Here is a 57,671-nt window from a genome sequence, read left to right on the forward strand (position 1 = left end):
GAAGATCTGGCCGGGTTCGGCGCGGAGTACGCGGGCGAGGTGGGCGGCCTGATCTCCACTGAGCGAGGCTGTAGTGGCGGTCCAGTTATCGGCGATCCAGCGGCGGCGGGTCATTCCTGATTATTACTGATCGAAGTTGGTAGAGGTTTTCTTGCTATTCAGCGGGATGGTGATGGGGAAGGTCCCGATGTGATAAAGATCCACATTGAGGACGGCGGATTTGCGGTGGTTCCACGTATCCAGTGTGATGGGGAACTGGAGAAGAACCATGCCTTCTGCGGAGCCGCCGGGAGCGATGAGGATTTCGCGGCGGAGCGGAGCCGAGGACAGTGGCTTGAGCGCGGGGAAGGAGGTGTAGATGTTGGGAAGGTCCTTCGCTTCGGCAGCGGTGGTCGTGATCTCCTGATCGTCGGCGGTGAGAAGTGTAGCGGTGAAGTCTTTGAGAAAGAGAGGAAGGCGCAGAGGGTCGTCGACGCGCAGGTTTGCCAGGACGTAGAGGTTATCCTCGGCTTTGTCGCTGCCTACGACGAGAGAATCGGACTTGAAGACAGTATGAGTGGGATATACGGCTGTGTGGGTGATGGTAAGGTCTACCGTTTGGGCCGGCGTGTGGCGGATCACCAGGGCGAGGACAAACCCAAGCAGGAGAAACGCAATAAGGACCGGGGCGATCAGGTTGCGCTGCGTTTGTTGTTCAAATCGTAAGTCGGTCACTGGATTGAGAATAGCAAGAGAGGATGGCTTATCAAGATTTTTTCTCACGGTGACACTACACTAAAGTATGCATACCTCGCTAGAGGCTGGCGTGGTGTTATTGGACGGCATATTCATCGAGCAGGACGCTGACCAAGGCCGCCGTGGGAACGGCAACGAGGGCTCCTACGACGCCAGCCAGAGCGGTTCCGCAGAGCAGGGCGATAAGCACGGTCAGTCCCATGAGGTTGACGCTGGATCGCATGATGCGCGGTGTGAGGTAGGCGTTCTCGATGTTGACATAGATGAGATAGAAGATGAGGACGCCGGCGACCTTGCTCCAGGAATCGAGTGCCGCTACGCCGGTTACGAGCACCATCGTGACGATGCCTCCGGCGATGGGAATGATGTTGAACAGGCCCATCAAGACTCCGAGGAGGAGGAAGTAACGGACGTGGAGCAGGCCAAAAACGATGGTGCTGCAGACACCAAGAATCAGCATGAGCAGACCTTGCCCTAAGAGCCATTTGCTGACCTTCAACTCTGCCTTGTGGAGGGTTTGGTCTAGACGAGCACGCTGCGGATAGGGAAACAGGGAGAGAAAGAAGCGGTAGGCGTATTCGCCTTCGAGCATGAAATAGATGCAGAGGAAGGCAGCAGTGAGGATGTCGAAGAGGTGCGAAAGCCAGGCGGGCAGAGAGGTAAAGAGGTAGCTGGCAGTTTCGGTAAGCGCTCCCTCAGCACGCTGGATCACGGAATCGAGATTGAATTTGGCGGCGAAGGGAAGTTTGTTGATGCGTGCAACGGCTTCGGGTATGCGCTGGGGAAGCTCGGTCGAGAACTCGCGGAGGTCTCTTACGACAGGCGGCAGACCAAAGGTGAAGAAGATAGTGAGGGCGACAAGGACACCGGCGATGAGAATGACGATGGCGATGCCGCGGGAGGGGCGATAGCTGCGAAATTCGAGCTTGGTAATGCGAACGACGAGGGGCGTAAAAACGACCGCGAAGAGGGCGCTGACGTAGATAATCTCCAGCTCTTTAAGCAGGTGCCAGGCCAGGTAGAGCGCGAGCAGGACGGCAATGCTGAAGAGAATGTGGCCGCGTACTGCTTTCCGGGATTCTTTTTCGCCGGGGGTAAGGTTGGGCGTTGAGGTGGCCAGCTTCATTCTCCTGTGGGGCTTGTGACAGGTTGGATGCAGATAATGTGCGCGCGGCGGTTCAGAGACGATCGTGCGGAGTTTGAGTAAGCGCGGCGATCAAGGCATCGACGGTCTCCTCCGAGGTGAGGACGGTGGTGTCGATGGTGAGATGGGCTAGGCGACGATAGAGCGGGTGACGGGCACTGAAGCGGAGTTGGGCTGCATCCGGATCTTCGAGCACAGGCCGAGCGATGCCCTGCATCATGCAGCGATCGAAGAGGACGGGGAAGGGCGCGTCGAGGAAGATGGTGAAGGTCGCGGGGGTCTGCTCCAACAGCAGACGATTGGTCAGGCCCTCGGGAGTTCCTCCGCCCAGGGCGAGAACTGTATTGGACTGGCCGAGCGCGGAGGCCAGTGCGGTGGATTCGAGGAGGCGGAAGCGGGCTTCGCCGTGGCGATCGAAGAGCTGGGGAATGGTGGCTCCTGTGCGCTGCTCAAGATGGGCGTCAAGGTCGAGGAAGGTCCAGCCGAGGCGCGAGGCGAGGACGCGGCCGATGGTTGACTTGCCCGCGCCCATGAATCCGGTGAGGACGAGACGTCGAAGGTGCGGCGGGCTGGCCAGTTCGATCACGGGTTTCATTTCGGATTCAGTGTCGGTTTGATTGCTCATGGATATCATGGCCTTCTTTAGTTTAGTTTGGCTTGGATTTTTGGTGGCGAACATACAAAAGCCACGATCTTTAGGATCGCGGCTCGGGAAGTTCGAAGACTCTGAAAGTTGGCGCTGGTATCAGAGAGTCATGCGAGGGTTCCGCCGGGCCGCAGCAATGGGCCAGTAGCGGAAGCTAAAGAAAGCGGGCTGGAAGCGGCTCGACATGACAAGTTCACAATACACGGGCAAGGTTGCGGTTGCAAGGATTAACTATTGCCATTTGCTCCCGCGAGGTACCCCCTACCCCATACTTTACCTGCAAAGTCTTCCATCTAAAAGAGATATTTCTAAAGTCTTGTATCCATTGAGGTTGCGGGTAAAGTACCTGTTTTAAACAGGTTAGGGGCGAGTAGTAGAGACGAGTTCCAGGGATTATTCTTCCCCGTTTTCTATTTTAGTAAATTGAATGAAACTGATATGCAGTTTTTGGATGTTTATTTTCGTTGCTGCAAGCTATTCAATTGTATGGAGTTATTTGAATAGGTGGTGTTTCAAAGGATGCTCGCGGGACTTGACAAGAATATTGCTTTGCCTGGGTGCAAGCCAAAAATACACCGGTCTCTCCGCTCCGGTGTCAAAAGCGTGGCCTCTGGTAAAAGATGGCTTGAGCTTTGTGAGTGGAGTGGAGAGAGCGGTGTGGTTTTTCAGCATCCGTTAGCAAACCATCTATGAGGATATGGCAGATGGGCCGATTATTCAGAAGTATGAGGCGCTGCGGCTATGCGATCTGAATCCATACCTTCCTGGATCTTTTTCCATACATTGTCGCTGGGTTCGAGTGTGGGTTGCAGAAGAAGGCTGGCCTGATCGGCGATGTACTGCAGATCGCGTACGAGAGCCGAACAGTTGTCGCAGACCTTCAGGTGCTCGACCAGAGCTGGATCTTCGGGAATACCGTTACCGCCGGAGGCGAAGAGATCAGGGAGCTGCTCCTGAAACTCGGCGCAGGAGATGGTGGCAGGAAATTTCGAATTGGAATTGTTCGAAGTCATTGAGCGGCCTCCTTGAGGCCGGCTTGCTGGATAGACTGCTCGGGTTGACGAAGCAGTTCGCGTAGCTTGAGTCGTGCCTTGTGTAGCTGGGATTTGCTGTTTCCGGTGGAGCATTCGAGCATGGTGGCAATTTCATTATGCTCGAAGCCTTCGACGTCGTGGAGAATGAATACCATGCGGTAGCCAGGGGGTAACGAGGTCACGGCGCGCTCCAAGGCCACTCGGTCGACCGAACCAGCGAGTTGCGGGTCACGGCTGCCGAAATCGCGCTTTGGTGCGTCGTCTTCCGATGGGTTGATCGTCTCTTCGAGAGAGACCAGATTCAAGCCCTTTTTGCGGAGATGCATCAGGACCAGGTTGACGGTAAGGCGATGCAGCCAGGTCGAGAAGGCCGATTCCCCGCGGAAGCTGCCGATCTTGCGAAAGAGGTGGAGAAAGGCCTCCTGGGTCATGTCTTCGGCTTCGGAGACGTTGCCGAGCATGCGGAGGCAAAGGGTGTAGACGCGGCGCTTATGGAGCGCATAGAGCTTGGAGAATGCTTCGGCATCTCCGTTTTTTGCGGCCTCGATGGCTTCGGCTTCACCGGCGATCGGCGGATTTCGTTTGAACAGGCTGGGCCCGGGCTTCGTTTCAATCATACGTAGGCCTTGTTGCTCCATGATGGTTTGAACTCCATGCTTGTGCGTTGCTTCGTTGTCGCCTGCTTGAAGCTTATCGCAAACGGAGGAATTGGATGGTTCTGAGGTTGGAGGGGAGATGCAGTCAAAAGGTTGTTTATCCCTCTGTATAAGACGGATTTCAAAGGGTTTGGTTAGGTAGCTGGCTTAGGGTGATTCGATTGCGAATATTCGCTCATAGACGCTAATTCAGGACAGGGAAGAGCAAAAGGCAAAATACTGGGGGTCTTTCCACTGCGCTTCGCTCCGGTCGAGATAACTTTGCTTTGGTCATAAATGATGTGCGTCTGCCGCTTCATGAAGTTTTACGATCCGATGAAGCGGGCGTAGAGGGAGCGGGCGAGGGTTACGTCGGTGGTGCCCTGGATGATGGCGCGGCCATCTGCGAAGAGGGTGAGGGTGTGGGGCGGGCGCTCGAAACGCAGGAGGAGATCGTTGAAACGGACGGTGCCGTGCGGGCTGAGGCGGTCGCGCATGGCGCTGAAGTCGACGGGGCGGTGGTGCTCGTGGATCTGGACGGAGTTTCGTCCGCAGAGTGTGATGTGGGGGCGGCCTTCGCCGGCGAGATGAGTGAACTGCCGCTGGCCACAGACGGTGCAGCCGGGGCGGGGCTGGCTGGTCGAGATCTCGGAGCGCTCGCTCGTCCAGAGGTCGAAGGAGAGTAACGATCGGCGCATGAGGTTCGATTGGCCGGTGAGAAATTTGAGGGCTTCGGTGACCTGGATGGACGCCGCCAGATTGACGGCGGTGCTGAGGATGCCAGAGGTATCGCAGGTTTCGACCGGTCCCGTGGGGGGCTTGGGGAAGATGCAGGCGAGGCAGGCGGTGGGGGAGTAAGGAACAGGGATCGGGGAAAGAGGGTCAGGGGTGCAGCCCGGAGGGAGGATGTTCATGGTTGCAGCGTAGGCGCCGATGGCGGCGGCGTAGATCCAGGGCTTCGCTTGCTGGACGGCGAAGTCGTTGATCAGGTAGCGGGTTTCGAAGTTGTCGGTGGCGTCGAGGATGAGGTCGGCGGAGCTGAGGAGTTCAGCAATGTTGGCTGGAACGAGGTCTGCGATGTGAGCGTGGACGACGACGCCGGAGTTGAAGAGCGCGATCTTGCGGCGGGCGGCTTCGGCCTTGGGCAGAGATTCCAGGGCGTCGGCTTCGTCGAAGAGGACCTGGCGCTGGAGATTGGATGGCTCGACAAAGTCGCGGTCGATGAGGGTAAGCGTGCCGACGCCGGCGCGGGCAAGGAGCGATGCGGAGGCCGCCCCGGTAGCCCCAACTCCTATGATGGCAACGTGGGCGGAGGCGAGCTTCTGCTGACCTGCTTTACCGATGCCGGGAAAGAGCATCTGACGCGAATAGCGGTCTTCATTCGAGATCGTGGTGGAACTCAAAATGGCTGCGGGGATGGAGGCGTCCTGGGGCATAGTAAAAGCGGCTGCGTGCGCTCAAAGAGCGCTGCTCTTTCGTAGTATAGGGAATGCGTGGATGGTTGATGGGAGTTGGCCGACATCGCAGGAGTTTTTGGCATCCAATCCTGCTCAGGGCAAGTCTTATCCTGCTCCGACTAAGTGTTCAGTATTGACTGGTGAGAGAAACAGAGAAATGGCGGGTGTGCTTGTCGGGTTGGCTTAGGAGAGGATGTGCGGGTTTGAGGCTTAGGAGAGGAGGTACTGGGCTCGCGGCGGCGACTCGATTGATTGCCGCGCTTGTGCTGCTGGGCGGTTTTGCGACTGCGCAGAATATTCCTTCGCCTGTTCCCTCTCCGGTTCCGTCGACCACAGATGGAGAGCAGGCTCCTGCCGTGGTGCCGAACCCCAGGATTGTGCCGCAAGCGCCGACTGCGGAGACGCCGGAGGAGGCGCAGCAGCGGATCAACGCATCTCTGGCTGACTTTGGTCCGGCACTTTCGACGACAGTGTGGCAATGGAAGGGGTTGCACGTCAGCAAGATTGAATTTGAAGGGGTGACCTTCGATGCGACGGACAAGTTGCCGAGCCAGCTTGCGCAGAAGGCGGGCGCGCCCTTCGATCCGGAGAAGGTTCGCCAGAGCACGCGACGGTTATTTGCCAGCGGGCGTTATCGCGATGTCGAGGTGAGGGGCGTTCGGCAGGGCGACAGCGTAACGCTGATCTTTGCCGGATCGCCGCGGTATTACGTTGGCCGGGTGACAATTGCGAACGTCAAGAGCGAGCGACTGACTTCGTTGCTTGAGTATGCGACCAAACTGAGTCCGGGGACAGGGCTGACTCGAACGGCAGTGTCGGATGGAGTGGAGGGGATTAGACAGACGCTGGAGCAGCAGGGCTATTACCAGCCGAAGGTCTCTGCGAAGACGGTGACCGATGAAGCTGGAGACCAGGTCAATGTGACGTATACGGTCGATGTTGGGCCGCAGGCGCGCATCGGGCAGGTGCAGTTGGAGGGTACCGACCCTGGACTGACGCTGGAGCAGTTCAAGAAAAAGGGAAAGTTGAAGACCGGGAAAAAAGTGACCCGGGACACGACCAGCAATGCGCTGACGCGACTGCGCGCTCAATATCAGAAGAAGGACCATCTGGAAGCGGTGGTGACGCTGCAGAAGCAGACGTATGTCCCGGTGCGGAAACAACTGGACTACGACTTCCACGCTGACCAGGGACCGGTGGTAAAGGTACTGGTGGAGGGGGTGAAGCTCTCGAAGAGCCGCCTCCATCTACTGGTGCCGATCTTTGAAGAGGGGACCATCGACAACGACCTGCTGAACGAGGGCGTCTACAACATTCGCGACTACGTGCAGCAGCAGGGATACTTCGACGCGACGGTTCAGGTCCGCGTGATCGGAGAAGATACGCCGTCGGAGCGAGTGGTATTCACGGTCGATCGGGGCGCGAAGCACAAGGTGCTCGCTGTGAATATCAAGGGAAATAAGTACTTCACTGCGGACCTTCTCAAAGAGAGGATGCAGGTGCAGAAGGCCAATCTGTACCTGCGCAGTGGACGGTATAGCCCTTCGCTGGTGACGGCGGATGTCAATTCGATTGAGGCGCTGTATCGAGCAAACGGCTTCGATCAGGCCAAGGTGACTACCGATGTTAAGGACGTTGATGATGCACCGGATGGCAAGCCTCTGAAATTCGCGCAGATTCGTGTGACCTATGTGGTGAATGAAGGGAAGCAACAGAAGTTTGGCACCGTCAACCTGGCTGGCGTCGATCCGAGCCGTATGACCGAGATCAAGGGCCTGATGAACTCGCAGCAGGGCCAGCCGTTTTCGCTGGTGACGCTTTCGGGCGACCGTGACGCGGTGCTGGGATACTACCTGAGTCACGGATTTGATCAGGTGAGGGTTGAGGTTAAACAGGAGAACAAGGCTGATGCCACCAAGGTCAATGTCGTGCTGAATGTGACCGAAGGGCCGCAGGTTTTTATCAATCATGTGTTGCTCTCGGGGATCGATCGCACCAAGCCGGCGGTGGTGGAAAAGCGCATCCTGGTGCACCCGGGCGACCCGCTCGACCAGAGCGCGCTGCTGGAGACGCAGAGAAATCTTTACAACATGGCACTCTTCAATGAGGTTGTGGCGGCAGTGCAGAATCCAGCGGGAGATGCGCCCACAAAGAATGTACTGGTGCAGGTGACTGAGGCGAAGCGGTGGAATATTACATACGGAGTTGGACTCGAAGCGCAGACGGGCACCCCGAGCCGGGGCACGATCTCGGAGGCTTCGTGTATACAACTCGGCAATCCCAGTTGCAACAAAGATATAACCCAGAACGGTAAAGCGGGAGTCAGCCCGCGAGTATCGATCGACGTATCGAGAATTAATCTACGCGGTACGGAAGACTCGCTGACGTTGCACGGGTCGTATGGGCTGTTGGAGGAGATTGGAACGCTGACCTTTCAGAATCCGCATTTGTTTGGGAGAAAGGATCTTTCGGCGAGCCTCTCTGGCGGTTACTCGAATGTGCAGGACATCACGACGTTTGCCTCTTCCACGCTGCAGGGTGATTTTCGGGTGACGGAGAAGGTGAAGCGCGCAGATACGTTTATGTACGACTTTCAGTACCGCAGGGTTAAGGTCGATCCCAACAGCCTACAGGTTTCGGCGGACTTGATCCCATTACTCTCGCAGCCTGTCCGGGTAGGCGGGCCCGGGATTACGTGGTTCCACGACACGAGGTCGCCGAGTCCGCTGGATGCGGTGAAGGGCTCGTACACGACCATCCAAGGTTTCCTGGCATCGTCGAAGTTCGGATCGCAGACCGACTTCTACAAGCTCGATGGAACCAACTCGACCTACTATGAGTTCGGCAAACAGAAATATGTGCTGGCGCGAAGCACGCGTATTGGATATGAGCGGGCTTCGGGCGTGAATCCCAACGCAACAACGGACGTCTGTCAGGGAGTCCTGCTGACTACTAACCCCAGTTGCGACGCTGTGCCGCTGCCGGAGCGGCTATATGCCGGCGGTGCGAGTTCGCATCGAGGTTTTGGAATCAATGCTGCGGGGCCGCGTGATCTACAGACGGGTTTCCCGGTAGGCGGCAAGGCCGCGCTGGTCAATTCGCTCGAACTGCGTCTGCCGCCCCCGACGCTGCCCTATGTGGGGAGCAGCGTTAGCTTTGTGGTCTTTCACGATATGGGGAATGTGTTTCAGAATGCGGGCGATATGTTTCCCAGCTTTCTACGGTTTCATCAGCCGAACAAGCAGACGTGCTCGGATGTATCGGGTAAGGTCGGCACGTGCAACTTCAACTATTTCTCTCATGCCGTTGGTTTGGGAGCGCGCTATAAGACTCCCGTTGGGCCGATCCGCGTGGACTTCAGCTATAACCTGAATCCACCGATGTATCCGGTGATCTATGACTTCAATAATCATCCTCCACACGTAGGTCAGGCTGGTCACTTCAATTTTTTCTTCAGCATTGGACAGAGCTTCTAAATGCAATGGATGAGACACAATGCGGGATTTGGGTTGGTTGGCGGACTGATGTTGGCGACTGCGTTGATGCAGCCTGGGACGGGCTGGGCACAGGCTGCTGCCGTGCAGACGCCCACCGCACCGACGTCGGAAACACAGATGCCGACAGCGGAGCCCCCTGCGGCACAGAAGCCTGCCGCACCACTTGGACCTGATTCGTCTCTGCCCGGGGCGGGACAGGGAGCCGTGCTCGACCGGGTCGTTGCAGTGGTGAACGGCGATTTGATTCTTGAGAGCGATATTGATGAGGAGCAGCGATTCGAGGAGATACAGCCTTACCGCGCTGTCGATTCGAACCACTCGCGCGAATTGACCGTGAGACGGCTCATCGATCGAACACTGATCCTTCAGCAGGCAGAGGTTGAGCCCGAGACTGCGGTTTCAGACGGTGAACTCGACGCTCAGCTGGCAACGCTGCGCAAGGACATTCCGGCTTGCAAACAGTATCACTGCGAGACTGAGGCGGGCTGGGCAAAGTATGTGAATGACCACGGTTTCACTGTGGAAGAGTTCCGCGCGCGATGGCGGCAGCGGATGGAGTTGCTGAAGTTCATCGAGGTGCGCTTTCGCAACGGCATTCGGATTTCGGACGACGATATCAAGGCATATTACGAAAAGACGATGCTGCCAGAGTATGCAAAGCGGCATGTGACGCCGCCGAAACTTGAGACGATTTCGCCGCGCATCGAAGAGGTGTTGCTGCAACAGCAGGTCGGCAACCTTCTACGGGACTGGCTGACATCGTTGCGTGCGCAGGGACGCGTACGAATTATGCGACCGGGTGAGGTGGCGCCGTGAGCGATCGAGAGAAGATGCCGCTGCCCGAAAGACTGGAAGAGAAGCTCAATGAGGAGCTCGTCAAGATGAAGCGCTCCCTTGGCGGAAGAGCTGCGCACGTCATTGCGTGGATCTTTGGCGGCTTCAGCATTCTTCTGCTTGTTCTGGTGGCGGCGTTCTCCTGGTACTCGACGACGAATGATTTCAATCAGCGGGTAAGCAAAGCGGTTGTGAACGTGCTGGAGAATGCGACCGGCGGTCGCGTTGAACTTCAGAAGATCAGCTTCAAACTTTGGCACCTTGCCATCGAGGCCGATGGCCTTGTGATTCACGGGCTCGAAGGCCCGGGAGAAGCGCCGTATCTGTCGGCGGACAAGATACAGGTAAGCGTCAGGATCTTCAGCTTCTTTTCTCATGTAGCAGGCACCGGCATCGCATCGCACGTCAGCCTGAGCTTTCTGCGTGTGGACAATCCGCAGGTGCATCTGATAATCGACAAGAACGGGAAGACAAACCAGCCTGTGCCCAAGCATCCGAGTACGAGCAAGGAGCCGGTACTCGATACGCTGCTGGACCTGAAGGCGAAGCAGGTCGAACTGGCGAACGGCGTGCTCCTGCTGAACGATCGGGCGATTCCGTTTGATCTGGCAGCGCGCGATCTCGATGCCGAGGTCCACTACATTGCATCGAGCGATCACTACGGTGCCACGGTCGATCTGAAAGACCTGCGGACGAAGCTTGACAAGGAGCCAGAGGCGAACTCCACGCTGCATGTCGAGGCCGAGGTAGGCCGGAACATGGCTGAGGTAAAAAACCTCGTGCTGCATACGGGCGAGGCATCGGAAGTGAAGGCGAGCGCGAGCATCAAGAACTTCGCCCATCCTGAGTGGCAGGCAAGCGTAGACGGCACTCTGGAACTAAAGCAGATTGCCGTGTTGAGCGGCGTGGACGGATTGAAGGCTGGCACCGTGGACCTCGTCCTGAAAGGCCACAGTTGCTATACGACACCGGCTGCCGCGCAGAAGCATCCCAGATTCTGGCAGCGGCTTCATCCGAAATCGAATGGGAAGCCGAGTACGAAGGTTCTGCCGCCCGACCCGGATTGCGTTGCTGGATATCTGCTGGTGGGCAACGCGAAGATACACAAGGCGGCCTATCGCGATGAGTACGTCAGACTGAGCGATATAGACGGCAGCTCCGATTTACATATCACGCCGACGGAACTGCTGCTGACTGCGTTGACTGGGTACCTTCCCGGCGGGGGAAGCGCGGCGGGCGAGCTGCGCATATCCAACTGGCTGGGCGAGGTCCCGGCGAATGCTCCTGCTTCGCCCACGACGAAGGCCGCGGTGACCACTACCAATGCAACGGCGAATGCGATGGGCGCAAAGGCTCCCATTACAGGAAAGATCGCGTTGCCGCCTGTCGAGCGGGCGCACGCCTATCTGTCGGCCACGATCAACAAAATTCCGCTGCGCACCATCATGGATGTTACGGCGCCGGAGAACTATGGCGATCTGGGTTTTGATACCGCCGTGAGTGGCCCGGTCAAGATGGAATGGGGCGGCCCGGCGAAGGACATCGCCGACACGGTGGTCGCCGATGGCACACTGAAATTTGCGCCGACCGGAGTTCATCGCAAAGGTGCGCTCTCGGATATTCCGGTGACCGGCGAGGCGCGAGCGCATTACTCGGGAACTAACGAGACAGTCCAGATTGAGAATATAACGCTGCAGACGCCGCAATCGAACATCGACGCAAGTGGCATCCTGGGGGTAAATGAAGGCGATCCGCTGACGGCATTGCGCGTCGACTTGACGGTGCGCGACCTTGGCGAATACAACCAGTTGCTGTTGACGCTGGGACTCGAAGGGAATGGCAAGAAGGGCGCAGCGGCAATTCCTGTCGTGCTTCATGGAGCGCTCCAGTTCAACGGAACGGCGCGTGGAGCGATCCGCGATCTCGATGTGAAAGGCCACCTCGACGCGTCAAATGTAGAGGCGAAGATCGGCACGACGGATGCTCTGATCGATTCGCTTGTTGCGAACGCAGAGTACTCGCCCAACTCGGGACTGCTGGTGGCGACTTCGACGGTTAAGCGCGGAACCGCCGTACTGAAGGTGATTGGCGATTTGAAGCCGCGGAAGGTGGTATCGCATCGCGGCGTCACGACCTATGTGTGGGACGAAGGCATGGCTCTCGACGCGCAGGTGCAACTGGCCGATGCGCAGATGGCTGATTTGCTTGAGATAACCGGCCAACAGCAGAAGGTTCCGGTGACGGGAACGGTCGCTGCGAATGGGCATCTGTCGGGAACATTGAAGCAGTTAAACGGCAGTGGGCACCTCTCGCTGCTGAAGGGCATTGCCTATGGAGAGCCGTATGACTCCGCTGCGGCTGACCTGACCGCGCACGGCCAGGATATTGAAGTGAGTAATGTTCTGTTGAAGCTTCATGGAATGGAGATTGCCGGCAATGGCGGCTACGACATGGGCAGTGAACATCTTCACGGCCACATCGAAGGGCAGAATCTTTTGCTGTCAAAGTTCGACACAGTGCAGAAGGCGAATTCCAGCGTAGACGCGACGCTGAGCGTGGTCGCCGATGCGAATGGCACCTTGAAAGAGCCGGGACTGAAGGCCAACGTGAAGCTGTCTGGCATCACCGTCAAAGGGCAGCCTGTGGGCGATGCCGTCGCCGAGGCACACACGCAGGGCGAGACGATGTATGTCACGGCCAACTCAACAGCCGTCGGAGCGAAGCTCGTGGCGACGGGGCAGGTGCAGTTAAGTGGCAACTACGAAACTCAGGCGAAGGTGACGCTGACCGGCCTCGACATTGGCAAGCCATTGGCTATGTTTGGCACCGGCACCCTGAAGGCGCAGTCAGCGATCAATGGTACGGTCACGGTGAGCGGGCCGCTCAAGACACCGAAGGCGCTGAGTGGAACCGCGGAGTTCAACCCGGTCGACGTGACGTTGCAGGGCGTGGAACTGAAGGCCGCCGAACCCTTGCGAGCGAGTCTGAAAGATGGAATGGCGACGGTGGAGCAGCTTCACATCACCGGCCAGGACACGGACCTCAAGTTCAGCGGGACGGCGCAGATATTCGGCGTGACAGATCCGAAGGGTGGCAAGCTGAACGTGAAGGGAAGCGGAAGCGTCAGCATGGCGCTGCTGCATACATTCCGCTCCGACCTGATCACGAGTGGAAAGATCGAGTTTACGGTTGCCGCGGGCGGGCAGGTGAAGAACCCCGCGCTCACTGGCAAGGTGCAGTTCGACAACGTGAACCTGGCTATGGACGGGATTCCGAACGGTCTCAACAAGATGAATGGCACGCTCGTCTTCAATGAAGACCGGCTGCAGGTCGAGAACCTGACGGCAACTACCGGAGGCGGTCAGTTGAAGATTGGCGGCTATATCCGCTATCGCAATGGCCTGTTTGCCGACCTGAACGCGACTGGCGATGTCGTGAGGGTGCGGTTGTATGGCCTGAGTGCTACGGCAACCACAAAGCTGAGGTTGCAGGGTTCTTCGGACAGTGCGCTATTGAGCGGAACGGTGTTGCTGACAAGGTTCGGCGTCGGGCCGGATGTCGACCTTGCGGCATTTGCAGCGACTGGCGGCGTGAGTGCGCCGCCTGACCCGAATGCTCTCTCCAACAAAATTCGCCTCAGTGTACGGATCACGAGTTCGCCGCAGCTGGACTTTCAAAACTCGTACGCCAAACTTGCGGGAACGGTGGACCTGACCGTACGCGGAACGGTTGCGACACCTTCCGTGCTGGGCCGCATCCAGATCACCGATGGCAGTGCGACTTTTGCGGGTACGAAGTACCAGTTGCAGCGCGGCGATGTCTACTTTACCAACCCCGTGCGCATCGACCCGATCATTGATCTCGACGCCACCGCACAGGTCGAGAACTACGACATCACGGTCGGCCTGCATGGAACCATGACGAACCTCAAGCCGACGTACAGATCGGAGCCTCCGTTGAGCGAAGCCGACGTTTTCGCTCTGCTGGCGCTCGGCCGCACCCAGGAAGAGGCGCAGATTTATTCGGAGAAGCAGGCGCAGGCGGGCACAGATCCGACGACCAGCGCGCTGCTTGGCGGAGCACTGAATGCGACCGTGAGCAATCGCGTGGAGAAGCTGTTCGGTGTGGGAAGTGTGAAGATCGATCCCGCATTCGTGGGAACGCTGGGAAACTCGGCGGCAAGAATTACGGTGCAGCAGCAGCTATCGAAGCAGATCACGGCGACCTTTGCCACCAACGTTAACAGTTCGGCGCAGCAGTTGATCCAGGTGCAATATGACCTGAATCACAATATGTCCATCGTGGTGACGCGCGACGAGTCCAACGTCTTCAGTATTGTTTATAAGCTGCGGCAAAGGTATCGTTAGAGCCGATGGAGGGCATTTTTTGCATCTTATCTGTGTGATTTGCCGCGGACCGGCCCGGATACGCTGAGGCTGGTCTGCCGGAAGGAAAGATCGATGCCAGTGAAGAAGAACGTGAAGATTGCAGCACTCCTCGGGTTGTCGTGTGCGCTTATGTTTGGTCCCGTTACTAAAGGCGTAGCACAGGCCCCTGCGGCAACTGCGGCCAGCAGTTCGTCCGACGCGCAGATTCAGGCGGACGTTATGAAGGCGCTGAGCAACAGGAGATTCAAAGGGGTCACTGCTACCGTTCAGGACGGCATCGTCACGCTGAACGGTACGGTTGATGTCTATAGCGACAAGGAAGACGCGGACAAGCGGGCGCATCGCCGCAAGAATGTGAAGGGCGTTCAGAACCTGATTGAAATTGGCGGCCCGGTAGTCGACGATGCGACGCTACGCAATAAGCTGGCGGAAAAGCTTGCTTACGACCGCGTCGGTTATGGAACGACCGCCTTCAACGCCTTGACCATCGGCGTCAAGAATGGTGTGGTCAGCCTGGGAGGCACAGCCTATGGCCCGGTCGATCGGGACTCGGCGGTCAGCCTGGTTTCGAACTATCCCGGAGTAAAGGACGTGATCGACAACATCAACGTCGCGCCCGTATCGCCAATGGATGACCGCATTCGGTTGGCAGAGGCACGGGCCATTTACGGCGCGCCGCAGTTGAATAAGTATGCGCTCGATCCGGCCAAGCCTATTCGGATCACGGTCATCAATGGCAACGTCACCTTGTCGGGTGTGGTGGATAGCCAGTCGGACAAAGACATTGCCAACATCCGCGCGAACGGCGTTCCGGGAGTCTTCAAGGTGATCAACGACCTGCAAGTCGCTGGCGCGCCACCTGAAGCCGAGAAATAGATTTAGAAATAGTTCAGATTGATAAAGCATTGGGGCTACCTCGACAAACGGCGGGGTTGCCCCAATTCTTTTACGATAGAGCAATGAGCTCATTGTGGAAGAGTACGGTTGTAACGCTTGAGATGATCAAGTGGGAGCACTCGATCTTTGCGCTGCCGTTCGCGCTTACCGGAGCGGTGCTGGCCGCCGATGGCTGGCCTCCGCTGCGGGTGCTGGGCTGGATCGTGGTTTGCATGGTGGCAGCGCGGTCGGCGGCGATGGCCTTCAACCGCCTTGTCGATGCTCGTCTTGATGCGGCCAATCCAAGGACGGCGATGCGGGCAATTCCTGCAGGTGCCTTGAGCGGGAGATTCGTCGGCGGCTTTGTTGTGGTATCGGTGGTTGTCTTCGCGCTCGGTGCGGCGATGCTGAACAAACTTACCCTCGAACTCGCTCCAGTAGCGCTGGCCGTGGTGCTGGCATACAGCTACATGAAGCGCATTACGCGATGGTCGCACTTAGTTCTGGGACTGGCGCTGGGGATTGCTCCATCGGCAGCATGGATCGCAGTGCGTGGACACTTCGATATGCGCATCGCGGTGCTGACGGTCGCTGTGCTGCTGTGGGTCGGCGGCTTTGACGTGCTTTATGCCTGCCAGGATTTTGAGCATGATCGCAAGGTCGGGCTGAATAGCGTGCCGCAGGCTTTTGGCATCGCCCCCGCATTCTGGATCGCTCGCGCCATGCATGCCGGTATGCTGCTAATGCTCTGCTGGCTGATCGTGCTCTTCGGGCTTGGGAAGGTCGCTGTGTTTGGCGTGGTGCTGGTGGCATTGTTGCTGCTCTACGAGCATCTGATCATTTCGCCGAAAGACATGCGGCGGATGAATGCAGCCTTCTTTACCCTGAACGGTGTTATCTCGGTGGTGTTTTTTGGCTTCGTCGCGGCGGACGTCTTACTCCGGCGATAACAAAAGGCCCACCGCGAAGGGTGGGCCTTTGCCTGCTGTTTGCTGCGGTTTAGTGGACTTGCCGGATATCGTCGTCGTGATGCAGGTGATGCTTCACCTCATCCAGCTTAGTGTTGATCTTGTCTTTAACGTTCTGCGCGGTGGATGTGACCTTCTCGCGAACATCGTGAGCCTTTTCGTCACTGCGTGCTTTCAGATCCGCGCCTTCTGCGGTGCTACGGGCGCGTGCTTTGTCGCTCACGTCCGCTGCCGTGTCCTTTGCGTTGCCCCAGGCTTCCTTCACGTTGCCTTTTACCTGCTGGGCTGCACCAGAGTTGGCAAGTTTCTGATTGCCAACTGCTTCGCCGACTTTCTCTTTGACTTTGCCGGCAACCTGGTCGAGTTTACCCGTTACTTTGTCCTTGTTCATTGAGTGGCTCCGTTTTTCCGTACGTTTGCGTATGTTTGTTGAGGACCGTATTTTTTCGTCGGCCCTAAACTGCTCGTCTACCTGACATGAGGTTGAAGATAAGAACGATGATGGCAAGGACCAAAAGAATATGGATCCAGCCGCCGAGGGTGTAGCTGCTGACCAACCCTACAATCCAGAGGATGAAGAGGATAATCGTGATAGTCCAAAGCATGGGTCGTTCTCCTGAAGTTAATGTCTGGCGCGGTTGATGCCGTTCGCTATAAATGACCGCTTATGGCACGTGGCCTTCCTGTTGTAAGTTGCCGGGGAGAAGAACGAGGTTGCCAGTGAGCATAAAATATGAGTTTTTGAGAGGTCAGATTGAAGATCGCAATTCAGGGAGAGATGGGGTCGAATAGTCACATGGCGACTCTGGAGATGCTGGGGAGCGCTGATATTCTGGCGTGCAGCGTATCTGCCGAAGTCATGGCAAAGCTGGTAGCGGGCGAGGTCGATGGCGCTGTGCTGCCCATCGAAAACAGTCTCCATGGGTCGGTGGCCGAGCACTATGACCTTTTGCTTGAGCTTCCTGTGCGCATCGAGCGCGAGAGCCAGATGCATATCCGCCACAATCTAATCGCCATGCCCGGGGTCAAACTGCGAGATATTCGCCGGGTGATGTCTCATCCGGTTGCCTTGTCGCAGTGCCGCCACTTTTTTGCCGCTCATCCCGAGTTCGAGGCCGTGCCATTCTATGACACGGCAGGGAGTGTGAAACATCTGATGGAGGCAGGTTTACGGGATACTGCCGGTATGGCCCCGGAGCTGGCCGCCACTGAATATGGCGCCGAAGTTTTGATGGCCGGGGTGGAAGATCACGCTGAAAACTACACCCGCTTTCACCTGATCCGACGTGCAGAAGCTGCCGTTGAAGACGTGGAAGTAGAAGAGGCAAACAAGGTAAGCGTGGCCTTTGCCGTCGAACACCGGCCGGGTACCCTTGTGGATGCCTTGAAGCTGCTGGCTGCGGCAGATGTCGACCTGACCAAGATCGAGTCACGCCCCGTCCCGGGCAGCCCCTGGGAGTACGTGTTTTACGTCGATATCCGGTTTGCGGACGCGGCCAGAGCCGATGCCGCGGTCGCTGCGCTGCGGGACCATTGCCGCATGGTTAAGGTGCTGGGACGCTACCGGGCAGCCGAAACGAACCTTCAGGAGATCAACAAATGAGTTGCCGGGAGTGCCTTTGATGAATAAGCTCACTTCTGCCGATGACGGAGGGAGGGCAGGCGGCGTCTTAGAGACAGGCACGGGTTGCGACCAGATTAAGACTTGCTGCATCCAATAGCTAGTAATTTGATAGAGGAACACTCAATGCCAAACGATTTTGTAAGTGTGATTCAACCAAAGGCTCCAAAAAACGGAGAAACGGCTGGAGATCAGTCAGTTGCCAAAAGCCCTATCCCGGTACTTCCAGTGCGGGACACGGTGCTTTTCCCTCATGCCGTCCTGCCGTTGACGGTCGGGCGTGAGAGCTCGATCCAGCTCATCCAGTCGCTTGGCGAGGAAAAGACCATTCTTGTGGTGGCACAACGGGATGCCCGCCAGGACACGCCACTGGGAGCAGATTTATACGCTATTGGCACCCTCGCGACCGTTCATAAAGTAGTGAAAATGCCTAACCAGAGCCTGTTCGTCTTCACAGAAGGCAACGAGCGCGTCCATGTGGGAGAGTTTTCGCAGTTGACGCCATTCATGACGGCTGAGTATGCGCCAATCGAGGAGATCCCCCCGACCGGCTCCCCCGAAGCCGAGGCCCTTCAGCGCAACGTGGTCAGCCAGTTTCAGGCGATCGTGACATCGTCGCCGACCCTGTCAGACGATCTTCAGACGATTGCGATCAATATCGATGAGCCGGGGCGGCTGGCCGACTTTATCGCTTCGTCGCTGCCGTTTTTGACGACGACCGACAAGCAGGAGCTACTCGAAACGCCGGATGTCTCGGCACGTCTTGAGCGCATTAACAAGCACCTTGCCAAGGAGATTGAGGTTCAGCAGCTTCGCAACAAGATTCAGAGCGAGGTGCAGGACTCGGTGCAGCAGTCGCAGCGCGACTACTACCTGCGCGAGCAGATGAAGGCCATCCAGAAGGAACTGGGTGATCTTGACGACTCGCAGAAGGATATCGCCGAGCTGAGGGAGAAGATCGAAAATGCCGGAATGCCGGAGGAGGTCAAGAAAGACGCCCTCAAGGAACTCGGCCGTCTGAGCCGGATGAACGCGATGGCCGCCGACTACAGCCTGACGCGCAACTACGTCGAGTGGCTGGCCGTGTTGCCGTGGTCGAAGAGCTCCGCCAGCGAGATCGACATCGTTAAAGCGAAGGAGATCCTTGATACGGACCACTACGGCTTGCAGAAGGTCAAAGACCGCATTCTGGACTATCTCTCCGTCCGCCGTCTGAAGCCGGACATGAAGGGGCCTATCCTCTGCTTCGTGGGACCTCCGGGCGTTGGCAAAACATCGCTTGGACGCAGCATCGCGCGTTCGCTGGGGCGCAAATTCTCCCGCATTTCGCTCGGCGGCATGCACGACGAGGCTGAGATTCGTGGCCATCGCCGCACCTACATCGGTGCGCTTCCGGGCCAGATTATCCAGAACCTGAAGCGCGTCGAGACCAACGATCCCGTCTTCATGCTTGACGAGATCGACAAGCTGGGCCGCGATTTCCGTGGCGACCCTGCAAGCGCGCTGCTTGAGACGTTGGACCCGGAACAGAACAACACGTTCCGCGACAACTATCTCGACCAGCCGTTCGACCTGTCGAAGGTGCTCTTCATCTGCACGGCGAATCAGCTCGATACGGTTCCTGCGCCGCTGCTCGACCGGATGGAGATCATTGAGCTCACCGGGTATACCGAAGAGGAAAAGGTCAACATCGCTGAACGCTACCTTATTCCGCGCCAGATCAAGGAGAACGGCATCAATTCGGAGATGGTCGAGTTCCCGACGGCAAGCGTCCACCTGATCTCACGGCATTACACCCGCGAAGCAGGCGTCCGCAAGCTCGAACAGCTCATCGGAACGGTCTGCCGCAAGGTAGCCCGCCGTGTGGCCGAAGGCAAGACGGAGAAGGTCGTCATCACTCCGGAGATCGTTCACGAGTTCCTTGGCGGTGTTAAGGTCCGTGTCGATACCGAGATTGCCGAGCGCACCAAGCGTGCAGGCGTCGCGGTCGGCCTGGCCTGGACACCGGCAGGCGGTGACGTGCTATTCATCGAAGCCAACCGTATGAAGGGCAAGGGCGGCTTCACCATTACCGGACAGATCGGCGATGTGATGAAGGAGAGTATGCAGGCTGCGCTTACCTGGGTCCGGTCCAACGCCGCTTCGCTGGGGCTCGATGAGGACTTCACCAAGGACTCTGATCTGCACATTCACGTGCCGGCGGGAGCTATCCCGAAGGACGGCCCATCGGCTGGCGTGACCATGGCCACGGCGTTGGTGAGCCTCTTGACGGATACCCCGGTGCATCCATTGACCGCGATGACCGGCGAGATAACGCTTAGCGGCAATGTGTTGCCGGTGGGCGGAATCAAGGAGAAGTTCCTTGCCGCCAAGCGGGCGGGCGTTCGCGACGTCATCATGCCGACCGAGTGCAAGCAGCAGGTGGACGAAGACCTCACTCCCGACCAGATCGAGGGTGTCAAGATCCACTATGCCTCGCGCATCGAAGAGGTGCTCGCCGTAGCGTTGCCGCACACCAAGCGGGAAGCAGTTGAGGACGAGCAAGTCCGCGAAGAAGTATTACAAGCAGTGGTATAACAATCTCGCATCCAATCAAGGGCGGCTCCCGCAGTGGGGTCGCCCTTTTCTTTGGCCAGGAGGGAGCCTTCAGCATGATGACCATCGGCCACTCGACATTGCCGCTGGAAGTTTTTATCCAGGCTCTCAAAGACAACTCCTGCAATCTTCTGGTGGACGTAAGAAGCATCCCACGTTCCCGCCACAACCCTCAGTTTGAGCAGCCAACGCTCTTCGCGGCGCTCGAAGCTGAAGAGATTGCCGCCGTGTGGAATCAAGCTCTCGGTGGCCGTCGCCGCACCCACAAGGACAGCTTCAATCGGGGCTGGCGAAACACCAGCTTTCGCGGCTATGCGGACTACATGCAGACGCCGGAGTTTTCTGCGCAGATCGACTGGCTGATGGCGCTGCCCAACCTCGATGCCACCGTGGTGATGTGCGCCGAGGCAGTTCCGTGGCGCTGCCACCGCTCACTGATCAGCGATGCGGTACTCGCCCGTGGCGGTATCGCCGAAGACATCTTCGTTCCGGCAAAGGGCAGCAGCTTCCGCAAGCCGCATGAGCTTACGAAGTTTGCGCGGGTTGAGGGTTCGCGGGTCTGGTATCCCTCGCTGGAAGAGGAAGCGAACCCAACGCTGTTCGACTAAAGTCCCCAGCGCGGTATGCTACGGATATGCGCGTCAACGTGCTTTATTTTGGAACATTGAAGGATTTATTTGCCCTCCAGCAGGAGCCGCTGAACCTGCCTGAGGGCGCGACCGTCGAAGCTCTTCTCAGCCTTTTACGCGCTCAAACGTCTAAGCAGAGCGACATTTGGAGGACACTCGCGGTGGCGGTCAATCGAGATTATGCCGGTTTGGCGACGGTGCTTCGCGAAGGCGATGAAGTTGCTCTTCTGCCACCGGTAAGCGGCGGCTCGCAAAGCAGGTGCGAGGCATGAGAGTTGAGCTAGGCACCGCAGTCATTCCCTCGGCGCAAGTGTTGGATGAGATGAAGGCCGCCACCGACGGCGCGGTCTGCGTCTTCGACGGCATCGTGCGCGACAATACGCGTGGACGCAGGACGCTGTTTCTTGATTACGAAGCTTATGAAGAGATGGCGCTCGACCAGATGCGCGGTCTTGCCGCTGAAGCCATAACAAAATTTCCCATCCGCGACGTGGCCCTGCTGCATCGCCTGGGACGGCTTGAAGTCGGCGAGACCAGCGTGCTGATCGTCGTCGTCTCCGCGCATCGCGGAGCGGCCTTCGACGCCTGCCGCTGGCTAATCGATACGCTTAAAAAGACTGTCCCCATCTGGAAGAAGGAGCACTTCGTCGATGGTGCGGTATGGGCGGCGGGCGAGCCGTTCCCGGATGAGATCGTGGCCGCTATCGACCAGGAGACGAAGTGATGAAGCTGGCTGCCGTCATGCTTGCCGCAGCGCTGATGCCGCAGGCCCCGATTGAGCGCCGGCCGCCGCCGCAGGTGCCGACGATCAAGGTCGAAACTCGGCTGGTGAACGTCGCCGTTAACGTATTGGATGAGCATGGTGCGCCCGTCTCAGGACTTACGCAGAATGACTTTCAGATTGCTGAGGACGGTCGCCCGCAGAAGATTGCCTTCTTTGAGAAAGAGTCGTCGACGCCGCTCTCCATCGTCCTCGCAATTGACGCCAGTGCAAGCGTGATGGCGGATGCGCGGCTGGAAAAGGAGGCAGCCAAACACTTCGTCAATGCGCTGCTCCGCGACCAGGACGAGCTCGACCTGATGGATTTTTCCGACACGGTTCGCGAGATTGTGCCGTTCACCAATCAAAAAAAGGAGATCGAGCGTGGTCTGAACGATTTGAAGCCGGGAGATGAAACGGTTCTGTACGACGCCATTTACCTGGGCTCGCAGCGTCTGGCCGGCACTCCTCAGGCCGCGGGGCGACGGCGCGTTCTGGTGCTGATTACCGACGGCGTCGATACCAACGGAACGCGCTATGAACAGGCGTTAGAGGAGGCGCAGCGTGCCGGGGCCATGGTCTACTCGCTCATCATTGTCCCTGTCGAGGCGGACGCGGGGCGCAACACCGGAGGCGAACACGCCCTTATCCAGATGGCGCAGGACACGGGAGGAAAGTATTACTACGTGGGAGACCCGAAGGATCTGGAACCAGCCTTCGCGCACCTGTCGGATGATCTGCGCACACAGTACGTGCTTGGCTACTATGCTCCGCAAGGGGTACGACACGAGCAATCATTACGCGCAATTAACGTTCAGATGAAAGATCCATCCTTACGCGGGAACTATATTCTGCGCTACCGCACCGGATACTATTCGGATGCGCGTTAGTCTTATGACTGGAAGACTGGGAGGTCGTTTGTGAATAAATTCGAGTTTGCACATGTGGCAGATGGAATTGCGCGACAGGCCGGAGCGCTGCTTCGGAAGTTCTATGAAAAAGGCGTGTCCACCGAGTACAAGGGCGACGTCGATATAGTCACCGAGGCCGACCGGGCCAGCGAGCAGCTCATCCGCGAGAAGTTGAAGATGGCATTTCCGACCCATGGGGTCTATGGCGAAGAGGGAACTCGGGACCAGATGGAGAGCGAGTACCGTTGGTACGTCGATCCGCTCGACGGTACTACCAACTTCGCCCACGGCTTTCCGGCTTTCTGCGTCGTGCTTGGGCTGGAGCATCGTCCCGCGGGACTGGCCGCTGATGCGGACGGCGAGATCATCGCTGGAGTCGTCTACGATCCACTGCGCAACGAGATGTTCTCGGCAGAGCGAGGCAAGGGTGCCTTCCTTAATGGGCGCGCTATCCATGTCTCAAAGACCAAGACGTTGCAGGAGTCGCTGACCGCAACCGGCTTCCCCAGTCATAAACGGCATGCCAGCCCGAATATTCACTTCTATCATCAGATCACGTTGCGTTCTCACGGAGTTCGCCGCGCTGGTTCGGCCGCGCTGGATCTGGCTTACGTGGCATGCGGTCGTCTTGATGGCTTCTGGGAGTTCAACCTGAATCCCTGGGATACATCGGCCGGAGTGCTGCTGGTGACCGAGGCAGGAGGAACGGTGACTCGCTTCGATGGCAGCAAGTTCACGTTGGACAGCAGTGAGGTGCTGGCGACAAATGGGCTGATTTTGCCGGAGATAAAGAACGTCTTCACCGAGCTGTTCGCGGGCAGAGGATTGGAGCCTATTCCTACACCGGCAGAGTTCGCCGCGAGGCGGGCTGAGGCTGCCAAGTAAATGCGAGGGGGAGGCGGATAGAGTTCCGTAGCGAAACCCCACGAACCAGGTTCAGAAAAGTCGTACTTCCTGAGAGCAATCCATTTGCAGAGCAAGTAGGAAGTGCTGCTAAAATCGAGACACAAGCTCAGACACAACCAGTGATTTTCAAGTTGTAAAAAGGGAGATTTAACGAGATGGCTTATGTGATTGCGGAACCTTGTATCGGGACGAAGGACTCGGCTTGCGTAGACGCCTGCCCGGTGGACTGCATCCACCCGAAGAAGGATGAGGACGGCCACGCCGACTCCGAACAACTGTTTATTGATCCGGTCGAGTGCATCGACTGCGGCGCATGTGTTCCCGTCTGCCCGGTATCGGCGATCTATGCAGCCGACGACCTGCCGGAAAAGTGGGCCGACTACCAGACCAAGAACGCAGCTCACTTCGGACGGTAGTTCCATAGCGATACGAACATCGAAAGCGCGCGGCCAAGGGGCTGCGCGCTTTGTTTTGTGTTGAAGTAACAAGCGGGCGCGGATGATTCAGCGGCAGAGCGAGGCGATCGTATTGCGAGCATGGCCCTTTCAGGAGGCGGACCTTCTGGTTAGCCTGTTCACGCGCGAACAGGGACGCATCAAGGGAGTGGCCCGCCATGCCATGCGTTCCCGCCGCCGCTTTGGTGGAGCGCTGGAGCCGATGACCCACGTTCGCGCCAGCTATGCGGAGAGGCCGCGACAGGAACTCGTACGCCTCGACGCATTCGAGATCCTCTTCTCCCCACTGAGCCAGCCCATCGACTATGCTCGGACCGCGGCACTGCAACTGGTAGCCGAGGTTCTGGAAGAAGCGCTGCCGGAGCAGGCTCCCGAAGATGCGGTGTTTCGTCTGGCGCTGGCGGTTTTACAAGAGATTCAGGTGGGCCAGGTGTCGGTTCCGGTGACTTATTTCGCCCTCTGGATGAACCGCCTGATGGGATGGATGCCGGAGCTTGGCCACTGCGTCGTCTGCGGTCTCGACCTGCGCGGCGGCACCGTTTGGTACTCACCAACCAGTGACGGAGTTACCTGCGCCGACGACCGCCGCAACGGCAGCCTGGCCCTCTCTGCCGAGTCGGTTTCCATCGCCGTCCGCGTCTTTCGCGGAACGGTGCGCGAGCTGGCAAAGGAGCCATGGCCTGCAACTCAACTCGAGAGCCTTCAGCGATTCGCAGTAGATACATTGGAGCGGCACCTCGAACGAAAGCTGACCAGCGCCCGGGCATTGTCACGGATCGGGAGAAATTCAGCTTGAAATATCGGGAGAGGGAAATGACCATCGTTGTGTGACCATAGCCGCTCAATGGTTGAACGGGCCGGAAAAATTTGCTCCAGAAAAAACAACATTTAGAATCGGATGACTACACAAACAGAAAAGAGACCCATGCAGGCGACAGGTGAGAAGAAGGCAGCGCGTACATTTCCCGCCCTAACATTTCAGGAGCTTTTGTTTACCCTGCAGCGATTCTGGGCCGATCAGGGTTGCGTGTTGCAACAGCCTTATGACGTTGAAGTTGGCGCAGGTACCATGTCGCCCGACACTTTCCTCCGAGTCCTCGGGCCCAAGCCGGTGCGGATTGCGTACGCGCAGCCTTCGCGTCGCCCGGCGGATGGCCGCTATGGTGAAAACCCTAACCGCCTCTTTCGTCACACTCAGCTTCAGGTAATTCTGAAACCGCCACCGGTTCGTATTCAAGAGCTTTATCTTGAGTCACTTACCGCCATCGGGATTGATCTGCGCGAGCACGATATCAAGTTCGAAGAGGATAACTGGGAGTGGCCCGTGGGAGGCGCGTGGGGTGTGGGCTGGCAGGTGATGCTGGACGGTCTTGAAATTACCCAATTCACCTATTTTCAGCAGTGCGGAGGCATGGACCTTGACCCGATCTGCGGCGAAATCACTTATGGACTGGAACGAATCGCAGGGTTCTTGCAGGATGTTGACTCTATCTACGACATCGTCTGGGCGGTCGAACCGGATACGGGCCGCAAGGTAACGTACGGCGAAATGCGGCTGGCGGAAGAAGAGCAATTTTCCGCATACAGCTTTGATTACGCTGATGTTGCGAAGCTGTGGGAGCATTTGAATCTCTACGAATCAGAGTGCCTAAGTCTATTGGATCAAGCCAAAGGCTTCGAAAAAATGGACCAGCTCGAATTGAAGCGATTTCCGGTGCTGGGTGCGTATGAGCTGGCGTTGAAGTGTTCTCATGTCTTCAACTTGCTGGATGCGCGGGGAGCCATCTCGGTCACCGAACGAGTGGGCGTGATGGCGCGGATTCGAACGCTGGTTGTGGGTGTAGCCAGGATTTATGCGGCGCAGGGACAGCAACTTAGCGGCACAGTGAAAGAGTAAGGACGGTTATGGCAGAGTTTCTGTTCGAGATTGGGTTGGAGGAGATTCCGGCGCGCATGATCGCCGGGGCGCAGGCGGAGTTGCAGCGCCGCGTGGTGACGTTGCTGGAGCGGGAAAGGCTGGTATCGGCTGGGGTTGCGAGCAAAAGCTTCGCAACGCCGAGGCGGCTGGCAGTCTGGGTGGCCGACGTGGCGGAGCGTCAGGAAGACGTGGCTGAGGAGCTGGTGGGGCCATCCATAAAAGTGGCTTATAAGGACGGAGTGCCGACGGCTGCGGCTCAGGCGTTTGCGCAGAAGGCAGGCGTTGCGGTGGGGGCATTGAAGACTGTGACGACCTCCAAAGGAGAGTACCTGGCTGCGGCCACAACGAAGCAGGGCCGGGAAACTGCTGAGGTAATTGTGGCGGAGCTTCCGAAAGAACTGGCGGGGATCTACTGGGCAAAGAACATGTACTGGCGTGCGGGACGTCCCGAACGGTTTGTACGGCCTGTGCGGTGGATGGTGGCGCTGCTGGGGGCGAAGACCGTGCCGGTGAACTTCGGTGGGTATGAGGCTGGCGCCGTGACCTATGGGCATCGGGTCCTGTTTGGTGATGAGGCAATTGTGCTGAAGTCGCCGGGGGAGTATGAGCAGGCGCTTGAGCAGGGTTTTGTCGTCGCTGATGTTGAGGTGCGGCGGCAGAGGATTCGCAAGGCTATGGATGCTGTGACTCGTACCGTCGCTGAAGTGCGGTGGCGCGAGGATGAGGAACTGGTGGAGACGGTGACTCAGCTTACGGAGTGGCCTTCGGTGGTTATGGGCGGATTCGAAGCAGAGTATCTGACGTTGCCGGAGGAAGTTCTGGTGACGGTGATGCGGGACCACCAGAAATACTTCGCCGTAGAGGACAAAGCGGGCAAGCTCGCGCCTCATTTCCTGGCGGTGTTGAATACAGCGGCGGATGAGGCCGGGCTGGCGGTGATTCGTCATGGGAACGAACGAGTGCTGCGTGCGCGGTTCAACGATGCGCGGTTCTTCTGGGAGTTCGATCAGCGAGTTCCGTTGGTGGACCGTGTGGAGTTGCTGAAGAACGTCACGTTTCAGAAAGAGCTGGGCAGCTATGCGGCGAAGACCTCGCGGGTGCGCAAGCTCGCCTCAGGCCTGGCCGGGCTGGTGCTGGAGCGCAAGTGCGAGTTGAATCCTGTGGCGCTGGATGAGGCTGCATCGTTGGCTAAGACGGATCTGACCAGTGAACTGGTAAAGGAATTTACCGAGTTGCAGGGAATCGTGGGCGGCCTGTACGCGCGGGCGCAAGGTTACGGCGTGGCGACTGCCGAGGCGATTTATGACCAGTACAAGCCGGTGTCGATGGAGGATTCAGTTCCGCGCACGGTGGAGGGTGCGGTGCTCGCGATTGCCGACAAGGCCGATACGATTGCCGGAATGTTCGGGTTGGGGAAGGAACCTACGGGCTCCAAAGATCCGTTTGCGTTGCGGCGGGCGGCGAACGGAATTGTAAAGATTCTTGCGGAGACGGCGGTGGCTTTGCCGCTGACATTGGCTGAGATTGCGGCGGCGGCCTGTGGGCAAAATGAGACATTGGCGGGGAAGGTTCGTGGGTTTCTCGCGGAGCGGCTGGAGTTCTATCTGCGCGAAGCTCGTGGTCATGCCTATGACGTAGTGAAAGCGGTGCTGGCAGTTGGAGCGGAGGATGTCCGGGATGCGGTGGCGCGGGCGGAGGCAGTGACGGCTGTGCGAGGTTCGGATGACTTTGCCGCTGTTTCGGCTGCTTTCAAGCGTATGAGGAACATTCTCGCGCAAGCGGCTGAGAAGGGGATTGCCCCGGCAGCGCGTGTTGAAGCGGTGCTGTTAACAGAGGCTACGGAGAAGGCTTTGGCGGAGCGGTCTTCGGAGCTGGCGGCGGATGTTCTGGCTTTGCGTGGAGAACGAAACCATAAAGCTGCACTGGAATCGATTGCCACGCTTCGACCGCAGGTAGATGCTTTCTTTGACGCTGTGATGGTGATGGCCCCGGACGTAGAGGTTCGAGCGAATCGCCTGGCGCTTCTCGGTCGAGTGCTGGGGGATTTCTCAGGGATCGCGGAGTTTTCGGAGATTGTAACGGCGGGTTGAATAGATAAAGTTCACGGTATATCGATGCGTAGAAGGATGTAACGCTTTACACAGCGAGAGATTTATCGTTTAGTGGTTGCTACTGTTTAGACGTGAATCATTCCTCCGGAAGATAGATTGGAGTATTCCTTGACTCGTCTCTCTCGCGCGGTAACCCTATTGGTCGTTTTGTGCGGCGCGTCTTTGTATTCGGTTGCCGACGATATACCTCGTCTGGAAAAAAAGGATGGGCGCTTCGCGCTTATCGTAGAGGGGAAGCCGTTTCTCATGCTCGGCGCTCAGATTAATAACTCCAGTTCGTGGGCGAGCGAACTGCCGAAGGTCTGGCCGGCTCTCGAAGATATGCACGTCAACACGGTTGAAGCGCCGGTCTATTGGGAGACGATGGAGCCGGAGCCGGGCAAGTTCGATTTTGCGAATGTCGATCTGCTGGTGAATGGGGCACGCGAACATCATCTGCGATTGGTACTTCTCTGGTTCGGCACATGGAAGAATGGCCAGGCGCATTATGTGCCGGAGTGGGTGAAGAGCAATCCCGAGAAGTATCCGCGAGAGATAAGTTCTTACGGAAAGATTCTCGACGTTTTGTCGCCGAACTCAGCCAACAATCTGGAAGCGGACAAGCATGCGTTCTCTGCGCTGATGCGCCATATCAAGGAAATAGACTCGGCCCAGCACACCGTAATCATGATCCAGGTGGAGAATGAGTCGGGATCGATCGGGTCGGTTCGCGATTTTTCCGGTGCGGGGCAAAAAGACTTTAATGCGCCGGTGCCATCGAGTCTCGTAAGTGCGCTTCATCTTTCTGCAGGGCCGTGGTCGAAGGCTTTCGGCGCGGATGCAGATGAGCGCTTCGCTGCGTACTCGACGGCGCACTACATCAATGAAGTCGCGCAGGCGGGCAAGGCGGAGTATCCGTTGCCCATGTACTGCAACGTGTGGATCACTTATCCGGTTGCGGCGCTCGAAAATCGCGATCGTCCAGTCCCGGGACAAGAGTATCCAAGCGGTGGTCCTCAACAGGGTAATATCGCGATCTGGAAGGCGGCTGCTCCGTCGATCGATATCCTCGCACCGGATTTTTATTCAGACGATGTCGATCTTTATCACAAGGTCATTGCTGCCTATCATCGCGATGACAACGCGCTGTTTATTCCGGAGACAGGGAGAACGGCGAACTTTGGCAGATATTTCTTTTATGCTCTCGGGCATGGTGCGATCGGCTTTTCTCCTTTCGGAGTGGACTATACCGGATGGTGGGGTGCCGAACAGAAGGTGCCTGAGGTGTTGTCCGAGAATTATGAGCTTGTAGGACCGATGGACCGGGAACTTGCGCAACTTAGCTTCGATGGGAAGCTGCAAACCGCCGTGGAACAAAAAGGAACGCCGCGCGAGGTGCTGCATTTTGGCAAGGTTGATGCTGTTGTTTCGTTTGGCTTTCCGCAACGCGACGGAGTGACGCCGCCGGGAACTTCCGACGAACATGGCCGGGCGATCGTAGCGCAGCTAGGGCCGCTTGAGTTTTTAGTAACGGGCTTCGATGCGAGCGTTAGCTTCAGACTCGCAGATGCAGCGGAAGCGACATCGAAGAAGGAACAAGTGGAGATTCTTCATGCCGATGAGGGACAGTATGTCGATGGAGTGTGGCAGACCTCCCGCATTTGGAATGGAGATCAGACTGATCGCGGACTGAATTTCAGAGGCGTAAACAAATCCGTCATTCGTATCCGGTTGCATACGCTTCCTCTCTATGACGAAAGCGCGCAAAGACAATAACGGCGCGGGGCCCGAGTAACGCAATCGCAAGATCTACTGGAGAAATTTTATGTTGAGACGCGACTTCATCAAAACTACGGGAACTCTTCTTGCTGCATCGACCCTCCCCAGCGCGACCGCATTGGCCTCATCGGACAGTAGAGAGGCACGCTCTGTTCTTCCGATCAATCGCAACTGGCGCTATCATCCGGCGAAGGTAGAGGGAGCGCAGGCTCCAGAGTTTGATGACTCGGCATTCGAGCGGGTTGTGGTGCCGCACACGAATGTGCATCTTCCCTGGCACAACTTCGACGATAAGGATTATGAGTTTGTCTCCACTTACCGACGTCGTTTTAAATATCCTGCGGATGCAAAAGGGAAGCGCGTATTTGTAGATTTTGAAGGCGTGATGACCGCATCCACCGTCTGGATCAATGGCGTCGCGCTCGGCGAATACAAAGGCGGCTTTACTCCATTTTCATTCGAGCTGACTCCTCATCTTCGTACCGACGCCGACAATGTGCTGGTGGTTCAGGTGGATTCGACGGAGCGCGCGGATATCCCGCCCTTCGGCTATGAGATCGACTACATGACCTTCGGTGGAATCTATCGCGAGGTCTCGCTGCGGATTGTTTCGCCCACGTACATCGACAATATTTTTGCTCATCCCAAAGACGTTCTGGGCAATTCGCCATCACTTGATGTGGATTGTTTTCTCGCTGGTTCCCAGCCGGAGGAAGGGCTTGCTCTTGAAGTTGAGTTGCGCGACGGTGATCGGGTCGTTGCCAAGGAGAGCCGACTTGTAAAGCAATATGTGCCAACCTCAGATGTCGCTTCGACGCTTGATCCTACGGCCAGTGCGCCGGCGTATGCCAGCGTGGAGACCACTTCCGATCCAGCGCTGCATACCGTTTCGTTGAGCCGTCTGGGCAAGGTGCAGTTGTGGGATCTTGATAAGCCGCATCTTTATAGCGTTCACGTGCGCCTGCTGCGGGCAGGTCAAGTGATTGACGAAGATGTTCGACGTATCGGCTTTCGCGAGGCGATGTTCACAGACGGCGGGTTCTCTCTAAACGGAAAGATCGTCAAGCTGCGCGGCCTCGACCGGCACCAGACCTTTCCGTTTGTGGGACAGGCGATGCCTGGGCGGGTTCAGCGTAAGGACGCTGAGATTCTGCGTAATGGGATGCATTGCAATATTGTCCGCACCTCACACTATCCGCAGTCGCGGCATTTTCTGGATCGTTGTGACGAGATTGGGCTGCTTGTTCTCGAAGAGATTCCGGGGTGGCAGCACATTGGGCCGGAGCCATGGAAGCTGATCTCCATCGACAATGTTGGTAGGATGATTCGCCGGGATTGGAACCATCCTTCGATCATCTTATGGGGCGTTCGTATCAACGAATCGAAAGATGACCACAGCTTTTATACGAGGACGAATGCGCTGGCTCACGCCCTCGATAAGACTCGTCAGACGGGCGGAATCCGCTACTTCCAGGAGTCGGAGTTTCTCGAAGATGTCTTCACGATGAATGATTTCGGCTTTCCGCTCAAGAAGCCGAACCATCCTAAATATCTCAACACCGAGTTTGTGGGACACACGTTTCCTACGAAGACGACCGATGACGATGAGCGGCAGCGTGAGCACACTCTGCGGCATGCGCGCATTCACAATCAGCTTGCATCGGACCCGCAATATGCTGGGGGGATTGGATGGTGCGCCTTCGACTACAACACCCACTCCAATTTTGGGGCTGGCGATCGCATCTGCTATCACGGCGTTGCGGATATGTTCCGCGAACCAAAGCCCGCGGCGGGCTTTTATAAGTCTCAGTGCGACCCAGCCGAGGAAGTGGTGCTTGAGCCTGCGTTCCATTGGGCGAAGAGCGATGAGTCGGTTGGTTTTTCGAAGGCAGTTGTCTGCTCGAACTGCGATCATCTGAAGTTTTACATTCGTGAGCGCAGCGTTGAGAGCAATCCATGGAAGCTCGCGGCGGAACTCGATCCCGACAAGGAAGAATTCGGGCACCTCACCTATGCTCCGTTTGTTCTCGAACTTTCGAAGATGGACATGAAGCAGTTCGAATTCGCCTGGGGTGATCTGCGCATCGACGGTTATTTGAAAGGCAAGAAAGTGATCTCCAAGTCGCTGTCGGGCCTCGGCGTCGATCGTGAATTTCATCTGCTTCCGGATGACAAAAGTCTTGCCGCCGATGGCGCGGACACCACTCGAGTAGTGCTTCGGGTAACGGATGAGTTCGGCGCTGTGCGCACCTATGCTGATGATCCGATTGTGTTCTCGCTGGAAGGGCCGGCAGAGCTGATCGGAGATAATCCGTTTTCACTGATTGGTGGAACCGGAGCGGTATGGGTTCGTGCCAAGGAGCAAGCTGGAACAGTGCGATTGACGGCAAAGCATCCGAGGCTTGGATCGAAGACGGTCGAGTTCAACCTGACGGCAGTTCCTTCCGAGTTGGTCTAGTCGGAAGTTCGAGGTGCGGGACCGGTCGATTGCCGCAGGATCAGTGTGGGTTGGATGTCGTAGTCCTCGCCATTCTGCGGTTTCTTCGTCTTCGATTGGAGCGAGTTGTAGAGCGCGTGAAAGGCAGCGGTCGCAATTTCGATGCGGGGCAGGCGCAGGGTGGTGAGTGATGGCTGCGTGTATGCGCTCAGTTGAATGTCGTCATAACCGACGATCGAGATGTCTTCAGGAATGCGGAGGCGGCGCTCGTGAATTGCTCCCATGGCGCCGATTGCCGTTAGATCGTTGGAGGCGACGATCGCAGTGGGCTTTGCGCCGGAATCGAGGATTCGCTGCATTGCCTTGTAACCGCCATCGGCGCGGTGGTTCGCTTCCTGGATGAGAGCAGGGTCGCGTTGAAGACCGTGCCGATCGAGGCTCTGAAGAAACGCCTGGAAGCGGGTGCGGGCGGAAAAGAGATCGAGCGGGCCGCTGATGAATGCGATCTTCCGATGGCCGAGACCGACGAGGTGGTCCATCGCCATTGCTACTCCGGCGGCATGGTCCACCCGGATTCGGCTTACGCCGGGGCCAGTTTCCCCTACGTCCATGAAGACGAGAGGAATGTTCCTGTGACTGAAGACTTTGATGAGCCGGTCTTCCATCTCTGAGGTCATGATGGCGACGCCATCCACTTTGCGCTGCATCATGCGGGTGACACAACTCTCCATGCGCGCAGGATCGTAGTTCGTATTGGCGACGAGGACTTCCTGCCCGTGCTCGACTGAGATATCCTCGAAGGACTTCACCAGCTCTGGAAAGAAGGGGTTAGTGATATCCGAGATGATCAGACCGTAAAGGCTGCTGCGTCCAGAGCCGAGCGAACGGGCGTTTGTGTCGGGATAAAATTGCAGCGCTTCCACAGCGCGACGAACTCGCTCCGCGGTCTTGGGCGTGACTTTGTCCGAGCCATTGATTGTGCGTGAAACAGTTGCGGTCGAAACTCCGGCTTTTCTGGCGACAGCTTTGATGTTCATATGTCCGTACCATCCTACGTTGCTAGTGCCGCATTTGGAGGATCCGCCGGAGCGTCACGCGATAACTCTAATCGTGTCAATACTATACTCTGGACACCCTTCCTTAGAGGCTTCCAACCTAGCCGACAGCCATAAATCGAACAGTTGAATTCAATAGGATGTCGAGCCGCCGCTTTCTACCAGCCTTCGGGATATCCGAATTCGTGTCCTATGGTGATTCACGACGGATGCTCTCCAGTGGGGGAGTTCGAGACTTTTGGGCCGGGGATGTTGGCAAACAAAGGTCGATTTGCGGTTGGGAATAAAAAGCTTGACTAGAGTGTTTCTGTTCAGGCCTAATTGCTATCGCATACAAAGACTCGTCAAAGACAAACGTTTGTCTTTGATCTCGAGGATAATATCCACGAGTCGACGAGCGTATCGAGCAACACTGCGGCAACATTTTTTGGAGGCAATTAGATGAAATTGAGATGGCCAGCTCTACTGCTTACCGTCGCCATGCTGGGCGCGGGGTATATCGGAATCGGGTTTGCACAGAGCACCAATTCGGGTGATATCCGCGGTACGGTAACCGATACCACAGGGGCGTCGCTGCCTGATGTAACCGTCAATATCGTCAACAACAACACCGGGGTAAGCAAAACTCTTACGACGAACAACGATGGTATCTACGATTCGTCGTCGATTGTCGTGGGCAACTACAAGCTCACCTTTATGAAAGATGGATTTTCGAAGTTGGAGCGGTCGTCTGTCACCGTGCAAGTTGGGACGATGACGGTGAACGCCAAACTGAAGGTCGGATCAGTCACCGAGGAAGTCGTGGTCAATACCGACGTTCCTCTTCTGGAGACGGATAACGGCGAGCAGTCCACCACGCTTGAGGCCAAGACGATGGCCCCGCTTCCCAACGTCGGCCAGGATTGGCAGAACTTCACAATTCTGCTGCCCGGTACATCGGGGACGGCCAAGGGCTCACAAGGAGCCAATAACCCTGGTCAGGAAGTCTCTACAAACGGCAATCTCCCCTATAGCAACGTGCTTGCTGATGGAGCTTCCACGACGTTGTCGCATAGCGCCAACTCCGACGTTTCAATCTTTGAGACCGTGCAGGAGGTTCAGATCTCCACGTCAGCGTTTTCGGCGCAGTATGGCGTTGGCGGTTTGATTATGAACCAGATCAGCAAGGGAGGCACGGGCCAGTTTCATGGATCGGCCTATGACTACTTTCAGAACAATGCATTGAATGCCGCACAGTATGGATTTGGGAACAAGGTGCCTGTTCCATTTCTCCGCTATAACGAATTCGGCGGATCCATTGGCGGCCCGATTCTGAAGAAGAAGATGTTCTTCTACTTCAACTACGATCAGACGATCAATCATGGTTCGGCGAGCAACGGAACGAACACGGTTCCGACCGAGGCCGTGAAGGCTGGCGACTTCTCCGGGCAGCCTCTTATTTATGATCCAACCACTCAGGTCATGGCGAAGGATTCAAAGGGCAATCCCTATCCGGTCAGAAAATCCTTCCTGAGCGAGTATGGGAGCAACGAAGTTCCGTCCTTCCTGGTTGATAAGGTTGCAGCAGCCTTCCAACAGTTCTACCCGACACCGTCGAACCATATTCCGGGAGGAAGATTTGTTCCAGGCACACTGAATTCAGTTGGACTGCTGCAAAACAATTTCTTCTCGAGCAATCCTCAATCCACTCCGTATAAAAAATATTTTGGACGGCTGGATTATGACATCACGCAGCACAACAGACTGACCATGTCGGATACGCAACGTGATACGCCGGTTATTTATCCGAGTGCCGTCACCGCTTGCCCCATCGGCTGCCAATCCGGCGACGTTGACAGCAATAACGCACAGATAACCGACGTGTGGACGATCAACGACACCACCATCAACGAAGCCCGGCTGGGTTATACCTACCAGGGTAATTTTTTCGCTGATCTGGCATTGGGTAAAGGCTATGCCTCCAAGCTGGGATGGCAATTTGCCAAGGCAGACGACTTTCCTGGGATTCAGTTCGGCCCCCCGTATCCATACGCCTGGATTCAGCCCAGTTCGAATGCTGTCTATAAGGAGCACGTCTTCGATCCAAGTGATGTTGTGACCATGATTCGTGGCAAGCACATCCTTCACTTTGGCGGCGAGTTCCTGATGTACCGGGACGATTCCACTGCTTGGGGTAACACGAACGCCGGAACTATGAATTTTTCGGGCCAGTACACGCAGCAATGGACGGTGGATTCTAACGGCGTAGCTTCGCCAAATACCTCAACCGGCTTGAACTATGCGGACTTCCTGCTGGGCCAGGCGCAGTCCTGGAACGCAGGCGTATCTCCTGAATACGGTGCCCGGCTGAAGAGTCCGCAGGTGTTCATTCAGGACGATTACAAGGTGCGTCCTAACCTGACCATCAACGTCGGCCTGCGCTATCAGATTCGGCATGGCTGGAAAGAAGTTCACCAGAACATGAGTACTTTTGACCCGACGGTGCCTAACCCCGGTACCGGCACTCTTGGCGCTATGTGGTACGGTTCCACCCACGCCAACGGGCGCGATTCTCTTCAGGCGGATTCTTACAACACGTTCCTACCCAGGGCCGGATTCTCATGGCTGATACATCCCGACACGACTCTCCGAGGTGGATTTGGGCTGTATGCCTATAACCTGAGCCTCGACACTTATGGCAGTGGAATGGGTGCCGAAATAAGTTCATCGGGCAATTCAACCGATCAGACCAACGGCATCACTCCTGTCGTGATTCTGTCCGGGACCGGATCAAACCTTCCCTATACTGCTGCTACAACCGATCCGGCTAAATTCAATGGCCAGAGTGTGAATTACAACCAATATCACACACCTACGCCGGAGATTTACCAATGGAACCTGTCCCTTCAGCATGAACTGGGTACAAACATGGTGGCAGAGCTTGCCTACGTGGCCAGTCACGGATTCAATCTCAATTTCCCTACCGACCTCAATCAGATACCCGAGAACAGGCTGTCACCCAATGACGCTCAGTTTCGGCCCTATTCAGGATTCCAATCCATTACTGGAAGCACTAACAACGCAATCTCCAATTACAACTCCTTGCAGGCATCGATCAGCAAACGGCTGACATCGGGAATCAGCTTTAACTTCAACTACACCTGGTCACATTTTCTGGACGATCAGGACTCTTCCGGTTGGGGCAGCCGTTCCGGAGATCAGAATTATCAAAATGCGTTTGATCCGTCAAAGAACTACAGCAACTCCAATTTTGACGTTCGCAATGCATTCAAGGGGAACATACTCTACGAACTGCCGTTCGGCAAAGGCAGAACGTTCCTGAACCATAACTGGCTATTGGACGAAGCGGTTGGCGGCTGGCAGATTGCCAGCACGATCGTCCTGTCCAGCGGCAATCCGTTCAGTGTCTATGCATCGGATGGATCAAGCTATGCGCTTGCAGGATCGCTATTCCCCAATTGGACGGGCGAGAGCATCATCCCCAAGGGCGGTCGGACTATCGACCATTGGTTCAATCCGGGGGCATTCTCTCGGCCGGCGCCTGGGACCTTCGGCAATGTAAGAAGGAACAGCGTATACGGTCCCGGGCTCGAAGAGGTAAACCTCTCGGCTGGCAAGAAATTCACCATCCGGGAGCAGGTCAAACTAGAGATCAGGGCAGATGCAAGCAATGCATTCAACCATCCCAGCTTTGGGGTGCCGAATCAGCAACTGACCACAAGTTCTCCGGGTACGGTTTCTTATACGGATGCCGCCTCGAATATTACCGGCACGACCATTGGAGGGCGAAGCGTGCAACTTGGCGCTCACCTGGAGTTCTAATCCTCAACGCATCTTTACCCGAAAAGGACGGCGGTTCCTCGCCGTCCTTTTCCTTCTTAAATGCGGGAGATTCATTTAACCCGATATGATTTGGTTGCTATGCGTGTAAAGAACAAACTCACCTCGCTGCTCCTGTTGGGCGTTGTTGCCCTTCCGGCTTTTTCGCAAGCCAGTTTGAGCCGCCAGCAGCAGATTGCGTCGCACTCTCGTCTGGCCCGCCAATACCTTATCGGACATCAGCCCAACCTCGCAGTGCCGGAGTTTCAGGCAATCATCGCGCTCGATCCGAAGAATGTGGATGCCCGAGCCAATCTCGGGGTGCTGTATTTCTTTCAGGGAGACTATGCCAAGGCTGTCCCGCAGCTTCAGGCCGCGTTGAAGCTGAAGGCTGGCCTGTGGAAGATACAGTCGCTACTTGGCATGTCTGAACGTCGGCTTGGAGATGATCGCGGTGGTCGTGCGGATCTTGAAGCAGCCTTTCCTCATGTGGAGGAAGCAGCGCTCAAGATTCAAGTTGGGCGAGATCTGATTGATAGCTACTCGTCAACAGGCGATCTGGACAGGGCAGCATCGATTGCATCGAGCTTGCTTAAGATTCAACCGACGGACCCGAGCCTTCTCTATACGGCGTATCGGCTTTATTCCGATCTGGCAGGTGAGGCGATGCTGGATTTGTCGGTGGCGGCGCCGGAGTCGGGCCAGATGCATCAAGCAATGGCGCATGAACTGGCCCGCGAGCGCGACATTGCGGGTGCGATTGCGAACTTTCGCAAGGCCGTTGCGATCGATCCGAATTTGCCAGGGATTCATTTTGAATTGGCGGAGGCGCTTCGCGCGTCGTCTGACCTGAAGCTGCGGGCCGAGGCCGAGCAGGAGTACAAGCTGGCCGTTGCGGCCAATGGACGGGATACTAAATCTTTGACGAAGCTTGGCGATATTGCAGTCGAGAAGGACGACTTCGCTGGCGCGGTAGCTTACTACACGCGGGCGCTCGCACTGGCTCCGGGCGATGCGGATGCGACGCTGGGACTGGCCCATGTCTATATTGAAAAGGATGAATCGGCATCGGCATTGCCGCTGCTGGAGCCGCTGGTCGCTGCCGACCCGACCAATGTCGTGGCGCATTATCGATTGAGCACGGCGTATCGCAAACTCAAGCGACCGGACGACGCCAAGCGTGAGTTAGAGGCCTATCAAAAATACAAGGACATCAAGGAAAAGATGCGGGCTGTCTATAAAGAGATGCGGCTCGATACACCGCAGGACAAGCCGGACAAGTAGATGGACATAAAGCTAGATGGAATGCGTCATTGGATAGCGCGCTGGGCAGCGCTTAGATCGTGCCTTGCGAGTCTATGCTGCGTTGTTTACCTGGTTCTGCTTGCGGGTATGATTCAGGCGCAAGGCAAGGCTGTGCCGAAATCTGCGAGCGAGCGAGTCCCGCAACTGGTGGACATTACTGCTTCGACTGGCATTCATTTCGAGCACCTCTCCAGTCCCGAACAGAAGTACATTGTCGAATCGATGAACGGTGGCGTTGCCCTGCTTGATTATGATGGCGATGGCTGGCTCGATATCTATTTCACAAACGCTCCCAGCGTTTCGATGGCGCTTGCAGGACAAAAAGCGAGAAGCGCGCTCTTCCATAACAATCACGACGGCACTTTTACCGATGTCACAGAGAAGGCCAGGGTGGGCTATCCATGCTGGGCGATGGGCGTTGCTGTGGGCGACTATAACAACGATGGCAAGCCCGACTTGATTGTCAGTTGCTTCGGCGGCGTGGTCCTCTATCGTAACAACGGCGATGGCACTTTTACGGATGTCACAAAGGCGGCAGGCCTCGACAAAGACACCGGTTGGGCAACTGGCGTGACGTTTGGAGACTACGACGGTGATGGAAATTCCGATCTGTTTGTACCGCACTATGTCGATCTGGACATGCATGACCTGCCGAAGTTCGGCTCAAGCAAAACCTGCGAATATCACGGTGTGGCTGTTCAGTGTGGACCTCGGGGATTGAAAGGTTCTCCCGATTCGCTCTATCACAACAATGGCGACGGCACCTTTACCGAGGTTGCGAAGCAGGCTGGGGTGGATGATCCTAACCATTTCTTTGGCCTTGGTGCGGTGTGGTCTGATTTCGACAACGATGGCAAGCTCGACCTCTTTGTCGGGAACGACGGCGAGCCGAACTATCTCTATCACAATGACGGCAACGGGCATTTCAAGGAGATGGCTTACGACGCTGGAGTTGCCGTGAGTGAAGACGGAACGGAGCAGGCAAACATGGGGCTTGCGCTCGGAGACTATTTGAACGTTGGTCGAATGAGCCTCGTTGTGACCCACTTCAGCGACGAGTATGCGGCGATGTTTCGCAACGACGGTGGAATGACCTTTTCTGACGTCTCGCGCTCTGCCGGGATTTCGCGTGCGAGTTCACCATATGTCGGCTGGGGCGATGCGTTTTTAGACCTCGATAACTCAGGCTGGAAGGATCTTATTTTAGTGAACGGCCACGTCTATCCACAGGTAGACAGCGTGAAGATGGGGACGAGATACAGGGAGCCCAAGCTTGTCTTCAAGAACCAGCATGATGGCACGTTCAAAGACGTGAGCGAGGAGTCGGGCGAAGCAGTGCGCGAGTTGCAGGTGAGCAGGGGGCTGGCGGTTGGGGATCTCTTCAATAACGGCAAGCTTGATGTTGTGGTGGAGAACCTGACAGGCGGACCCATGGTTCTTGCAGCCAAGAGCGATCCGGCGAACCACTGGATCAGCTTCGATCTGGAAGGCAGCCCGAAGAACCGGCTGGCGCTGAATGCTCGTGTATGGGTGACGACAGGTAAGACGCGGCAGATGGACGAGGTCCGAAGCGGTGGAAGCTATTTGTCGCAAAACGATCTGCGTTTGCACTTCGGGCTGGGGCGCGCTGAACGCATCGACAAGGTCGAAGTACTATGGCCGAATGGGGAACAGCAGGTATTTGAAAACGTTGCGGGGGATCGCTTTTATCACTTGAAGCAGGGTGGCGTTCTCATTCCGTCTGAAGAACCGAAGCGAGCTGCCTCTAATGACAAATGAACTTTTATTTTGCGGCAATGGGTCTTTTTGACGGCTTGCTTGCGCGTGCTGTAGATTCGCGAACGATCAGCTCTGGATCGACTCGAATTAGTTCGGGTGTAATCTCGTCTGCCAGCTTCTTCAACAACATTCTCGCGGCCGTGCTTCCCATCTCGTGCAGAGGCTGGCGGATGGTCGTAAGGCTTGGGACTTGATATTGCGAAGACTGAATGTCGTCGAACCCAAGGACCGAAACGTCGTTGGGCACGCGTAGACCGGCCTCGTGCAGCGCGCGGATCGTTCCCATCGCCGATACGTCGTTGAAGCAAAGAACCGCGGTAAACTGCCGCCTGCTCTGGATGAGCTGACGAATGCCGGGATAGCTGATCTCGGGCGAATGGGAATCCTTTTCCAGGTGAATCGTCAGGTCATCGCTTACAACGAGGCCTAGTTCGCGGGCCACGTGCAAGGTCGCAGCCCAGCGGGTATCGGAGTCGGAACTGAACGGCTGCCCCTGCATGAATGCGATCTTTCTATGACCAAGTTCGTGGAGGTGCCGCAACGCGAGTTCAGCAGCCCGCTCGTGGTTCAGAATTACGTTGGTTACGCCGGCAAGTTCCGTATGTCCTGCAACCAGAACTGTGGGCAGTGGAAGATGAGAGCCTTCCGGCAGGTGCGTATCGATTGCCAGGATGCCGTCCACACCGCGCGACCGTAGGAGTTCGGGATAGGCCGCGACCAGCTCCTTCTTGTGTCGGTGGTGGACCGTGAAATAGAAAAATCCCTCTCGTATGAGCAGGTCACCGACGCCACTGAGCACTTGGGAGTGGTATCCCTCGCCAAGCTCCGGCAGCAGGACCCCAATGGTCTGCATGCGTTTCCCCTGGAGAGTGCGGGCGATCATGCTGGGCTGGTAGTTGAACTTTGCCGCTGCGGCCTTGACACGCTGACGGGTGACCTCGGGGATGGATCGACCGGGTGCGTCGTTGAGAACGAACGATACCGTCGATGGACTGAGCCCAAGATATTCGGCCAGCATTTTGAGGCTGGTGCGGTGTGCTGTATGTGTGGGAGACGTGGGAGATTTCGACATGACAATGGACGGCTTAGTTCTCGGGTAAAGAGATTGTCTCTGTAAGAGAGTATCAACAGGATACAGACGGTCGGTATAAGATCGGTTCGGCAGGGAAAATAAGAGGGAATCGGAGCTGGAGTCGATTTCGTATGGACAATGGACAAACGTTTGTCTACACTTATCCATCTGCAGGATACGCTAATTTACCGCGGCGTTCATGGCGGAGCTTCAGCCCTGTCATCCTCTGGCTACGCCTTTTCATAACTAACTGTTGCAGGAGCTGCCAATGACGTTCCGTCTTACATCACGAACTTTGATATCCCAACTCACTATAAGCGGTTTGTCCCTTGCACTGCTTGGTGGATCATGTGCTCCCGCACTGCCGGCACAGATGCAGTCCTCCGTGAGATCCGACCGCGCCGCGAAGACAGGCGATACGGAGATGTCTCGTTTTGTGAACGATCTGCTGAGCAGGATGACTTTTGAGGAGAAGATTGGCCAGATGAGCCAGATTGCGCTGAACGAGCCGCAGGAGGTCTCGCCCGACCAACTCATCCTCAAAGGGCAGGTAGGCTCTTTTCTCTTTATCACCGATGCTAATGAGATTAATCGCCTCCAACACATTGCCGTAGATCGCAGTAGACTCCATATTCCGCTTATCTTCGGATTCGACGTGATTCATGGCTTTCGCACGATCTATCCGGTTCCGCTAGCTCTCTCGGCATCATGGGATCCGACCATGGTCGAGCACGTTCAGAGCATGGCGGCGAAAGAGGCCAGCGCCGTCGGCGTCGATTGGACGTTCGCACCCATGGTCGATATCGCGCGCGATCCACGATGGGGTCGCATCATGGAGGGCGCTGGCGAAGATCCATATCTCGGGTCCAAGATGGCAGCGGCCCAGGTCCGCGGTTTTCAGGGCGATACGCTGGGCAGCCCGAACCATATTCTTGCCTGCGTAAAACACTTTGCGGGTTATGGGGCGGCTGAGGGCGGACGCGACTACGACTCGTCCGATATCTCCGATGAGCAACTTTGGAACGTCTACCTTCCGCCGTTTGAGGCCGCGGTACACGCGGGCGCCGGTTCGCTGATGCCTGCATACATGGACCTGAACGGTGTGCCTGCGGCGGGCAATAAATTTTTGCTTCAGGATGTGCTCCGCGACAAATGGAAGTTCGATGGTTTTGTGGTGAGCGATTGGGATGCAGTGTTTAACCTGACCACGCATGGCTTTGCTTCTGGTCCTGAGGATGCGGCTGCGCGTGCCGTGAATGCCGGTGTGGATATGGAGATGACCAGCCACGTCTATCGCGACAATCTGGCGAAGGCAGTCAAAGATGGGCTGGTAAAGCAATCGACCATCGATGAGTCGGTGCGCCGCATTCTTACAACGAAGTATCGACTCGGCCTCTTCAGCCATCCCTACAGCGATCCTTCGCAGGTGGCAGCGCAATTGGTCTCCCCTGAACAGCGTGATGCAGCCAGGAAAGCGGCGGAACGAACTGCCGTCCTGCTGCGGAACGAGGGTGGTTTGCTTCCACTCAGCAAGTCGCTTAAATCGATTGCCGTGATCGGTCCCCTGGCGGATTCGAAGCCCGATATCATGGGGTCGTGGAGCCTTGCCGGCCATCCCGCGGACGCGGTCACGGTGCTTGAAGGAATCCGCAAACGTTTTGGTGCAGATGCTACGGTATCGTGGGCAAAGGGCGTCGAGATTGCACGAGGTCAGCCGTCGATCTTCGATAGCCAGTTTCCCAGCCCGCAGCCTACGCTGACAACTGATGCGGCGCGGGATGCGGAGTTTGCTCACGCTATCGATCTCATCAAGCAGTCCCAGGTTGCAGTGCTCGTCCTCGGAGAGGCGCAGAACATGAGTGGCGAGGCCGCCTCACGCTCCACCCTTACGCTTCCCGGGCGGCAGGAACAGCTTCTGGAAGCTGCAGTTGCAACTGGAAAACCGATAGTACTGGTGCTGCTCAATGGACGGCCGCTCAATATCACATGGGCATCGCAGCATGTGCCTGCCATCCTCGATGCGTGGTATCCCGGCACCGAGGGTGGTAATGCAATTGCCGACCTGCTCTTCGGCGACGCCAATCCCGGAGGCAAGCTGCCTGTCAGCTGGCCGCGCAGTGTGGGGCAGGTGCCTATCTTCTACGCGCACAACAACACGCAGAATACCGATGCGCACGACACTCGTTACTGGGATGGCTCGAGCGCGCCGCTCTATCCTTTCGGCTATGGACTCAGCTACACCAGCTTTAAGCTGGATGACCTTAAGCTGGCATCTTCCACTGTCAAATCCGGCTCGTCGCTGATGGTATCGATCAATGTGCAGAATACGGGATCGGTTGCGGGGGATGAAGTGGTGCAGCTTTATACTCACCAGCGATCCGGGAGTTCTTCCAGGCCGGTCCGCGAACTCAAAGGCTTTCGGCGCATAACTCTCAAGCGCGGTGATAAGCAAACAATCACGCTGCAACTCGACACACGCGACCTGGGTTTCTGGAGCCCGCAGACGCATCACTGGTCGATTGAGCCCGGCACGTTCGATCTCTGGGTAGGAACGGACTCTACCGCTACCAATCATGCCACTTTCACAGTTCTGCCACAGTAAGGACGGATAACCCATGTTGACTCGCCGAATCTTGTGCGTCGCTGCTTTTCTCTTTTGCCTATTGCCTCTGTGCGCCTCTGCTCAGTTTGCCCACACGCAGCAGAAGCAGATTGTCGACGCGAATGGTAAGCCCTTCCTGATTCGAGGAACAAACCTCGGTAACTGGTTTATGCCCGAGGGCTACATGTGGAACTTCGATGGAGGGCCGCAATCGGCTGGAGAGATCGAAGCGCTGGTGCGCGAACTTCTCGGGCCTGACAAGGCAACTGACTTCTGGCATCAATACAGGGAAGACTACATTACACGCGAGGACATCCATCTTCTTCATGAGGCTGGCCTCAATACCGTCCGCATCCCGATTCACTACAAGTTTTTTGAGACAGATAACTCTGAAGGCTTCATGCTGCTCAACCGGGTCATCCAGTGGTGCCACGAGGAGGGGCTTTACGTCATTATCGACATGCATGCCGCTCCCGGAGGACAGACCGGCGCGAACATCGACGATAGCGATGGGTATCCCTGGCTATACGATAGCCCACGCGAGCAGGCCCATCTGGCCGCAGTCTGGCAGCGAATTGCACGTCACTATAAAGATAATCCCACCGTGCTTGGGTACGATCTGCTCAACGAGCCAATCCCTCACTACCCAAGCCTGGCACCGCTGAATGCTAAGCTCGAACCGGTTTACAGGATGCTTACAAAGGCTATTCGACCGATCGACTCTCACCACATCCTCTTCCTTGGCGGAGCGCAGTGGGATAGTAACTTCTCAGTCTTCCATCAGCCATTCGACAACAATACCGCTTACACCTTTCATAAGTACTGGACCAAGACGGACGTTTCGGTCATCCAGCAATACCTCGACTTCCGCGACCGCTATAACGTTCCTATCTGGATGGGTGAGTCGGGAGAAAATACCGATGAGTGGATTACACAATTCGTCGCACTGTTGAATAAGAACGACATAGGCTGGACCTTCTGGCCGTATAAAAAGATGTCGAATACTTCAGCAATCGTTACCATTACCCCGCCTGAAGGATGGGATAAGATCGTCGCCTTCGCCAAACTGCCAAGCGGCACTGGCCATGTTGAAGAGCGTCTTAAAGCCAGACCCGATCAGGACACCATCAACCGTGCCTTCGCTGGACTGCTCGAAAACATCAAGCTAAAGAATTGCCATGTCAATCCTGGATATCTGAAGGCGCTAGGCATGAAGTCCGTATCAGTAAATTAAAGCCTGTAACGATGTCCAAGGGGAAGAAATGAGATCCAGAATCGGTAGTTGTCTACTGCTCGTCGCATTGGCGGTTATTCCGCAGACGTTGCGCGCCCAAAAAAAGGCTACCTACTGGCTGACAACTCCCGATAAGTCGTCTCTCTTGCAACTACAAAAGACGCCGCTGAATTTTACCGAGCCTTCAGGAAGTAATCCAACCATTAACGTCGATGACAAACAGACATTTCAGACCATGGATGGGTTTGGATTTGCACTCACTGGCGGCAGCGCGCAGTTGATCATGCGCATGGACCCGGCAAAACGGGCTGCGCTGCTTCAAGAGCTATTCACGGACAGCGGTAATAACATCAGCGTCAGCTATCTGCGTGTGAGCATTGGCTCGTCGGACATGAACGACCATGTCTATTCGTACGATGATCTACCGGAGGGCCAGACAGATCCCGATATGGCGAAGTTTAGTCTCGCGCCCGATCAGAAGGATGTTATTCCGGTGTTGAAGCAGATTCTAGCCATTAATCCAAGAATTAAAATTCTCGGATCGCCTTGGTCTGCTCCCCTATGGATGAAGACAACCGGTGTCGCAAAAGGGGGTGTCCTGAAGCCGGAGTGTTTTGCTGCCTATGCCACCTATTTTGTTAAGTACATTCAAGGGATGAAGGCAGAGGGCATTCCCATCGATGCCATAACTATTCAGAACGAACCGCTGAACGAAAAAAATACACCCAGCATGGTGATGCTCGCGCCCGAAGAGGCTGACTTCATTAAAAATGATCTGGGACCTGACTTCGCAAAGGCCGGAATCAAAACCAAGATTGTTTTATACGATCACAATCTCGACCACCCGGCCTATCCACTCTCCATTTTGAGAGATCCGGCCGCGAACAAATACGTCGATGGAACTGGATTTCATCTATACGGTGGCACTGTCGATGCGATGACCGAAGTGCACAATGCATTTCCAGATAAGAACTTGTACTTTACCGAGCAGTCGGTGACAGAGGACCGTGGTAGTGGGACCATGGATATAGCGGATCCAGTGGCCAAAATTATCATTGGGGTGAGCCGCAACTGGAGCAGGAATATTCTGCTCTGGAATCTAGCCGCCGATCCGCAGTTCGGTCCTCACACTAATGACGGCGGGTGCACCGGTTGCCAGGGAGCACTGACCATCGACGGCGATCATGTCGCTCGCGACCTTGCATACTACACGATTGCTCATGCATCGAAGTTTGTTCCTCCGGGATCAGTTCGAATAGGCTCCAGCGATCTTAATACCCTTCCGAATGTTGCGTTCAAAACTGCCGCGGGGAGAGAAGTGATCATCGTGGCGAATCCAGGCGATTCATCGCAGACCTTCAACGTTCAATATCACAATAGGGCATTTACCGCTGTTCTAAGCGCAGGCGCAGTTGCTACTTATATCTGGTAATTCCTTGAATAAGAGAAGGTCATGATGCGAAGGTAGCTTCAGGGATACAACTGTTCCTTGACCCACGCGCTATCTGCGCGCAAAAACAAGAAGCGATCATGGAGCCGTTCCGCACCATTCACCCAGAACTCGATTCGTTCTGGCCAAAGCACATAACCCCGCCAGAACTGGGGGCGGGGAACAGCGTCTGGATATCGTTCCTCTATTACTTGGACACGTTCCTCCAATGCCTCGCGGCTGCTCAGAGGTCTGCTCTGGCGCGAAGCTACTGCGCCAATCTGGCTGCCTCGCGAACGACTGTGGAAATAAGCGTCTGCCTCTGCATCCGGCAACTCCGAAACTAATCCTTCGATGCGCACCTGACGGCGTAACGACTTCCAGTGAAAACACATTGCAGCCCGAGGATTCTCCGCCAACTCCGCACCCTTCCGGCTCTCTGCATTGGTGTAGAAGGCAAACCCCCGCTCATCGAGGCTCTTCAGTAGCACCATGCGAACACTGGGCGCACCATCCGCGGTTGCAGTCGCCAGCGCCAGAGCATTCGGATCGTTTGGCTCCTTGGCCTCGGCATCAATCATCCACGCGCGAAACAGTGCAATGGGATCCACTGCGGCTCTTGCGCCAGTCACATCCGATTGCCATCCACCACGGAATCCAGAGTCGGCCATCTATTCAGCCAACCCGTCGAATAAATCCTTCTCAAGCCGTGCTGCTTGCGGCTCGTTCGCCGCCACCAACGTATAAAACTCCTCGGCACCATACTTCTCAAACAATTCCTTCGTCTGCTCCATCAGAGGAGCCTGCGAAGTATGTTGTCGAAACGCCTCCGTCTTGCGCGCTCGCACGGATTGAACATCCAGCGCAACCGTCCAGGGCATCGGCTTCGGCGCTTGTCTCTCGGGTATGAAGAAGTTCGTGCTGAGGTAAAAAAGCCGCTGCGGGCCATGCACCGGGCCGAGTTCTGGATATCTCTTGGCCTGCCCTGACCAGTGAAACGCCGCCGTGGTCAGCATCGACACCATCATGTGGTCGGGATGCGTATTCAGGCCGCCGTCGCCGCCAAATGTAAGTACGACGTCGGGACGAATCCGCCGCATTTTCTCTACCAGGCGCCCCGCAGTAAGGGAAAAATCGACAAACTCCAACCGCGCATCATGGTAGTCCAGCAACTCGTGCTGAGTTATGCCAAGCACCTTGCATGAAGCGTCAAATTCTTCCCGCCGCATCTTTCCCAGCGCTTCGCCCGAAGCGGCGTCGCCCCGGTTTATTGCTGCCTGTCCATCGGTCAGGCAGATAACGTATGTCTCAATTCCACGCTCCGCAGCCAACGCCAACGCTCCACCAAACGCGAAACACTCATCATCCGGATGCGCCACAACACACATTAACTTCAAGCCCACTCAGCCTCCTCTTCCATTTCGAAATCATCAAACAACAATTCATTCGCAACCTGTGCCTCGACTACCGCGTTGGGATCGACGGCTTGGACCGGCGCAAATGTCCGTCGGTGCAACGCACATGGCCCATGCTCCTTCAGTGCCCGCCGATGCTCCGGCGTGCCATAGCCCTTATGCGAAGCCAAACCATATCCCGGATGTGCCAGGTCCAACTCCCGCATCAATGCATCCCGATGCACCTTGGCAATAACCGAAGCGGCTGCAATCGAAAGGCTGAGCGAATCGCCGTAGATCAGCTTCGTCTGTTTGCAGGGATGGTCAAGCCGCATGGCGTCGATCAGCAGATGATCGGGAGCAACAGTCAAACCCTGGACGGCAGCGAGCATGGCGATCCGTGTTGCTTGATAGATATTCACGCGATCGATGGTCTCGGCATCCACCTCGGCAACGCAAAACGCAATCGCCATTCGCCGGATACGTTTGTTGAGGCTCTCGCGCTGCTCCCTCGTCAACTGTTTGGAATCCCTCAGCCCAGCCTTCGCTAAGCCGTTCAAGCGCTCAGGCAGAATTACAGCAGCGGCGACGACCGGTCCGAATAATGCTCCGCGGCCTACTTCGTCCACGCCCGCAATGCTGCTAAAGCCGTGATAACGCAAAGCCTGCTCTGGCGCGTCGCTGCACACAAGTTGCCTCAGCATCCGCTGCTTCGCAGTCGCGGCGGTAACTGTCTTCGAGATTCGGATCGACGCAACAGAGGCCATATGCTTCATCAACGAGTGTATAACCCGCCGCGGGGCAAAACGAAGCCACGACCGAAGTCGTGGCTCTTTGGAAACGAATAATGAAAAGCTTACTTGGCGCGCTCGACCTCGCGCAGACGGGCAGCCTTGCCACGCAGGCCGCGCAGATAGAACAGCTTGGAGCGGCGAACCTCATAGGAGCGAATCTTCTCGACCTTGTCGACAACCTTGGAGTTGTAGGGGAAGATGCGCTCGACGCCTTGGCCGAAGCTCATCTTGCGAACGGTAAAGGTGCCTTGAGCTCCCTTACGGCAGGCAATCACCATGCCTTCAAACGCCTGCAGACGCTCTTTCTCGCCCTCGCGGATCTTCACTTGAACGCGGACGGTATCGCCAGGGGCAAACTCGGGTAAATCGGTCCGCTCGAACTTGGCGGCCAGCTTCTGCATGATTGGATTGATCGACATGACAACTTTCCTGTGTTTGGACTCGAGTCTTTAGTGTACACGAATATCGCTTGCAAAATCGCTATTTAAGCCTCTTGTTCCGTATTCAGACGAAGCTTTGCCAGCGTCTCCCGATCTTCCTCGCTGATCTCAATCCGATCCAACAGGTCGGGCCGGTTGCGCAGCGTCTTTTCGAGCGCCATCCTTCGCCGCCAGCGCCGGATCGCTTCGTGATCTCCCCCTCGCAGTGCATCGGGAATTGCAATCCCACGAAACTCCGCTGGGCGCGTGTAGTGCGGATAGTCGAGCAGGCCGCCGGCCCCGTAGGTGCTACGCGGAGGTCCATCGGCCGAGTCGGTCTTCTTCGGCACATCCTCCACCCCAAAACTCTCAAACCGCGACGAGTCAGGATTTCCCAGCGCGCCCGGCAGCAGCCGGACCACGGCATCGATGATCACCGCAGCCGCCAATTCTCCCCCTGAAAGTACATAATCCCCAATCGAAATCTCGCGGTCGCAGAGCATCTCGTTCACGCGCTCGTCCACGCCTTCATAGCGCCCGCAGATAATCACTACCCGCTCTGTAGCAGCAAGCTCCTGCGCGACAGCCTGCGTAAATGGACGCCCTTGTGCTGACAGCAGGATGATCGTCTCCTTCTCCCGCTGGCGCTCGGCCTTGGGCAAGATCCCCAACGAAGCCACCGCGTCGTAGATCGGCTCCGGCTTCAACACCATGCCCTCGCCGCCGCCAAACGGACGATCGTCGACAGTGCGGTGCCGATCATGGGTAAAGCCGCGAAGGTCATGTGTGGCCACTTCCACTAACCCCGCCGTACGAGCGCGCTTTAGAATCCCGTAGTCCAATGGACTATCGAAGAAGCCAGGAAAGATCGTAATAATATCGAAGCGCATAGGAGTTCAGTCTAGAGCCTGCATCGTGCGGTATGGGGCAGGCTACTGCTTCGGCTCGTCGGGTGTCTCCGCATCCTCACCCACCCTGGTCGAACGGTTCACATCCACAAGCCCTTTCGGCAAGGCCATGTCGACCCGTTTCGCCTTGGGGTCTATGGACACAACAAACGCTTTCGCAAACGGAATCAGAATCTCCTCGCCCTCAGCAGAGGTAACCTCCAGCAGAGGGGCAGCCTCGTCCAGTCGCCGCGTACCGTCTGCCGTAGCAGGGAAGTGAACGTCGGCAATGACTCCAACTGCCGTCAAGCTGTCATATACCGTGCAGCCGATTAACTCGCTGACATATATCGAGTCGTCATCGAGCGGCATCCGCTCTTCGTCCGCGACAATGACCTCAAGACCGGCCAGCTTTTCAGCATCCGTAATCGACTCGATACCGGCAAACTGAAGCACGATGCGCCCCTCATTCTTGCCCATCGGAAGCCAGAACGCGACAACTTCCGCCGCTCGCGCCTGTACCGCCTCGCCCTCAAAGCCTGGGGGCGCAAGAAAGACCTGCTTTCGTTCTTCGAACCGCTCCGGAAAGTCGGTAAACAATTCCGCGAGCAGCTCTCCTTTACGACCCTGGGGTCGTAACAGGTGCGCCAGCGCGATCCACGAAGAACGGTTTGCCGTCATAAGTTTGCAACATGAGTCAGCGTTCTACGACGCTCTGGTCTCTTCCACAATATCAAGCGAAAAGCGGCGTTTCAGCTTCATGCTGGCCGCGCTCAGCACCGTCCGTATTGACCGCGCCGTGCGTCCCTGCTTGCCGATCACCTTGCCAACGTCGGTCTGTGCAACATGCAGACGCAACAGTGTCCCGTCGCCATCTTGAATGCTCTCGACGGAGACTTCTTCCGGTTTATCCACCAGCGCGCGAGCAAGTTCAGCGACAAGGTCGCTCATCTTTTTCGTAGAGTCGTTACCTGATGACAATTGCACAGCTTCATCCATTACACACACCTCTTGGGAGTCACGATGTGACACTCACGCTCAATCTTTCGTCTCATCTAATGCGAGATCTTCCAGGACTGTGCTACAACGAGCATCTCAACGGGTTCGTGGACAGCCTGGTTTGAACACACCAAAGCCTTCCCCACTTTTGCAATGTCAATCGATCGACATGCAATAGAGAAATTCTACGTGAGTAATGTGCCGGAAGCGAAACAACCAGCCATTCATTACGAAATCTTTGGGAACCTTACTTTTCGTTCCCAAAGATTCAGTAATTAGGTGACTTAAGCGGCAGACGCCGTCTCAGCCGCTGCGGGCGCCTGGGCCAACAGTTTTCCGACCCGGTCGGATAGCTGCGCGCCAGTGCCGACCCAATAGTCGATGCGGTCGCGCTTCAGGTCCACGGTCGCCGGGTTCGTGCGGGGATTATAGGTGCCCACAACTTCAACCGACCGGCCATTACGAGCACGGTCCTTTTCGATTACAACGACGCGATAGTGGGGCTGCTTACGCGCTCCAACGCGCGCCAAACGAATCATCAACACTAGGATTGCCTTTCAGAACAGAACTTTTGATTTTGAGCACAGGCCAAACGATCTTTCACGAGGATCAGACCGGTACAGCCCAACACCTAAGTATGGCCGAAAATGCAGCTTTTCGCAATGTGTAAGGCCTCCCGGAAGTGTGCGCTTGCACAGCATGTTGTTGACGACTGAGTCTGGATGGTTGAAAACGCCCGCCTAGCAGTATTGCGTTCCGTCCCTGGCTACGTTCCAGATTATGTAGGTATCTGGCATATTGAAGGTTGCTCCCATTCGAACTGAGCCACCTCCCCTTCTGATCCACCCCGGCCATGTATCTCGATACAATTGATTGAGTGAACCGCGAATATCACAAATGGTCATCACCTGCGCTTGGGCGGGAGATGGAATTACTCGTCTTCGGACACGCGGGCACTCCCGCACTCGCCTTTTCGACCTCCTGCGGACGGTTCTTCGATTTTGAGGACCGCGGCATGGTGGCCGCCGTTCAGGACAAGATCGAAGCTGGCCATCTGCAACTCTTCTGCGTTGATTCGGTCGACGCCGAAAGCTGGTACAACCGCACCGTTGTCCCTCGCGCTCGGCTTGCCCGCCATCTCCGCTTCGAGCGGTACCTTCTCGACGAGGTTATCCCGATGGTTCGATCACGGAGTGTTAGCGCAAGCCTTGCCGCCGTTGGGTGCAGCTTTGGTGGTTACCATGCGGTCAACATTGGTCTGCGCCATCCGGAGATCTTCACGGCAGTCCTTTCGATGGGCGGCGCGCTCGATCCATCCAGCTTCCTCTCCGGTTACTACGACCAGGACTGCTACCTCAACCTGCCCACCCATTACATGCCGAACATGCATGACAACTATTATTTCGATCACTATCGCCGGAACACCTATGTCCTCGCCACCTGCGCCAATGACCTCTGCCGCGAGATGAACCAGCAGTTAGCTCATATTCTCCACACCAAACAGATTCCCTGCTGTCTCGACATATGGGGCGAGGACGCAGGTCACGACTGGCCCACCTGGCAGCGCATGATGCAGATTTATCTGTAGTTAAAGAGGAGTATTTTGAAGAAGATTGGCGTTCTGTTCGGTATGGAGAACACCTTCCCCGGCGCTCTCGTCGACCGCATCAATTCGATGGAGCTCGAGGATATCCGCGCCGAGTTTGTCCATGTAGGAGGGGTTCAGATGGCCTCCCCCTCTGGCTACGAGGTCATCGTCGACCGTATCTCACACGAGATGCCCTTCTACCGCGCCTGGCTTAAGAACGCGGTGCTCACCGGCACGCAGGTCATTAACAATCCCTTCTGGTGGTCCGCCGACGACAAGTTCTTCAACTACGCCCTCGCCTCAAAATTGGGCGTCGCCGTCCCACGAACCATCCTGCTGCCGCACAAGCAGTTTCCGCCACAAATCAACAGCCGCTCAGTCCGCAATCTCGAATACCCGTTGGACTGGGACGGCATCTTCGATCACATCGGCTTTCCTGCTTTCCTTAAGCCTCACGATGGCGGCGGCTGGCGCGACGTCTTCCCCGTCCACAACCGCGAAGAGTTTTTCGCCGCTTACGACAAGACCCGCGACCTCTGCATGACCCTCCAGGCCGCCGTAAATTTCAAAGAATACTTCCGCTGCTTCGTGGTTGGCCAATCGGAGGTGCGTATCATGACCTACGATCCACGCCAGCCCTATGAGCACAGGTATGTCTGCGACCCGCCCGACTGCGACCCCCAGCTATTGCAGCGCGTCGAGCAGGATGCGCTCACCCTCTGCCGCGCTCTTGGCTACGATCTCAACACCGTTGAGTTCGCCGTAGAAGACGGCATTCCCTACGCGATTGATTTCATGAATCCTGTCCCCGACGCCGATCTCTACTCCGTAGGTCCGGCGAGTTTCGACTGGATCGTTGATGCGATGGCGAGGCTCGCAGTAAAGAAGGCACAAACTCCGGCTTCGATTGAGATTGTGCCGCAATCCCAGACGCACTGGTCTGTTTTCCTCTCCGGTATGCCCGCCAAAGCAGCCCGTCAGACTACCTTCAAAAAGAGGCAGGGAAAGCCGAAGGAATCCGCTCTATAAGACACACGCTGGATCTACCTCCTGAGCGGCGGAAATAAAAATATCGTACTCAATCGGATCTGTACGATAGACTCCTCTATGTCAGCCAGCGGACTGCGCGTGCGGCCGCGGCTAGCTGAAGGAGGACGTGTGAGCCAGCGGTCCAAGCCGAATGGAGACAATCCAGTTCGCAATGCAGTTCGTTTTCCTATGAGACTGGCTATTCACGTTTGTACCGAAGAGGGCGATATCGAAGCGGTGACGGAGAATATCTCCGCCAATGGGCTGCTGTTCGTCAGCGACCGACTTCCCGAGATCGACAGTAAAATTGAGTTCACCATCACAATGCCATCCGCGGTCATGGGATCTTCTACAGACGTCACCATTCACTGTAGAGGTCGCGTTGTGCGCCATGCTTTTGAAAATGGTGAGAAGAAGGCCGCTGCTGTGATCGACGAATACTTTTTAAAGGCCTGATTTATGACCGTTGTTCATTTTGACAAAACCCGGAGTGAAGACGACAGTCTGGAAGACAATGTTCTTGACGAGAAACAGGAGAACGCGAACGCGGCTGGAATTCGCGTGGTTCTGGCTGATTCGCAGGCGATTTATCGTGTTGGCATCCGCAAGATCTTCGCCCTTGAAGACGACATTCGCGTCGTCGCGCAGGTCGAGACCCTCAACAACCTTTATCTCGCGTTACAGCGCTATCCCACTGACGTCGTCGTCCTTGAAGGCCAGCTCATTGCAGGAACCATTGATGCCATCCCCGAACTGGTTCGCCAGGCCCCGGATGCAAAGTTGATCGTGCAGGTATCGGAAGCGGATGAGGCCAACACGGTCGAACTCTACCGCCGCGGCGTGCGCGGTGTGGTCCCGCGGTCCATCTCGCCCGATCTTCTGGTCAAGTGTGTTCGCAAGATCGCCGACGGCGAGACCTGGATCGACAATCAATCCATCAGTTGGGTTATCGAGGCATACCGCGCTCAGGCGACCTCTCTCACCGATCCCAAGGTCCAGCCAAAGCTGTCGAAAAAAGAGCTCGCGATCATCAGCTGCATCACTCGCGGTATGCGCAACAAAGAGATCGCCTATCAAATCGGCACGACCGAACAGGTCATCAAGAACTATCTTCGCAAGATCTACGACAAACTCGGCGTCTCCGACCGTCTTGAGCTTGCGCTTTACTGTTTGCATCACGAGCTGCTGAAGAAGTACACGCAGGAGCTCAACAGCGCAGGAGTAGCAACAGAACCATCGCAACCGCTCCGCGCCAAAATGTAAACGGATTCTATCTCAGCGAATCGGCTAGCGCAGCACGAACGTTGCCGGGATCTCCCCTTTTTCAAAGATGTGCAATGTGCGCGCATGTAGGGCTGCCTGCGCTTCGCAGGGGTCGAGACGACTCCATTCGGCGCACAGTTCCATTGCAATTGATTACAGGGTGCGCTTGAAAAGCGGCGTTGCGATCAGGAGGGTGCCAATTCCGAAGGCGAAGAGGAAGAGGATGTCGGGCCAGATGGCGGTGAAGCCTCCGTCCTTGAGCAGGATCGCTTTGAAGCCGTGAACGGCGTAGGTGAAGGGATCGACGTTAGCGATCGCGCGAAGCCACGGGGGAAGGCCGGAGACAGGCGAAATGGCTCCGCTGGGAAAGAAGAGCAATGTATTGAGGACGCCGAACATGGCGCGAGGGACGAGCGGGTCTTCGACACGCACCATCATCAGGAACATCATGCCATTGAATGCGACCGAGGTCGCGACAATGAGCAGCGAGAGTTGTACCAGCGCCATGGGGCTGAAGATGGCTCCAAGGCCTGCGAAGAGCGAGCCGATAACGGTGAGGCTGATGCCGGAAAGTATGGCTTTGATAGAGCCTGCGAGGTTGAGGCCCAGGACTAATTCTAGCCGCGTGATGGGAGTGACGAGGTAGCCCTCGTGGACGCCACGGGCCTTGTCGTCGATGTAGAGCATGCCGCCGCCGATCATGACAGCTACATACATGGCGAGGGAGATCGAACCTGCGAGGAGATACTTCATGTACTCGACGTAGGGGTAGAGCTCGACGATCTTGACAGCGATCTGCTGAACGACGAGGGGCTGGATGATGGGAGCGTTGAGAGAGTCGACGAGGGACTGCATCTCGGCTTCGAGAGCGCCGCTCATGGTCTGGTCCGTGTTGTCGACGACGAGACCGATGGCAGGAGAGTCGCCTGCGAGGACGCGCCGGGAGTACTGCTTGGGGATGATGACGGCGCCGTCTATCTTGCCGGTGCGGACGTCTTCTCGGGCTTGTACTTCATTGTCGTAGGGAACGGTGGTGAAGGTGCGGATGTTGGCCGCGATGGCGTCGAAGGCTTCGTGGATTTTGAGAGATTGAGCGCCATGGTCGTAATCGACGATGCCCATGCGCGCGTTGCGGATCTTGCCGCCGAAGGCGTGGCCGAGGATGAGCAATTGCACCAGCGGAAGGGTCATGGAGACCATCATGAGTGCGGGCGAGCGGAAGAACTTTCGCATCTCGCGTTCGACGATTGCGAGCATTCGGTTCATGGCTGCATACCTGGGCGCGGCGGCATGATGAAGCCAGCCGCTTTCACTTGTTCGTCGCGAAGCGCGCGTCCGGTGTAGTGGACGAAGACGTCGTCGAGGGTGGTGTTCTGTACGCTGAGGGATTTGATGGTTTCGCCTCGACTGGCGGTCATCTCCACTAACTGCATGGTGGTGAGAGAACCGCTGGAGGTGAGGATGCGATACATGCCTGCGCTCTGCGATTCGACGGACATGACGCCGGCGAGTTGCCTGAGGCGCTCGAGCCAGTCGGTGGACTCATTGGTGAACTGAGCTTCGACGACGTTGGTGCCGGGGACGTTGGCTTTGAGAGCCATGGGCGTGTCGAGGGCCACGAGCTTGCCGTGGTCGACGATGGCGATGCGGTCACAGAGTCGGTCAGCCTCGTCCATGTAATGGGTGGTGATGAGCATGGTGAGGTGATGCTTGTTCTTGAGATTATTGAGCATCTCCCAGACGGCGACGCGGGAGACGGGATCGAGCCCGGTGGTGGGCTCGTCGAGAAAGAAGATGCGCGGATTGTGGACGAGCCCGCGAGCAATTTCGAGGCGGCGGCGCATTCCGCCGGAGAGAGTTTTGGTCTGCGCGTTGCGCCACTTGGTGAGGTCTACGGCTTCGAGAAGTTCGTTGATGTTTTGTTCGCGTGTCGCTTTGGGAACGTCGTAGAGCTTGGCGTAGATGGAGAGGTTTTCTTCGACGGTGAGATCGATGTCGCTGGTGAGGGCTTGAGGAATGACGCCGATCATCCGGCGGACGGCGTCGGGCGCGCGGGAGACATCATAACCGGCGATGATGGCTTTTCCCGAAGTAACGGGAATGAGCGTCGTCATCATGCGGATGAGGGTGCTTTTGCCCGCGCCGTTGGGACCGAGCAGACCGAAGATTTCGCCGTCCGCTACGTCGAAGGTGACGCCTTTGACGGCCTCGAAGTCTCCGTAGCGCTTGATGATGTTCTGGACGGAGATGGCTGGCTGGGCCGTGTTTGTTTGGCTGACGCTCATTGGTTCACCAGCTTATCTTTGGGGACGTAGACTTCGGCGGTCATGCCGAGGGTGTACTTCATGCCGGGGTTTGGGATGAGAAGCTTGAGCTCGATGGTCTTGATGTCGCGCTTGCGGCGGCTGACGTCGCGTTGGGTGGCGAAGTCCGCTTCTGCGGACTTGTTGATGACTTTGCCCTGGATAGTTTCGCCGCTCGGCATAACTACGCGGAGACTGTCGCCGAGCTTCACGGAGTCGGCCTCGGTTTCGGGAAGGGGAGCGTAGACCCAGGTTTGCGTGAGGTCGGTGATGGTGACGATAGGAGTTCCGGCAGCCACGACTTCGCCTTGCCGGGCAGCGCGTACGTTGATCTTGCCGGAGATGGGAGCGAGGACGTTGGCGTAGTTAAGCTCAACCTGTGCCT

50 protein-coding genes (2 of these 50 cut by a window edge) are annotated in these 57,671 nt (G+C 56.6%); 28 read left to right on the forward strand and 22 right to left on the reverse strand.

The window, feature by feature from the left end:
- The 7 genes from P4G45_RS04430 to P4G45_RS04460 form a co-directional block, all read right to left on the reverse strand.
- Positions 1-114 carry the beginning of an RsmE family RNA methyltransferase gene (locus P4G45_RS04430; RefSeq protein ID WP_348268466.1) on the reverse strand. 612 nt of this gene lie to the left of the window's left edge, so 114 of the gene's 726 nt are visible here — the first part of the coding sequence; the start codon lies at positions 112-114; the stop codon falls past the left edge of the window.
- A gap of 9 nt (positions 115-123) precedes the next feature.
- The gene (locus tag P4G45_RS04435; protein WP_348268467.1) at positions 124-762 is read right to left on the reverse strand and encodes a hypothetical protein; all 639 of its coding nucleotides are present in this window, start codon (positions 760-762) and stop codon (positions 124-126) included.
- Positions 763-811: 49 nt separating this feature from the next.
- Complete coding sequence (locus P4G45_RS04440) at positions 812-1,861, reverse strand: AI-2E family transporter (RefSeq protein WP_348268468.1); 1,050 nt, start codon at positions 1,859-1,861, stop codon at positions 812-814.
- Positions 1,862-1,913: 52 nt separating this feature from the next.
- The gene (locus P4G45_RS04445) at positions 1,914-2,504 is read right to left on the reverse strand and encodes a shikimate kinase (RefSeq protein ID WP_348268469.1); all 591 of its coding nucleotides are present in this window, start codon (positions 2,502-2,504) and stop codon (positions 1,914-1,916) included.
- Between the two features lie 734 nt (positions 2,505-3,238).
- Positions 3,239-3,538, reverse strand: coding sequence for a hypothetical protein (locus tag P4G45_RS04450; RefSeq protein ID WP_348268470.1), 300 nt, complete (start codon positions 3,536-3,538; stop codon positions 3,239-3,241).
- Positions 3,535-4,176 (reverse strand): RNA polymerase sigma factor, encoded by a 642-nt coding sequence (locus tag P4G45_RS04455; RefSeq protein WP_348268471.1) that lies wholly within the window; start codon positions 4,174-4,176, stop codon positions 3,535-3,537. Before P4G45_RS04455 ends, P4G45_RS04450 begins: the two co-directional genes overlap by 4 nt.
- A 344-nt stretch (positions 4,177-4,520) precedes the next feature.
- On the reverse strand, positions 4,521-5,630 hold the full coding sequence (locus P4G45_RS04460; RefSeq protein ID WP_348268472.1) for a ThiF family adenylyltransferase: 1,110 nt from the start codon (positions 5,628-5,630) through the stop codon (positions 4,521-4,523).
- Positions 5,631-5,854: 224 nt separating this feature from the next.
- Here P4G45_RS04460 and P4G45_RS04465 point away from each other — a divergent pair, with 224 nt between their 5' ends.
- The 5 genes from P4G45_RS04465 (at position 5,855) to P4G45_RS04485 (ending at position 16,196) form a co-directional block, all read left to right on the forward strand.
- Complete coding sequence (locus P4G45_RS04465) at positions 5,855-9,127, forward strand: POTRA domain-containing protein (protein WP_348268473.1); 3,273 nt, start codon at positions 5,855-5,857, stop codon at positions 9,125-9,127.
- The gene (locus P4G45_RS04470) at positions 9,128-9,964 is read left to right on the forward strand and encodes a peptidylprolyl isomerase (RefSeq protein WP_348268474.1); all 837 of its coding nucleotides are present in this window, start codon (positions 9,128-9,130) and stop codon (positions 9,962-9,964) included.
- Positions 9,961-14,349, forward strand: coding sequence for a translocation/assembly module TamB domain-containing protein (locus P4G45_RS04475; protein ID WP_348268475.1), 4,389 nt, complete (start codon positions 9,961-9,963; stop codon positions 14,347-14,349). The genes P4G45_RS04470 and P4G45_RS04475 overlap by 4 nt, the downstream gene beginning before the upstream one ends.
- Positions 14,350-14,442: 93 nt before the next feature.
- Complete coding sequence (locus P4G45_RS04480) at positions 14,443-15,246, forward strand: BON domain-containing protein (protein ID WP_348268476.1); 804 nt, start codon at positions 14,443-14,445, stop codon at positions 15,244-15,246.
- A gap of 83 nt (positions 15,247-15,329) precedes the next feature.
- The gene (locus P4G45_RS04485) at positions 15,330-16,196 is read left to right on the forward strand and encodes a UbiA-like polyprenyltransferase (protein ID WP_348268477.1); all 867 of its coding nucleotides are present in this window, start codon (positions 15,330-15,332) and stop codon (positions 16,194-16,196) included.
- Between the two features lie 49 nt (positions 16,197-16,245).
- On the opposite strand, the gene P4G45_RS04490 is transcribed toward P4G45_RS04485, so the two are convergent.
- Positions 16,246-16,605 (reverse strand): CsbD family protein, encoded by a 360-nt coding sequence (locus P4G45_RS04490; RefSeq protein WP_348268478.1) that lies wholly within the window; start codon positions 16,603-16,605, stop codon positions 16,246-16,248.
- A gap of 64 nt (positions 16,606-16,669) precedes the next feature.
- Positions 16,670-16,819: a lmo0937 family membrane protein gene (locus P4G45_RS04495; protein WP_348268479.1), complete on the reverse strand. Its 150-nt coding sequence runs from the start codon at positions 16,817-16,819 to the stop codon at positions 16,670-16,672.
- A gap of 149 nt (positions 16,820-16,968) precedes the next feature.
- Here P4G45_RS04495 and P4G45_RS04500 point away from each other — a divergent pair, with 149 nt between their 5' ends.
- The 13 genes from P4G45_RS04500 (at position 16,969) to P4G45_RS04560 (ending at position 32,336) form a co-directional block, all read left to right on the forward strand.
- Positions 16,969-17,817, forward strand: a complete 849-nt coding sequence (locus P4G45_RS04500; RefSeq protein ID WP_348268480.1) for a prephenate dehydratase domain-containing protein — start codon at positions 16,969-16,971, stop codon at positions 17,815-17,817.
- A gap of 144 nt (positions 17,818-17,961) precedes the next feature.
- Positions 17,962-20,412, forward strand: coding sequence for an endopeptidase La (lon, locus tag P4G45_RS04505; RefSeq protein WP_348268481.1), 2,451 nt, complete (start codon positions 17,962-17,964; stop codon positions 20,410-20,412).
- Positions 20,413-20,486: 74 nt separating this feature from the next.
- Positions 20,487-21,038 carry a DUF488 domain-containing protein gene (locus tag P4G45_RS04510; protein WP_348268482.1) on the forward strand — a complete coding sequence of 184 codons (552 nt, stop codon included), beginning with the start codon at positions 20,487-20,489 and terminating at the stop codon, positions 21,036-21,038.
- Positions 21,039-21,064: 26 nt separating this feature from the next.
- Positions 21,065-21,331, forward strand: a complete 267-nt coding sequence (locus tag P4G45_RS04515; RefSeq protein WP_348268483.1) for a MoaD/ThiS family protein — start codon at positions 21,065-21,067, stop codon at positions 21,329-21,331.
- Positions 21,328-21,783 (forward strand): molybdenum cofactor biosynthesis protein MoaE, encoded by a 456-nt coding sequence (locus P4G45_RS04520; protein ID WP_348268484.1) that lies wholly within the window; start codon positions 21,328-21,330, stop codon positions 21,781-21,783. Before P4G45_RS04515 ends, P4G45_RS04520 begins: the two co-directional genes overlap by 4 nt.
- Positions 21,783-22,709: a VWA domain-containing protein gene (locus tag P4G45_RS04525; RefSeq protein ID WP_348268485.1), complete on the forward strand. Its 927-nt coding sequence runs from the start codon at positions 21,783-21,785 to the stop codon at positions 22,707-22,709. The genes P4G45_RS04520 and P4G45_RS04525 overlap by 1 nt, the downstream gene beginning before the upstream one ends.
- 30 nt (positions 22,710-22,739) lie before the next feature.
- Positions 22,740-23,615 (forward strand): inositol monophosphatase family protein, encoded by an 876-nt coding sequence (locus P4G45_RS04530; RefSeq protein WP_348268486.1) that lies wholly within the window; start codon positions 22,740-22,742, stop codon positions 23,613-23,615.
- 176 nt (positions 23,616-23,791) lie between these two features.
- Positions 23,792-24,052 (forward strand): ferredoxin family protein, encoded by a 261-nt coding sequence (locus P4G45_RS04535; protein ID WP_348268487.1) that lies wholly within the window; start codon positions 23,792-23,794, stop codon positions 24,050-24,052.
- Positions 24,053-24,134: 82 nt separating this feature from the next.
- The gene (gene recO / locus P4G45_RS04540) at positions 24,135-24,887 is read left to right on the forward strand and encodes a DNA repair protein RecO (protein ID WP_348268488.1); all 753 of its coding nucleotides are present in this window, start codon (positions 24,135-24,137) and stop codon (positions 24,885-24,887) included.
- A gap of 129 nt (positions 24,888-25,016) precedes the next feature.
- Positions 25,017-25,988 carry a glycine--tRNA ligase subunit alpha gene (locus P4G45_RS04545; protein ID WP_348269215.1) on the forward strand — a complete coding sequence of 324 codons (972 nt, stop codon included), beginning with the start codon at positions 25,017-25,019 and terminating at the stop codon, positions 25,986-25,988.
- A gap of 8 nt (positions 25,989-25,996) precedes the next feature.
- A complete protein-coding gene (gene glyS, locus P4G45_RS04550; RefSeq protein WP_348268489.1) occupies positions 25,997-28,099 on the forward strand; it encodes a glycine--tRNA ligase subunit beta in 2,103 nt (700 codons plus the stop codon).
- Positions 28,100-28,228: 129 nt separating this feature from the next.
- Positions 28,229-29,875: a DUF5597 domain-containing protein gene (locus P4G45_RS04555; RefSeq protein WP_348268490.1), complete on the forward strand. Its 1,647-nt coding sequence runs from the start codon at positions 28,229-28,231 to the stop codon at positions 29,873-29,875.
- A gap of 49 nt (positions 29,876-29,924) precedes the next feature.
- Positions 29,925-32,336 (forward strand): glycoside hydrolase family 2 TIM barrel-domain containing protein, encoded by a 2,412-nt coding sequence (locus tag P4G45_RS04560; RefSeq protein WP_348268491.1) that lies wholly within the window; start codon positions 29,925-29,927, stop codon positions 32,334-32,336.
- On the opposite strand, the gene P4G45_RS04565 is transcribed toward P4G45_RS04560, so the two are convergent.
- Positions 32,333-33,352: a LacI family DNA-binding transcriptional regulator gene (locus tag P4G45_RS04565; protein WP_348268492.1), complete on the reverse strand. Its 1,020-nt coding sequence runs from the start codon at positions 33,350-33,352 to the stop codon at positions 32,333-32,335. The genes P4G45_RS04560 and P4G45_RS04565 overlap by 4 nt on opposite strands.
- 459 nt (positions 33,353-33,811) lie before the next feature.
- On the opposite strand from P4G45_RS04565, the gene P4G45_RS04570 reads away from it, so the two are divergent.
- The 3 genes from P4G45_RS04570 (at position 33,812) to P4G45_RS04580 (ending at position 40,273) form a co-directional block, all read left to right on the forward strand.
- Positions 33,812-37,192 (forward strand): TonB-dependent receptor, encoded by a 3,381-nt coding sequence (locus P4G45_RS04570; protein WP_348268493.1) that lies wholly within the window; start codon positions 33,812-33,814, stop codon positions 37,190-37,192.
- 99 nt (positions 37,193-37,291) lie between these two features.
- A complete protein-coding gene (locus P4G45_RS04575; protein ID WP_348268494.1) occupies positions 37,292-38,473 on the forward strand; it encodes a tetratricopeptide repeat protein in 1,182 nt (393 codons plus the stop codon).
- 108 nt (positions 38,474-38,581) lie between these two features.
- Positions 38,582-40,273, forward strand: a complete 1,692-nt coding sequence (locus tag P4G45_RS04580; protein WP_348268495.1) for a CRTAC1 family protein — start codon at positions 38,582-38,584, stop codon at positions 40,271-40,273.
- A 4-nt stretch (positions 40,274-40,277) separates the two neighbouring features.
- Here P4G45_RS04580 and P4G45_RS04585 read toward each other — a convergent pair whose 3' ends face one another.
- Positions 40,278-41,345, reverse strand: coding sequence for a LacI family DNA-binding transcriptional regulator (locus tag P4G45_RS04585; RefSeq protein WP_348268496.1), 1,068 nt, complete (start codon positions 41,343-41,345; stop codon positions 40,278-40,280).
- Between the two features lie 385 nt (positions 41,346-41,730).
- Here P4G45_RS04585 and bglX point away from each other — a divergent pair, with 385 nt between their 5' ends.
- The 3 genes from bglX (at position 41,731) to P4G45_RS04600 (ending at position 46,613) form a co-directional block, all read left to right on the forward strand.
- Positions 41,731-43,947, forward strand: a complete 2,217-nt coding sequence (bglX, locus tag P4G45_RS04590; RefSeq protein WP_348268497.1) for a beta-glucosidase BglX — start codon at positions 41,731-41,733, stop codon at positions 43,945-43,947.
- A 13-nt stretch (positions 43,948-43,960) separates the two neighbouring features.
- The gene (locus P4G45_RS04595; protein ID WP_348268498.1) at positions 43,961-45,181 is read left to right on the forward strand and encodes a cellulase family glycosylhydrolase; all 1,221 of its coding nucleotides are present in this window, start codon (positions 43,961-43,963) and stop codon (positions 45,179-45,181) included.
- A gap of 67 nt (positions 45,182-45,248) precedes the next feature.
- The gene (locus P4G45_RS04600) at positions 45,249-46,613 is read left to right on the forward strand and encodes a glycoside hydrolase family 30 beta sandwich domain-containing protein (RefSeq protein WP_348268499.1); all 1,365 of its coding nucleotides are present in this window, start codon (positions 45,249-45,251) and stop codon (positions 46,611-46,613) included.
- A gap of 38 nt (positions 46,614-46,651) precedes the next feature.
- Here P4G45_RS04600 and pdxH read toward each other — a convergent pair whose 3' ends face one another.
- The 8 genes from pdxH to rpsP form a co-directional block, all read right to left on the reverse strand.
- Positions 46,652-47,242, reverse strand: a complete 591-nt coding sequence (gene pdxH, locus P4G45_RS04605) for a pyridoxamine 5'-phosphate oxidase (RefSeq protein WP_348268500.1) — start codon at positions 47,240-47,242, stop codon at positions 46,652-46,654.
- A gap of 39 nt (positions 47,243-47,281) precedes the next feature.
- On the reverse strand, positions 47,282-48,013 hold the full coding sequence (locus tag P4G45_RS04610) for a PIG-L family deacetylase (protein ID WP_348268501.1): 732 nt from the start codon (positions 48,011-48,013) through the stop codon (positions 47,282-47,284).
- Positions 48,004-48,771: a ribonuclease HII gene (locus P4G45_RS04615; RefSeq protein WP_348268502.1), complete on the reverse strand. Its 768-nt coding sequence runs from the start codon at positions 48,769-48,771 to the stop codon at positions 48,004-48,006. Before P4G45_RS04615 ends, P4G45_RS04610 begins: the two co-directional genes overlap by 10 nt.
- A gap of 89 nt (positions 48,772-48,860) precedes the next feature.
- Positions 48,861-49,217, reverse strand: coding sequence for a 50S ribosomal protein L19 (gene rplS / locus P4G45_RS04620; RefSeq protein ID WP_348268503.1), 357 nt, complete (start codon positions 49,215-49,217; stop codon positions 48,861-48,863).
- 65 nt (positions 49,218-49,282) lie between these two features.
- Positions 49,283-50,107, reverse strand: coding sequence for a tRNA (guanosine(37)-N1)-methyltransferase TrmD (trmD, locus tag P4G45_RS04625; RefSeq protein ID WP_348268504.1), 825 nt, complete (start codon positions 50,105-50,107; stop codon positions 49,283-49,285).
- 42 nt (positions 50,108-50,149) lie between these two features.
- The gene (gene rimM, locus P4G45_RS04630) at positions 50,150-50,785 is read right to left on the reverse strand and encodes a ribosome maturation factor RimM (protein ID WP_348268505.1); all 636 of its coding nucleotides are present in this window, start codon (positions 50,783-50,785) and stop codon (positions 50,150-50,152) included.
- Positions 50,786-50,809: 24 nt separating this feature from the next.
- On the reverse strand, positions 50,810-51,055 hold the full coding sequence (locus tag P4G45_RS04635) for a KH domain-containing protein (RefSeq protein WP_348268506.1): 246 nt from the start codon (positions 51,053-51,055) through the stop codon (positions 50,810-50,812).
- 332 nt (positions 51,056-51,387) lie between these two features.
- Complete coding sequence (gene rpsP / locus P4G45_RS04640) at positions 51,388-51,642, reverse strand: 30S ribosomal protein S16 (protein WP_348268507.1); 255 nt, start codon at positions 51,640-51,642, stop codon at positions 51,388-51,390.
- Between the two features lie 386 nt (positions 51,643-52,028).
- On the opposite strand from rpsP, the gene P4G45_RS04645 reads away from it, so the two are divergent.
- From P4G45_RS04645 to P4G45_RS04660, 4 genes are all read left to right on the forward strand, one after another.
- Positions 52,029-52,691 carry an alpha/beta hydrolase-fold protein gene (locus tag P4G45_RS04645; protein ID WP_348268508.1) on the forward strand — a complete coding sequence of 221 codons (663 nt, stop codon included), beginning with the start codon at positions 52,029-52,031 and terminating at the stop codon, positions 52,689-52,691.
- A gap of 15 nt (positions 52,692-52,706) precedes the next feature.
- On the forward strand, positions 52,707-53,720 hold the full coding sequence (locus P4G45_RS04650) for a hypothetical protein (RefSeq protein ID WP_348268509.1): 1,014 nt from the start codon (positions 52,707-52,709) through the stop codon (positions 53,718-53,720).
- Between the two features lie 78 nt (positions 53,721-53,798).
- Entirely contained in the window at positions 53,799-54,176 is a 378-nt protein-coding gene (locus P4G45_RS04655; RefSeq protein ID WP_348268510.1) for a PilZ domain-containing protein, read from the forward strand.
- Positions 54,177-54,179: 3 nt separating this feature from the next.
- The gene (locus P4G45_RS04660; protein ID WP_348268511.1) at positions 54,180-54,983 is read left to right on the forward strand and encodes a response regulator transcription factor; all 804 of its coding nucleotides are present in this window, start codon (positions 54,180-54,182) and stop codon (positions 54,981-54,983) included.
- Positions 54,984-55,136: 153 nt separating this feature from the next.
- Here the strand turns inward: P4G45_RS04660 and P4G45_RS04665 are convergent, their stop codons facing one another.
- The 3 genes in view from P4G45_RS04665 to P4G45_RS04675 are tightly spaced (each overlapping or abutting the next) and all read right to left on the reverse strand, a layout consistent with a single transcriptional unit that may run on beyond the window.
- A complete protein-coding gene (locus P4G45_RS04665; protein WP_348268512.1) occupies positions 55,137-56,249 on the reverse strand; it encodes an ABC transporter permease in 1,113 nt (370 codons plus the stop codon).
- A complete protein-coding gene (locus P4G45_RS04670; RefSeq protein ID WP_348268513.1) occupies positions 56,246-57,268 on the reverse strand; it encodes an ATP-binding cassette domain-containing protein in 1,023 nt (340 codons plus the stop codon). The genes P4G45_RS04665 and P4G45_RS04670 overlap by 4 nt, the downstream gene beginning before the upstream one ends.
- A protein-coding gene (locus P4G45_RS04675; RefSeq protein ID WP_348268514.1) for an efflux RND transporter periplasmic adaptor subunit crosses the window boundary here: on the reverse strand, positions 57,265-57,671 show its final stretch. Its footprint extends 658 nt past the window's final position; 407 of the gene's 1,065 nt are visible here — the last part of the coding sequence; the start codon falls outside the window, past its right edge; its stop codon occupies positions 57,265-57,267. The genes P4G45_RS04670 and P4G45_RS04675 overlap by 4 nt, the downstream gene beginning before the upstream one ends.

Source organism: Edaphobacter paludis, assembly GCF_039993895.1.
Lineage (GTDB): Bacteria > Acidobacteriota > Terriglobia > Terriglobales > Acidobacteriaceae > Edaphobacter > Edaphobacter paludis.

What these genes read in the sequence shown, in the direction of transcription:
- P4G45_RS04660 (WP_348268511.1), top strand. Translation starts at nt 54,180, where the DNA reads ATGACCGTTGTTCATTTTGACAAAACCCGGAGTGAAGACGACAGTCTG.
- P4G45_RS04565 (WP_348268492.1), bottom strand. Translation starts at nt 33,352, where the DNA reads ATGAACATCAAAGCTGTCGCCAGAAAAGCCGGAGTTTCGACCGCAACT.
- P4G45_RS04545 (WP_348269215.1), top strand. Translation starts at nt 25,017, where the DNA reads ATGCAGGCGACAGGTGAGAAGAAGGCAGCGCGTACATTTCCCGCCCTA.
- P4G45_RS04575 (WP_348268494.1), top strand. Translation starts at nt 37,292, where the DNA reads ATGCGTGTAAAGAACAAACTCACCTCGCTGCTCCTGTTGGGCGTTGTT.
- P4G45_RS04615 (WP_348268502.1), bottom strand. Translation starts at nt 48,771, where the DNA reads ATGGCCTCTGTTGCGTCGATCCGAATCTCGAAGACAGTTACCGCCGCG.
- P4G45_RS04670 (WP_348268513.1), bottom strand. Translation starts at nt 57,268, where the DNA reads ATGAGCGTCAGCCAAACAAACACGGCCCAGCCAGCCATCTCCGTCCAG.
- P4G45_RS04595 (WP_348268498.1), top strand. Translation starts at nt 43,961, where the DNA reads ATGTTGACTCGCCGAATCTTGTGCGTCGCTGCTTTTCTCTTTTGCCTA.
- rpsP (WP_348268507.1), bottom strand. Translation starts at nt 51,642, where the DNA reads ATGATTCGTTTGGCGCGCGTTGGAGCGCGTAAGCAGCCCCACTATCGC.
- P4G45_RS04445 (WP_348268469.1), bottom strand. Translation starts at nt 2,504, where the DNA reads ATGAGCAATCAAACCGACACTGAATCCGAAATGAAACCCGTGATCGAA.
- rimM (WP_348268505.1), bottom strand. Translation starts at nt 50,785, where the DNA reads ATGACGGCAAACCGTTCTTCGTGGATCGCGCTGGCGCACCTGTTACGA.
- P4G45_RS04495 (WP_348268479.1), bottom strand. Translation starts at nt 16,819, where the DNA reads ATGCTTTGGACTATCACGATTATCCTCTTCATCCTCTGGATTGTAGGG.
- P4G45_RS04585 (WP_348268496.1), bottom strand. Translation starts at nt 41,345, where the DNA reads ATGTCGAAATCTCCCACGTCTCCCACACATACAGCACACCGCACCAGC.
- P4G45_RS04515 (WP_348268483.1), top strand. Translation starts at nt 21,065, where the DNA reads ATGCGCGTCAACGTGCTTTATTTTGGAACATTGAAGGATTTATTTGCC.
- rplS (WP_348268503.1), bottom strand. Translation starts at nt 49,217, where the DNA reads ATGTCGATCAATCCAATCATGCAGAAGCTGGCCGCCAAGTTCGAGCGG.
- P4G45_RS04440 (WP_348268468.1), bottom strand. Translation starts at nt 1,861, where the DNA reads ATGAAGCTGGCCACCTCAACGCCCAACCTTACCCCCGGCGAAAAAGAA.
- trmD (WP_348268504.1), bottom strand. Translation starts at nt 50,107, where the DNA reads ATGCGCTTCGATATTATTACGATCTTTCCTGGCTTCTTCGATAGTCCA.
- P4G45_RS04645 (WP_348268508.1), top strand. Translation starts at nt 52,029, where the DNA reads ATGGAATTACTCGTCTTCGGACACGCGGGCACTCCCGCACTCGCCTTT.
- glyS (WP_348268489.1), top strand. Translation starts at nt 25,997, where the DNA reads ATGGCAGAGTTTCTGTTCGAGATTGGGTTGGAGGAGATTCCGGCGCGC.
- P4G45_RS04570 (WP_348268493.1), top strand. Translation starts at nt 33,812, where the DNA reads ATGAAATTGAGATGGCCAGCTCTACTGCTTACCGTCGCCATGCTGGGC.
- P4G45_RS04450 (WP_348268470.1), bottom strand. Translation starts at nt 3,538, where the DNA reads ATGACTTCGAACAATTCCAATTCGAAATTTCCTGCCACCATCTCCTGC.
- recO (WP_348268488.1), top strand. Translation starts at nt 24,135, where the DNA reads ATGATTCAGCGGCAGAGCGAGGCGATCGTATTGCGAGCATGGCCCTTT.
- P4G45_RS04560 (WP_348268491.1), top strand. Translation starts at nt 29,925, where the DNA reads ATGTTGAGACGCGACTTCATCAAAACTACGGGAACTCTTCTTGCTGCA.
- P4G45_RS04470 (WP_348268474.1), top strand. Translation starts at nt 9,128, where the DNA reads ATGCAATGGATGAGACACAATGCGGGATTTGGGTTGGTTGGCGGACTG.
- P4G45_RS04485 (WP_348268477.1), top strand. Translation starts at nt 15,330, where the DNA reads ATGAGCTCATTGTGGAAGAGTACGGTTGTAACGCTTGAGATGATCAAG.
- P4G45_RS04665 (WP_348268512.1), bottom strand. Translation starts at nt 56,249, where the DNA reads ATGAACCGAATGCTCGCAATCGTCGAACGCGAGATGCGAAAGTTCTTC.
- P4G45_RS04580 (WP_348268495.1), top strand. Translation starts at nt 38,582, where the DNA reads ATGATTCAGGCGCAAGGCAAGGCTGTGCCGAAATCTGCGAGCGAGCGA.
- P4G45_RS04525 (WP_348268485.1), top strand. Translation starts at nt 21,783, where the DNA reads ATGAAGCTGGCTGCCGTCATGCTTGCCGCAGCGCTGATGCCGCAGGCC.
- lon (WP_348268481.1), top strand. Translation starts at nt 17,962, where the DNA reads ATGCCAAACGATTTTGTAAGTGTGATTCAACCAAAGGCTCCAAAAAAC.
- P4G45_RS04490 (WP_348268478.1), bottom strand. Translation starts at nt 16,605, where the DNA reads ATGAACAAGGACAAAGTAACGGGTAAACTCGACCAGGTTGCCGGCAAA.
- P4G45_RS04480 (WP_348268476.1), top strand. Translation starts at nt 14,443, where the DNA reads ATGCCAGTGAAGAAGAACGTGAAGATTGCAGCACTCCTCGGGTTGTCG.
- P4G45_RS04635 (WP_348268506.1), bottom strand. Translation starts at nt 51,055, where the DNA reads ATGAGCGACCTTGTCGCTGAACTTGCTCGCGCGCTGGTGGATAAACCG.
- P4G45_RS04455 (WP_348268471.1), bottom strand. Translation starts at nt 4,176, where the DNA reads ATGATTGAAACGAAGCCCGGGCCCAGCCTGTTCAAACGAAATCCGCCG.
- P4G45_RS04535 (WP_348268487.1), top strand. Translation starts at nt 23,792, where the DNA reads ATGGCTTATGTGATTGCGGAACCTTGTATCGGGACGAAGGACTCGGCT.
- P4G45_RS04510 (WP_348268482.1), top strand. Translation starts at nt 20,487, where the DNA reads ATGATGACCATCGGCCACTCGACATTGCCGCTGGAAGTTTTTATCCAG.
- P4G45_RS04460 (WP_348268472.1), bottom strand. Translation starts at nt 5,630, where the DNA reads ATGCCCCAGGACGCCTCCATCCCCGCAGCCATTTTGAGTTCCACCACG.
- P4G45_RS04520 (WP_348268484.1), top strand. Translation starts at nt 21,328, where the DNA reads ATGAGAGTTGAGCTAGGCACCGCAGTCATTCCCTCGGCGCAAGTGTTG.
- P4G45_RS04655 (WP_348268510.1), top strand. Translation starts at nt 53,799, where the DNA reads ATGTCAGCCAGCGGACTGCGCGTGCGGCCGCGGCTAGCTGAAGGAGGA.